63 protein-coding genes and 1 other annotated feature (1 of these 64 running past the window's edge) are annotated in these 57,671 nt (G+C 38.5%); of the genes, 17 read left to right on the top strand and 46 right to left on the bottom strand.

Annotated features, from left to right (window positions below):
* A protein-coding gene (locus tag HNQ41_RS15030) for a cation:proton antiporter (RefSeq protein ID WP_343043378.1) crosses the window boundary here: on the bottom strand, nt 1–726 show its start. It extends 1,359 nt beyond the left edge of the window; 726 of the gene's 2,085 nt are visible here — the first part of the coding sequence; it begins with the start codon at nt 724–726; the stop codon falls past the left edge of the window.
* Nucleotides 727–925: 199 nt separating this feature from the next.
* Between HNQ41_RS15030 and prpE the strand changes: the two genes are divergently transcribed.
* A complete protein-coding gene (gene prpE / locus HNQ41_RS15025; protein ID WP_184665257.1) occupies nt 926–1,666 on the top strand; it encodes a bis(5'-nucleosyl)-tetraphosphatase PrpE in 741 nt (246 codons plus the stop codon).
* On the opposite strand, the gene HNQ41_RS15020 is transcribed toward prpE, so the two are convergent.
* The 4 genes from HNQ41_RS15020 to HNQ41_RS15005 are packed head-to-tail and all read right to left on the bottom strand — an operon-like array spanning nt 1,653 to nt 4,471.
* Nucleotides 1,653–2,573 (bottom strand): RluA family pseudouridine synthase, encoded by a 921-nt coding sequence (locus HNQ41_RS15020; RefSeq protein ID WP_184665256.1) that lies wholly within the window; start codon nt 2,571–2,573, stop codon nt 1,653–1,655. The two genes, prpE and HNQ41_RS15020, sit on opposite strands and share 14 nt — an antisense overlap.
* 8 nt (nt 2,574–2,581) lie before the next feature.
* Nucleotides 2,582–3,382 carry an NAD kinase gene (locus HNQ41_RS15015; protein WP_184665255.1) on the bottom strand — a complete coding sequence of 267 codons (801 nt, stop codon included), beginning with the start codon at nt 3,380–3,382 and terminating at the stop codon, nt 2,582–2,584.
* A complete protein-coding gene (gene yjbM / locus HNQ41_RS15010; protein WP_184665254.1) occupies nt 3,379–4,044 on the bottom strand; it encodes a GTP diphosphokinase in 666 nt (221 codons plus the stop codon). Before yjbM ends, HNQ41_RS15015 begins: the two co-directional genes overlap by 4 nt.
* 28 nt (nt 4,045–4,072) lie before the next feature.
* Nucleotides 4,073–4,471 carry a UPF0738 family protein gene (locus HNQ41_RS15005; RefSeq protein ID WP_246421731.1) on the bottom strand — a complete coding sequence of 133 codons (399 nt, stop codon included), beginning with the start codon at nt 4,469–4,471 and terminating at the stop codon, nt 4,073–4,075.
* Between the two features lie 161 nt (nt 4,472–4,632).
* Between HNQ41_RS15005 and HNQ41_RS15000 the strand changes: the two genes are divergently transcribed.
* From HNQ41_RS15000 to HNQ41_RS14985, 4 genes are all read left to right on the top strand, one after another.
* Entirely contained in the window at nt 4,633–5,217 is a 585-nt protein-coding gene (locus HNQ41_RS15000) for a CYTH domain-containing protein (RefSeq protein WP_184665252.1), read from the top strand.
* Between the two features lie 87 nt (nt 5,218–5,304).
* Nucleotides 5,305–5,688 (top strand): globin domain-containing protein, encoded by a 384-nt coding sequence (locus tag HNQ41_RS14995; RefSeq protein ID WP_184665251.1) that lies wholly within the window; start codon nt 5,305–5,307, stop codon nt 5,686–5,688.
* A gap of 20 nt (nt 5,689–5,708) precedes the next feature.
* Entirely contained in the window at nt 5,709–6,638 is a 930-nt protein-coding gene (locus HNQ41_RS14990; RefSeq protein WP_184665250.1) for a ClpXP adapter SpxH family protein, read from the top strand.
* Nucleotides 6,639–7,223: 585 nt separating this feature from the next.
* Nucleotides 7,224–7,400: a hypothetical protein gene (locus HNQ41_RS14985; RefSeq protein ID WP_184665249.1), complete on the top strand. Its 177-nt coding sequence runs from the start codon at nt 7,224–7,226 to the stop codon at nt 7,398–7,400.
* Between the two features lie 90 nt (nt 7,401–7,490).
* Here HNQ41_RS14985 and pepF read toward each other — a convergent pair whose 3' ends face one another.
* The 4 genes from pepF to mecA form a co-directional block, all read right to left on the bottom strand.
* Nucleotides 7,491–9,305 (bottom strand): oligoendopeptidase F, encoded by a 1,815-nt coding sequence (gene pepF / locus HNQ41_RS14980; RefSeq protein WP_184665248.1) that lies wholly within the window; start codon nt 9,303–9,305, stop codon nt 7,491–7,493.
* A 98-nt stretch (nt 9,306–9,403) separates the two neighbouring features.
* Complete coding sequence (locus HNQ41_RS14975; protein ID WP_184665247.1) at nt 9,404–10,639, bottom strand: competence protein CoiA; 1,236 nt, start codon at nt 10,637–10,639, stop codon at nt 9,404–9,406.
* A 77-nt stretch (nt 10,640–10,716) separates the two neighbouring features.
* Nucleotides 10,717–12,228 (bottom strand): cardiolipin synthase, encoded by a 1,512-nt coding sequence (gene cls / locus HNQ41_RS14970; protein ID WP_184665246.1) that lies wholly within the window; start codon nt 12,226–12,228, stop codon nt 10,717–10,719.
* Between the two features lie 151 nt (nt 12,229–12,379).
* Nucleotides 12,380–13,045 carry an adaptor protein MecA gene (gene mecA / locus HNQ41_RS14965; RefSeq protein ID WP_184665245.1) on the bottom strand — a complete coding sequence of 222 codons (666 nt, stop codon included), beginning with the start codon at nt 13,043–13,045 and terminating at the stop codon, nt 12,380–12,382.
* Nucleotides 13,046–13,350: 305 nt separating this feature from the next.
* Between mecA and HNQ41_RS14960 the strand changes: the two genes are divergently transcribed.
* The gene (locus tag HNQ41_RS14960; RefSeq protein WP_184665244.1) at nt 13,351–14,025 is read left to right on the top strand and encodes a TerC family protein; all 675 of its coding nucleotides are present in this window, start codon (nt 13,351–13,353) and stop codon (nt 14,023–14,025) included.
* Nucleotides 14,026–14,108: 83 nt separating this feature from the next.
* Here HNQ41_RS14960 and spxA read toward each other — a convergent pair whose 3' ends face one another.
* The 4 genes from spxA to HNQ41_RS14945 form a co-directional block, all read right to left on the bottom strand.
* Nucleotides 14,109–14,513, bottom strand: a complete 405-nt coding sequence (gene spxA / locus HNQ41_RS14955; RefSeq protein ID WP_184665243.1) for a transcriptional regulator SpxA — start codon at nt 14,511–14,513, stop codon at nt 14,109–14,111.
* A 238-nt stretch (nt 14,514–14,751) separates the two neighbouring features.
* Nucleotides 14,752–14,880, bottom strand: a complete 129-nt coding sequence (locus tag HNQ41_RS16840; RefSeq protein ID WP_281394035.1) for a hypothetical protein — start codon at nt 14,878–14,880, stop codon at nt 14,752–14,754.
* Between the two features lie 59 nt (nt 14,881–14,939).
* Nucleotides 14,940–15,512, bottom strand: coding sequence for a GNAT family N-acetyltransferase (locus HNQ41_RS14950; protein ID WP_184665242.1), 573 nt, complete (start codon nt 15,510–15,512; stop codon nt 14,940–14,942).
* A 297-nt stretch (nt 15,513–15,809) separates the two neighbouring features.
* Complete coding sequence (locus tag HNQ41_RS14945; RefSeq protein WP_184665241.1) at nt 15,810–17,021, bottom strand: putative glycoside hydrolase; 1,212 nt, start codon at nt 17,019–17,021, stop codon at nt 15,810–15,812.
* 327 nt (nt 17,022–17,348) lie between these two features.
* On the opposite strand from HNQ41_RS14945, the gene HNQ41_RS14940 reads away from it, so the two are divergent.
* The 3 genes from HNQ41_RS14940 to trpS all read left to right on the top strand — a co-directional run bounded on the left by HNQ41_RS14940 (nt 17,349) and on the right by trpS (nt 20,536).
* A complete protein-coding gene (locus tag HNQ41_RS14940; RefSeq protein WP_184665240.1) occupies nt 17,349–17,888 on the top strand; it encodes an HD domain-containing protein in 540 nt (179 codons plus the stop codon).
* Nucleotides 17,889–18,135: 247 nt separating this feature from the next.
* Nucleotides 18,136–19,116: a sodium:calcium antiporter gene (locus tag HNQ41_RS14935; protein ID WP_184665239.1), complete on the top strand. Its 981-nt coding sequence runs from the start codon at nt 18,136–18,138 to the stop codon at nt 19,114–19,116.
* 104 nt (nt 19,117–19,220) lie between these two features.
* Nucleotides 19,221–19,489 (top strand) — a binding site (T-box leader).
* A 57-nt stretch (nt 19,490–19,546) separates the two neighbouring features.
* On the top strand, nt 19,547–20,536 hold the full coding sequence (gene trpS / locus HNQ41_RS14930; protein ID WP_184665238.1) for a tryptophan--tRNA ligase: 990 nt from the start codon (nt 19,547–19,549) through the stop codon (nt 20,534–20,536).
* 58 nt (nt 20,537–20,594) lie between these two features.
* On the opposite strand, the gene HNQ41_RS14925 is transcribed toward trpS, so the two are convergent.
* The 3 genes from HNQ41_RS14925 to HNQ41_RS14920 form a co-directional block, all read right to left on the bottom strand.
* A complete protein-coding gene (locus tag HNQ41_RS14925) occupies nt 20,595–21,347 on the bottom strand; it encodes a DUF3603 family protein (RefSeq protein ID WP_184665237.1) in 753 nt (250 codons plus the stop codon).
* A gap of 88 nt (nt 21,348–21,435) precedes the next feature.
* Nucleotides 21,436–21,648 carry a YuzI family membrane protein gene (locus HNQ41_RS16960; RefSeq protein ID WP_484600385.1) on the bottom strand — a complete coding sequence of 71 codons (213 nt, stop codon included), beginning with the start codon at nt 21,646–21,648 and terminating at the stop codon, nt 21,436–21,438.
* Nucleotides 21,649–21,703: 55 nt separating this feature from the next.
* Nucleotides 21,704–22,552, bottom strand: a complete 849-nt coding sequence (locus tag HNQ41_RS14920) for a DUF2268 domain-containing putative Zn-dependent protease (RefSeq protein WP_184665236.1) — start codon at nt 22,550–22,552, stop codon at nt 21,704–21,706.
* Nucleotides 22,553–22,697: 145 nt separating this feature from the next.
* Here HNQ41_RS14920 and HNQ41_RS14915 point away from each other — a divergent pair, with 145 nt between their 5' ends.
* Both HNQ41_RS14915 and HNQ41_RS14910 read left to right on the top strand, forming a co-directional pair.
* Entirely contained in the window at nt 22,698–23,399 is a 702-nt protein-coding gene (locus HNQ41_RS14915; RefSeq protein WP_246421725.1) for a Crp/Fnr family transcriptional regulator, read from the top strand.
* 681 nt (nt 23,400–24,080) lie between these two features.
* Complete coding sequence (locus tag HNQ41_RS14910; protein WP_184665234.1) at nt 24,081–25,109, top strand: LCP family protein; 1,029 nt, start codon at nt 24,081–24,083, stop codon at nt 25,107–25,109.
* A 60-nt stretch (nt 25,110–25,169) separates the two neighbouring features.
* On the opposite strand, the gene fabF is transcribed toward HNQ41_RS14910, so the two are convergent.
* Both fabF and HNQ41_RS14900 read right to left on the bottom strand, forming a co-directional pair.
* Nucleotides 25,170–26,411, bottom strand: coding sequence for a beta-ketoacyl-ACP synthase II (gene fabF, locus HNQ41_RS14905; protein WP_184665233.1), 1,242 nt, complete (start codon nt 26,409–26,411; stop codon nt 25,170–25,172).
* Nucleotides 26,412–26,465: 54 nt separating this feature from the next.
* A complete protein-coding gene (locus HNQ41_RS14900; RefSeq protein WP_184665232.1) occupies nt 26,466–27,398 on the bottom strand; it encodes a beta-ketoacyl-ACP synthase III in 933 nt (310 codons plus the stop codon).
* Nucleotides 27,399–27,592: 194 nt separating this feature from the next.
* Here HNQ41_RS14900 and HNQ41_RS14895 point away from each other — a divergent pair, with 194 nt between their 5' ends.
* Complete coding sequence (locus HNQ41_RS14895; RefSeq protein ID WP_184665231.1) at nt 27,593–27,907, top strand: hypothetical protein; 315 nt, start codon at nt 27,593–27,595, stop codon at nt 27,905–27,907.
* 103 nt (nt 27,908–28,010) lie between these two features.
* Here the strand turns inward: HNQ41_RS14895 and HNQ41_RS14890 are convergent, their stop codons facing one another.
* The 4 genes from HNQ41_RS14890 to HNQ41_RS14875 form a co-directional block, all read right to left on the bottom strand.
* Nucleotides 28,011–28,337, bottom strand: coding sequence for an amidohydrolase family protein (locus HNQ41_RS14890; protein WP_184665230.1), 327 nt, complete (start codon nt 28,335–28,337; stop codon nt 28,011–28,013).
* Between the two features lie 52 nt (nt 28,338–28,389).
* The gene (locus HNQ41_RS14885) at nt 28,390–28,569 is read right to left on the bottom strand and encodes a hypothetical protein (RefSeq protein ID WP_184665229.1); all 180 of its coding nucleotides are present in this window, start codon (nt 28,567–28,569) and stop codon (nt 28,390–28,392) included.
* Between the two features lie 349 nt (nt 28,570–28,918).
* The gene (locus HNQ41_RS14880) at nt 28,919–29,110 is read right to left on the bottom strand and encodes a YjzC family protein (protein WP_184665228.1); all 192 of its coding nucleotides are present in this window, start codon (nt 29,108–29,110) and stop codon (nt 28,919–28,921) included.
* A 55-nt stretch (nt 29,111–29,165) separates the two neighbouring features.
* Nucleotides 29,166–29,900, bottom strand: a complete 735-nt coding sequence (locus tag HNQ41_RS14875; protein WP_184665227.1) for a YwiC-like family protein — start codon at nt 29,898–29,900, stop codon at nt 29,166–29,168.
* A gap of 177 nt (nt 29,901–30,077) precedes the next feature.
* On the opposite strand from HNQ41_RS14875, the gene HNQ41_RS14870 reads away from it, so the two are divergent.
* On the top strand, nt 30,078–30,623 hold the full coding sequence (locus HNQ41_RS14870; RefSeq protein WP_184665226.1) for a hypothetical protein: 546 nt from the start codon (nt 30,078–30,080) through the stop codon (nt 30,621–30,623).
* Between the two features lie 58 nt (nt 30,624–30,681).
* On the opposite strand, the gene HNQ41_RS14865 is transcribed toward HNQ41_RS14870, so the two are convergent.
* The 10 genes from HNQ41_RS14865 to HNQ41_RS14820 form a co-directional block, all read right to left on the bottom strand.
* Entirely contained in the window at nt 30,682–31,392 is a 711-nt protein-coding gene (locus HNQ41_RS14865) for a Crp/Fnr family transcriptional regulator (RefSeq protein WP_184665225.1), read from the bottom strand.
* Nucleotides 31,393–31,650: 258 nt separating this feature from the next.
* Nucleotides 31,651–32,943 (bottom strand): MFS transporter, encoded by a 1,293-nt coding sequence (locus HNQ41_RS14860; protein WP_184665224.1) that lies wholly within the window; start codon nt 32,941–32,943, stop codon nt 31,651–31,653.
* A 129-nt stretch (nt 32,944–33,072) separates the two neighbouring features.
* Nucleotides 33,073–33,282: a hypothetical protein gene (locus HNQ41_RS14855; protein ID WP_184665223.1), complete on the bottom strand. Its 210-nt coding sequence runs from the start codon at nt 33,280–33,282 to the stop codon at nt 33,073–33,075.
* Nucleotides 33,275–33,808, bottom strand: a complete 534-nt coding sequence (locus tag HNQ41_RS14850) for a QcrA and Rieske domain-containing protein (protein ID WP_184665222.1) — start codon at nt 33,806–33,808, stop codon at nt 33,275–33,277. The genes HNQ41_RS14855 and HNQ41_RS14850 overlap by 8 nt, the downstream gene beginning before the upstream one ends.
* 36 nt (nt 33,809–33,844) lie before the next feature.
* Complete coding sequence (locus HNQ41_RS14845; protein ID WP_184665221.1) at nt 33,845–34,387, bottom strand: 4Fe-4S dicluster domain-containing protein; 543 nt, start codon at nt 34,385–34,387, stop codon at nt 33,845–33,847.
* 15 nt (nt 34,388–34,402) lie between these two features.
* Nucleotides 34,403–36,526 carry a formate dehydrogenase subunit alpha gene (fdhF, locus tag HNQ41_RS14840; RefSeq protein WP_184665220.1) on the bottom strand — a complete coding sequence of 708 codons (2,124 nt, stop codon included), beginning with the start codon at nt 36,524–36,526 and terminating at the stop codon, nt 34,403–34,405.
* A complete protein-coding gene (locus HNQ41_RS14835) occupies nt 36,526–37,668 on the bottom strand; it encodes an MFS transporter (protein WP_184665219.1) in 1,143 nt (380 codons plus the stop codon). Before HNQ41_RS14835 ends, fdhF begins: the two co-directional genes overlap by 1 nt.
* Nucleotides 37,669–38,003: 335 nt before the next feature.
* Nucleotides 38,004–38,306 carry a HesB/YadR/YfhF family protein gene (locus HNQ41_RS14830; protein WP_184665218.1) on the bottom strand — a complete coding sequence of 101 codons (303 nt, stop codon included), beginning with the start codon at nt 38,304–38,306 and terminating at the stop codon, nt 38,004–38,006.
* A gap of 90 nt (nt 38,307–38,396) precedes the next feature.
* Nucleotides 38,397–39,494: a TIGR04053 family radical SAM/SPASM domain-containing protein gene (locus HNQ41_RS14825; protein WP_184665217.1), complete on the bottom strand. Its 1,098-nt coding sequence runs from the start codon at nt 39,492–39,494 to the stop codon at nt 38,397–38,399.
* Nucleotides 39,495–39,637: 143 nt separating this feature from the next.
* A complete protein-coding gene (locus tag HNQ41_RS14820; protein WP_184665216.1) occupies nt 39,638–39,961 on the bottom strand; it encodes a prenylated flavin chaperone LpdD in 324 nt (107 codons plus the stop codon).
* Between the two features lie 260 nt (nt 39,962–40,221).
* On the opposite strand from HNQ41_RS14820, the gene HNQ41_RS14815 reads away from it, so the two are divergent.
* Nucleotides 40,222–40,908 carry a Crp/Fnr family transcriptional regulator gene (locus HNQ41_RS14815; RefSeq protein ID WP_184665215.1) on the top strand — a complete coding sequence of 229 codons (687 nt, stop codon included), beginning with the start codon at nt 40,222–40,224 and terminating at the stop codon, nt 40,906–40,908.
* A gap of 713 nt (nt 40,909–41,621) precedes the next feature.
* Here the strand turns inward: HNQ41_RS14815 and HNQ41_RS14810 are convergent.
* The 14 genes from HNQ41_RS14810 to HNQ41_RS14745 form a co-directional block, all read right to left on the bottom strand.
* Nucleotides 41,622–42,629: a 4Fe-4S binding protein gene (locus HNQ41_RS14810; RefSeq protein ID WP_184665214.1), complete on the bottom strand. Its 1,008-nt coding sequence runs from the start codon at nt 42,627–42,629 to the stop codon at nt 41,622–41,624.
* Nucleotides 42,630–42,666: 37 nt separating this feature from the next.
* Nucleotides 42,667–43,179, bottom strand: a complete 513-nt coding sequence (locus HNQ41_RS14805; RefSeq protein ID WP_184665213.1) for a TlpA family protein disulfide reductase — start codon at nt 43,177–43,179, stop codon at nt 42,667–42,669.
* Nucleotides 43,180–43,200: 21 nt separating this feature from the next.
* Nucleotides 43,201–43,329 carry a CcmD family protein gene (locus HNQ41_RS14800; protein WP_184665212.1) on the bottom strand — a complete coding sequence of 43 codons (129 nt, stop codon included), beginning with the start codon at nt 43,327–43,329 and terminating at the stop codon, nt 43,201–43,203.
* A complete protein-coding gene (locus HNQ41_RS14795) occupies nt 43,329–44,075 on the bottom strand; it encodes a cytochrome c biogenesis protein (protein ID WP_184665211.1) in 747 nt (248 codons plus the stop codon). Before HNQ41_RS14795 ends, HNQ41_RS14800 begins: the two co-directional genes overlap by 1 nt.
* A gap of 3 nt (nt 44,076–44,078) precedes the next feature.
* Nucleotides 44,079–44,762: a heme exporter protein CcmB gene (locus HNQ41_RS14790; RefSeq protein ID WP_184665210.1), complete on the bottom strand. Its 684-nt coding sequence runs from the start codon at nt 44,760–44,762 to the stop codon at nt 44,079–44,081.
* Nucleotides 44,759–45,460 (bottom strand): ABC transporter ATP-binding protein, encoded by a 702-nt coding sequence (locus HNQ41_RS14785; RefSeq protein ID WP_184665209.1) that lies wholly within the window; start codon nt 45,458–45,460, stop codon nt 44,759–44,761. The genes HNQ41_RS14790 and HNQ41_RS14785 overlap by 4 nt, the downstream gene beginning before the upstream one ends.
* Before the next feature lie 14 nt (nt 45,461–45,474).
* Nucleotides 45,475–45,867, bottom strand: coding sequence for a hypothetical protein (locus tag HNQ41_RS14780; protein ID WP_184665208.1), 393 nt, complete (start codon nt 45,865–45,867; stop codon nt 45,475–45,477).
* A gap of 3 nt (nt 45,868–45,870) precedes the next feature.
* Nucleotides 45,871–46,206 (bottom strand): hypothetical protein, encoded by a 336-nt coding sequence (locus tag HNQ41_RS14775; protein ID WP_184665207.1) that lies wholly within the window; start codon nt 46,204–46,206, stop codon nt 45,871–45,873.
* Between the two features lie 12 nt (nt 46,207–46,218).
* On the bottom strand, nt 46,219–46,758 hold the full coding sequence (locus HNQ41_RS14770) for a cytochrome c-type biogenesis protein (RefSeq protein ID WP_184665206.1): 540 nt from the start codon (nt 46,756–46,758) through the stop codon (nt 46,219–46,221).
* Nucleotides 46,759–48,738: a heme lyase CcmF/NrfE family subunit gene (locus tag HNQ41_RS14765; protein ID WP_184665205.1), complete on the bottom strand. Its 1,980-nt coding sequence runs from the start codon at nt 48,736–48,738 to the stop codon at nt 46,759–46,761. It abuts the gene before it with no gap.
* A gap of 55 nt (nt 48,739–48,793) precedes the next feature.
* Nucleotides 48,794–49,240 carry a cytochrome c maturation protein CcmE domain-containing protein gene (locus HNQ41_RS14760; RefSeq protein ID WP_184665204.1) on the bottom strand — a complete coding sequence of 149 codons (447 nt, stop codon included), beginning with the start codon at nt 49,238–49,240 and terminating at the stop codon, nt 48,794–48,796.
* Between the two features lie 18 nt (nt 49,241–49,258).
* On the bottom strand, nt 49,259–50,275 hold the full coding sequence (locus tag HNQ41_RS14755) for a hypothetical protein (protein ID WP_184665203.1): 1,017 nt from the start codon (nt 50,273–50,275) through the stop codon (nt 49,259–49,261).
* 247 nt (nt 50,276–50,522) lie between these two features.
* Complete coding sequence (locus HNQ41_RS14750) at nt 50,523–51,977, bottom strand: ammonia-forming cytochrome c nitrite reductase subunit c552 (protein WP_184665202.1); 1,455 nt, start codon at nt 51,975–51,977, stop codon at nt 50,523–50,525.
* Between the two features lie 31 nt (nt 51,978–52,008).
* Nucleotides 52,009–52,518: a cytochrome c3 family protein gene (locus tag HNQ41_RS14745; RefSeq protein ID WP_184665201.1), complete on the bottom strand. Its 510-nt coding sequence runs from the start codon at nt 52,516–52,518 to the stop codon at nt 52,009–52,011.
* 905 nt (nt 52,519–53,423) lie between these two features.
* Here HNQ41_RS14745 and HNQ41_RS14740 point away from each other — a divergent pair.
* Genes HNQ41_RS14740 through HNQ41_RS14730 form a run of 3 tightly spaced genes read left to right on the top strand, consistent with a single transcriptional unit; the run spans nt 53,424 to nt 57,526 of the window.
* A complete protein-coding gene (locus HNQ41_RS14740; RefSeq protein WP_184665200.1) occupies nt 53,424–55,349 on the top strand; it encodes a peptidase U32 family protein in 1,926 nt (641 codons plus the stop codon).
* Nucleotides 55,350–55,359: 10 nt separating this feature from the next.
* Complete coding sequence (locus HNQ41_RS14735) at nt 55,360–56,667, top strand: aspartate aminotransferase family protein (protein WP_221301964.1); 1,308 nt, start codon at nt 55,360–55,362, stop codon at nt 56,665–56,667.
* Nucleotides 56,645–57,526, top strand: coding sequence for a UbiA-like polyprenyltransferase (locus HNQ41_RS14730; RefSeq protein WP_343043377.1), 882 nt, complete (start codon nt 56,645–56,647; stop codon nt 57,524–57,526). Before HNQ41_RS14735 ends, HNQ41_RS14730 begins: the two co-directional genes overlap by 23 nt.
* The last annotated feature ends 145 nt before the right edge of the window (nt 57,527–57,671 follow it).

The following is a 57,671-nucleotide window of genomic DNA, read 5'->3' as shown; positions in this document are numbered from 1 at the left end:
TGGTTCCATTCCAGCAAAGATCGCGAGAACCGCACAGATAAATAGTACCGCCATCACATATGCATAATCTATCGAGGCACCCCCATGTATTTGTCGAAAAAAGCGCCTTGATATATACGGTACACCAATCATGACCACCGCTGTAAATATAATCAAACTGATAATTAATTGTGCCCAAAAACCGGCTGACAGTTCTCCCTGAGACGCACCGGCAACAACGGCTAATATAAGCATTGATAGCGTATCTGTAAGAATCGTTCCACCAACGACTGTTGTTACAGCTGGATTTTTTGCCACCCCCATCCGACTGGCAATCGGGTAGGCTAATAATGTATGTGACCCGAGAAGTGAGCCGAGCAATATGGCAGCCATCCATGACTCAATCAAAACATACCCAAGTAGTGTTCCTAGTGTGAATGGTATAAAAAACGATAATAATCCAAAAGTTAAACTGCGACTCCGATATCGTTTAAACCCTTCTAAATCTATTTCAAGACCTGCAACGAAAATAATGTATAACATGCCAACGGTTCCTAACAAAACGATCGTAGGATCTCGTTCTAGCCACCCTAAAGTATTAGGCCCTACAATCATTCCAGCTAAAATCAAACCGATAATTCCAGGTATTCGGAACCGGTTCATCACCAAAGGTGCAATTAAGAAAATAAGCATTGCTAACGCTACAATCATTACGGGGTCCGTTAAAGGAAAAGTCAATGCGGTCAATAAAATCAACCCCTTTGCTGAATAATAATCACTCCATTTCTATGATGCACATAGCGACGTTCATCGTATCGAAACTTGAAGGTGGTGTCAATGAGAAATAGACAATTTTGAGTTTTCGCTAAATTCACTAAGCGCCATTGTCGATAAAAGACATTGAAAAAGATATTTATAAAATGAAAAGGAAAGTGGTGAACGAGTCATGTACGATATTATCGGAGATATTCATGGGTGTTACGAGGAAATGATTGAATTATTCCAACGTTTAGGTTACAAACGAAAAGAAAACCATTATACTCACCCAGATGGGCGACAACTTGTTTTCCTCGGAGACTTGACAGACCGGGGCCCTGCATCAATTCCCGTCATTGAAGCAGTAGGAGCGATCATTAATACAAAAAATGGCCTTTATTGCCCTGGCAACCACTGTGACAAACTATACCGATACTTCATCGGCCGTAACGTAAAAATAAACAACGGCCTCGAAACGACCGTTGCTGAATGGAAAGATTTAAATGATCAACGTCAATCTCAAATAAAAAAATTATTTTGCGACTTATACGAGCAATCTCCCCTTTATCACGTATTAGACGACAGGAAACTCGTTGTTGCTCATGCAGGCGTTCGCCCAGTTGATATTGGACGAACAGACAAAAAAGTAAAGACTTTTGTTTTATATGGTGACATCACTGGAGAAAAACATGAGGACGGAAGACCTGTACGTCGTGATTGGGCTGCAAATGTTCGATCAAAACCGCTTATTGTATATGGTCATACACCCGTCAAACAAGTTCGTGGGATCAATAATACATTGAACATTGACACTGGTTGTGTTTTCGGTGGAAAATTGACCGCCTTTTGTTGGCCAGAACATAAAATCGTCGATGTTTCATCAAAACAACCTTACCAAGATGACCGTTTCCGAACGTTTAACAATCATTAAGAAGAGAACGGTCATCAATTTGCTCACGAATGAGAGTAGCCATATCATCAGAAATGGGTGCCTCAAACATCATTTCCTCGCTAGTGAAAGGGTGAACAAACGTCACCCTTTTTGCATGCAAAGCTTGTCGAGGAAATTTTGAAGTCTCTCCTCCATATAAGTCATCCCCAACAAGGGAATGCCCTAAGTAATGAAAGTGAACACGGATTTGGTGTGTGCGACCAGTTTCAAGTTGAACATCGACGAGTGTCGCTTTGTCACTTGCGTCTAACGTATGATAGTGAGTTATCGCATCTTTTCCATCAGGTGAGACCATACGTTCAATGATGCTCGTTGTTTTCCGCGCTATTGGCGCACGAACCGTACCAGATGGTGGTGTAAGACGACCGTGTACAACTGCCAAATAAGTTCTTTGCAAAGTATGTTTTAACTGCTTTACGAAAAGGTCATGTGCATAACGGTGCTTTGCAATGAGAACCAGTCCCGAAGTATTTCGATCAAGACGATTGACAGCATGAAATGTGCCTGGAATCCTTTGTTTTTCGTAATAATTCACGACAGCATTCGCTAATGAATAGTCTGAATCTTCGCGCGAAGGAATCGTCGGTAAATAAGGCGGTTTATTTATGATCAATATATGCTTATCTTCATATATAATATCAAGTTCATATTGCAGAGGCTTTAGCACCTCACTTACTTGTTCTACAGGCAATCTTACACAGACACAGTCGCCTTCTTTGATTACTGACTTTACCGTTACAGATTGATCATTTAATGAAAGGTGTCCTTGAAACTTAATTTCCTTTAATAATTTACGTGATATTTGTTTATCCTCTCGTAAAAATTCTCGCAAAAACGCACCTTCCCATTCTTTTGGAACAATCCACTGAAAGGACACTAGGTTCATACACCTTCTCACCTCTCATCCCCAATAAACGACTCTTTCACTCGTTTCCAAAATGGGAACGGGCGGAAGCGAGCAAATCGAATATTTTCCTCTGCGACTCGAAATTGAATAGATTTTACATCGCGCTCAACAAAGGTATGGTGATCAACCGTCAAACGAAAGTCAATATGATGTTGAGGCTTTAGCATACACGTATGATGTTGTGGTAAGACGAGTGGTGATCCAACCGTACGATAAACACGATTGTTAATTGACGCCATCTCGGAAAGTTGGATCGAAGCTAAAGACGGATGGAGGATCGCCCCCCCTAGTGCTTTATTATAAGCTGTACTTCCTGAAGGCGTAGACATACACAACCCATCTCCTCGAAACGTTTCAAAACGGTCACCTTTAATCTCAATATCCATGACTAATGACCCTTCTACACTTTTCACAGTCGATTCATTTAAGGCCAAATAACGTTTAGAGGTTTTTTGTTGATAGTATCGAACGATCACTTCAAGTAAAGGATACTCAACAACTTTAAAGGGTGTCTTCGCGATGTGAATAACGAGTTTCTCCACCTCTTCTGGTTTCCAATCAGCATAGAAGCCAAGATGTCCTGTATGCACACCTACAAATGCCGTCTGATCTAAACGGTGAGAATAGTCATGAAATGCTTCCAATAACGTACCATCACCGCCAATCGAAATCACCATGCTCGGTTCATCAGGATCATACGTCATATTAAATTCGTTTAAGTACGTTTTAATCTTTTGAGATAAAGCGTTTGAAGTTTCATCTCCGCGGGACGTAACCGTAAATTTCATCGCCATTCTTTCCTTTCGCTCGTTACACGATTGCGATCTTTTTCTTGCTCTCTATTTCTCGTAATAATCTCCTGTGCTTCTTGAACTTCACCACGGATTTGAGACATTTCTTCATCAAGACGAAATGCCGCTTCCGCAGCTCGCTGCAACCGCTTTTCAATATTGCTTGGAATTTCACCACGATATTTATACTGTAAAGAATGTTCGATCGTTGCCCAAAAATTCATCGCTAACGTGCGGATTTGTAATTCGACGAGCAATTGTATCTCACCAGAAATGGTCTGAACCGGGTAGCGTAACACCATATGGTAAGACCGGTAGCCACTGTTTTTTTTATTTTTTATGTAATCTCTTTCCTCAACGATCTCAAAATCCGTTCGCATACGGATCAAGTCCACAACCGTATCAATATCACCTACAAACTGACACATAATGCGAACACCAGCGAGGTCTTGCATTTTTTCATCTATTTCCTCAAGTGGGATATTTTTTCGTTTCGCTTTGTCTAAAATACTCGTAACCGGTTTGACACGCCCAGTCACAAACTCTATCGGTGTATGTTTCGAGGTTCGCTCATATTGTTCACGAATCGATCGTAGTTTTATTTTCAATTCATCAACCGCTTGTTTGTAAGGAGATAGTAATTCATCCCAATCATACATGTGAAAACGCCCCCAGCTCGGAAATCATTTATTCATGATGATGAGCAAAAAACACTCGCTCTACAGCTTCTACCATTTCATTCCCATAGTTGCCATTCCCACGAATGTTTTCGAGAAGGTAATCTAGTTCTTCCCAAAATTGTCCGAGTTTCACTACTTTCTCTTCGTTTGAATTTGACACCCATTTCAAATACATCGGTTCTTTTTCTTCTATCCCATTTTGTATCGTTTCCCATGTGTTTATCGGGAATAAAAGATAATTGAATTGTTCTTCATCTTCCATCACATAGATAAAAGAACAGCGTTTTGAATCAGTTAATATTCTTTCTGCCGGATGGTATGCCTCCAATTCTTCAATACTCTCATTGGCATTGACTTCAGCAATCCACCCTTGTTTATTGTGTGTGATATGTGATACTTCCCACATTTTTGTCACGTGTACTCCTCCATTCTAAATCAACTTACCTCCATCATCAGTTTATCATAAAAAAGTTCTACTCGATAATGGAGACACTAAAAAATTGCAATAACTCTATAGCTATGGAATAATATAGTCGGTAATTGAGACTGGAACGTAGGAGTGTTTTCATGACACAAGAAATTGAAATTGAAGTTAAAAATTTATTAGAAAAAACAGAGTATGAACAGTTAAGAGAATCGTTTTTTTCAAATCAGGAAACCCCTGTTAAACAAACAAATTACTATTTTGATACAGAAACCTTTCAGTTAAAAGAAAAATCGAGTGCCCTACGTGTTCGCCAAAAGAACGGTGACTACGTCCTGACATTAAAACAACCAAATGAAGTTGGTTTGTTGGAGACACACGATAAAATATCAAAAGATCAGTTTGAAGAATTATTAACAAATGGAGCCATGCCACTAGGCTCCGTACATAAACAAATCGAGCAACTAATTGACGGTTTTAAAGGAAAGATTTCTCCTTTAGGATCACTCACGACCGAACGCTTAGAGAAAAAACAACCAGAAGGGTTAATCGTTCTCGATAAAAGTGACTATTTAGACACGACAGACTATGAAGTAGAATTCGAAGCAGACGAAGAAGAAAAAGCACAAAAATTCATCACTACATTACTTGAAGAATACAACATTCCAAAACGGAAAACACCAAACAAAATTGAACGCTTCTATTTGCGGAAACAAGCATTACAATAATTACGATTTGATCATATTATTTGAGTCAAACATCTATGATTGCTACAATGACTCTGTAATTATGATTGCCTAAGGGGTTTGTTAAAAATGACTTCGGAACAATCCATTTATGAACGTATTGGTGAAAATCAACTTTCAAGTATTGTTGATCGTTTTTATCATTACGTTTCAAATCATCCTGAATTAGCTCCGATTTTCCCAGACGACTTAACTGAAACTGCAAGAAAACAAAAGCAATTTTTGACGCAATTTTTCGGTGGCCCTCCATTATATAGCCAAGAACATGGTCACCCGATGTTACGTGCTCGACATATGCCTTTTCAAATCACCCCAACACGTGCCAAACGTTGGATTGAATGCATGATACGTGCCATTGATGAAGAACCTATCGGTGAACCGTTACGAACGGAAATGATCGAGCGACTACAATTTACCGCCAATCATATGGTGAATAGCTCGGAACCCTCTTAACGGAAAGGAGAGATAAGTCCATGCCTACGAACAACGACACTTTTTTCTGCGAAGACGACACAGGTTTATGTTGTCCTCAAGAGCCTGCTTCGTTCTATGTTCAAAGTCACGAAAATAAACCTTTAGAAATATATTTGTTCATCGATCCGCTTTGTCCTGAATCGTGGGCGTTTGAACCAATAGTAAAAAAGCTGCAAATGGACTATTCTCCTTATTTCCAGCTTCGTTATTTTCTCGGTAACCAATTACGCTCAATGAATCCATCTGTGAAAGAAACTTCGATACGCCACCTTGTCGAAAGAGCTAAACAATGGGATGATACTGCTTGCAGAACAGGCATGCCTTGCGATGGTAACGTATGGAAAGAAAATCCTATTTCTACACCTAAAAAGGTTTTTATTGCTCTAAAGGCTGCCGAATTGCAAGGGAAGGTCATTGGCGTTAAATATATGCGTCAATTACGAGAAGCATTATTTTTACACAAGAAAAATATCGCTGAAGAAGACGTATTAATTCAATGCTCAGATCATGTGGAGGGAATGGACCGTCAAGAATTCGAAAAAGACCTTTACTCGGAAACAGCAGAAAAAGCTTACCATGCTGACTTAAAAACGATGCAAGAAATGGATGTGCAATCTTTTCCAACCCTTCTATTTTTTAATGATAATGTGGAAGAGCCTGGGTTGAAGGTACCTGGTGACTACGATTACGAAGTTTATGAAAATGTCTTAACTGATATGCTAGGGGAAACACCTGAAAAATGCCCACAAATGCCATTGGAACAGTTTTTATCTTTTTATCGTTGTGTGGCGACGAAAGAGATTTCCGTCGTTTATGATTGGTCTTATGAAACCGTCGAAAAAGAAATGAAAAAGCTGCAGCTAAAGCAAAAGGTTGAAGCAATTCCTCATCGTTTTAGTAAACTATGGTATTATATTGGCCAAGAGTAAAGTAGAATGAAAGAAGGAATGAAGCACCTCTGATAGAGGTGTTTTTTTAGGTAGGTATACCGTGTTGGTAGGGGTCGTCTTGTAAACGAAGGTCTTTTCTTGAACGTTGTTGTTCTTGATAAACTCGGAGAAGCGAAAGTGTCGAATCTAGGTTGGATAAATGCGGTCACGTTCACCTTGTCGTTCGCTGAGGATCCGGACAGTATGTCCGCGATCGCAACCACGACCGACCTGTAGCCAATTCGAGTACGAACGAATTCTTTAAGAAGCAACAATCTTTTAGAAAACAGCCTAAACGAAAGAAAAAGCTAGGAGGGGTTGACCTAGCTTTTCTTTCATTTGGAACATTGTCAAGGTTTGGTAGCATGAAAGGGATATGCCTACACATTATAGGAGGTTGCGACATCACATAAACTTTAGGGGGAGTTATGTGCTTCCTTTCACAATTCTTACTATAGCAAACTCAATATACGGAGACAATACATTCGTGAAATTATTCACAAAAATGCCAAACTATTGCTCGTCTATTTTTAAACTTGTCATCATATATATGAAGTAATATAGGTTACGGGTGAGGTGTGCTAGATGGGTTCCTCAATTTCAATCATTATTGCTTTAATTGCTGTATTACTCAGCTTTTACGGATTACTCCTAGGGCTATTGCGTATTTTCCCCCTTTGGGTTGCTGCACCAGCATTATTATTAAGCATCTTATATCTCGTTTACCGATGGAATCGCCGTCATCAATTTAGAGGGTTTTAATCAAAACTCAGTGAACTAGAAATTGAGGTCAGCCGACAGTTGCAAAACGAGCAACCATCACGGCTGACCTCTACATTTTATATTATACTTTTATTCCTCAAACAAAAGTTTCTCCATTTCGTCTAATGTTTGTTCAAACACTGTAAATGCTTCTTGAATCGGCTCTTTCGATGTCATATCTACGCCTGCTCGCTTCAAGACTTCAATTGGATAATCTGAGCTCCCTGCTTTTAAGAAGTCAAGATACCTCTCTACAGCAGGTTCACCCTCATCTAAAATCTGGCTTGATAATGCCGTTGCCGCACTGTAGCCTGTTGCGTACTGATAAACGTAGAAGTTCATATAAAAATGAGGGATTCTCGCCCACTCTAAGCCAATTTCTTCATCTACGGTCATTTCACTACCGAAATATTTTTTATTTAAATCGTAATAAATACTTGTTAAAAGATCTGGCGTAAGCGGCTCTCCATTAGCTGCTCTTTCATGAATGATTTGTTCAAATTCAGCAAACATCGTTTGACGAAAGACCGTCCCACGAAATCCTTCTAGAAAATGATTCAATAAGTATAACTTCTCTTTTTTATCTTCAGTTACATTTTGCATATAGTGACCTAACAAAGCTTCGTTACATGTCGAGGCAACTTCAGCAACAAAAATTGAGTAGTTCGCATACGGAAACGGTTGATGTTTGTGCGTGTAATAACTGTGTAACGAGTGTCCAAACTCGTGTGCCAACGTAAATAAGTTATTTACATTATCTTGCCAATTCATCAAAATATAAGGTTTTGTACCGTACGTACCTGAAGAATATGCCCCACTTCTTTTTCCAACATTCTCTTCAACGTCAACCCAGCGATTTTCAAATCCTTCTTTAACAGCATTCACATACTCTTCTCCAAGTGGTTCAACGCCGTTCAAAACAAGTTCTTGCGCTTTTTCATAAGAGATTTCCATATCTACGTCTTTTACAATCGGCGTATATAAATCATACATATGAATGTCATCGAGCTTGAGTGCACGCTTACGAATATTCACATAGCGATGTAATAAATGAAGATTGTCATTTACCGTTTCTACGAGTTGGTCATATACCACTTCCGGAATATGATTATCACTTAATGCCGCTTCACGAGCCGACTCATAATCACGTATATTGGCATTAAAAATATTATTCTTTACGTTTCCGTTCAGTGTGCTTGCAAACGTATTTTTAAAGCGACCATACGTATCGTATACAGCTTTAAATGCATCATGACGTACGCGACGGTCATCACTTTGTAAAAACTGAAGAAGGCGTCCATGTGTCACTTCTACTTCCTCTCCATCTTCGTCTTTGATGGTCGGAAACTTCATGTCTGCGTTATTTAACATACCAAACGTGTTGGACGGTGCACTTGTCACTTCACTTGCTTGTGCTAACAAGGACTCCTCTTTTTCACTTAAAACGTGCGGGCGTTGTTTATTTAATTGATCTAAGATATGTTCATATAACTTTAACTCTTGGTTTTCATTTAAAAATTGATCGATTGTCTCCTGAGGTATTGATAATATTTCCGGCGTGACATAAGAAGAGGCACTTTGAACTTGGGAGATCAAATTGGACGCTCTGTCTTCTAAACCTTGATAAAAAGAATTCGTTGTATCTTGATCATACCGCATATGGGCGTAATTAAATACTTTCCCTAACTTTTTTGATACTTCATCTTGATACGTCAATGCTTCATATAAAACATCTGCCGATTCTGATAGGCGTCCTTTAAATTCTTTTAATTTTGGAATCATTTCCTTTACTTCTTGAAACGCCTGTTCCCAATCATCATCCGTTGCAAAAATATCTTCTAAATCCCATTTTCGCTCATGTGGAACCTCTTCACGCTTAGGTAACGACTTTTTTGTATCTGCCATCTTTGATACACCTCCAAAAATATATCCGACAGCTTAGCAAGATAAGCTATCTTTTCATTGATTCGAGATCAAGGAAAAAAATCCTTTTCTCTAACACTTTAGTTTGACACGCGAAACATTATTTTGGCAAATGCTTCTCTGCTATAGATATTATGAACTTTTTCGTCTTCCTTTACTAATTCCTCCAAATCACTACAAATTGATATTTTCTTTCTTCGTACATATTGACCTGGTCGCACTTGTTCAAGAAATCCTACATGTTCTAAACAATATAAGTAATCGTTAAATGGACGGATGAGTGATTCATGAGGTGTCTCAAATAATGAAGGACGAATATCAAAAATGTTTCGTTTTACACAGTGGAGAAATTGTTCAATGAGGATATCAAGCGTAAAAACTTGATGAAGGCGATACTTGGATAAAAATTTGAAGACAATCCAACTTTGCCATAATGGCGGAGGTGTTCGAATCACAATCGATGAAGGGATTGGAAAACAACATAGTGACGGAAAATAATTGAGGTTCATTAAAAATGAACGATAAACTTCATTCATATAAGATTCCGCCCGTGAAAGTTGCCGATACGTTTGTGTTCGCCATTTGTGGCGTTGTTTTTTCCAATGGTCACATATTTTGTTCCAATGATAATCGTCACTTGGTAGAAAAAGCTTTTCTTGAAATGGATGTTCATTCAAATGTAGTACTTTTGGTTGAGCGTAAATATTATTGGGTGCTAATGGTATGGGATAAGAAAGTTGGATGATAGCTTTGTTTTGTACATCGATATAACCGATCGCTTGCTGTGGAAAAGAAGTGAGTGAAGTCTGTAAGAGTAACCAATCGAGTGAAGAAAAGTGGAATTCGCATTCTGATTTACGGCGGAGTTGACTTTTGCAACCTAACCAAAGTGGTTGAATGTCGTTATTGAGATAAGTTACATGCCTGGAATAAAAATCAATGGGGTCAATGGCTGAACGCTGGATTTCAAAGCTGTAGTATTGATTAAACCGTTGAAAAAACACATCAGGGCGAAGTGGCAAAGAAGGGACTTGAGCTTCTTGTTCAACGTAGTTGTGGTAACGGCTTAACCATTCATAAAGAAGTTGTTTTGCATTTTGGTGCTCTTTTGATTCTAGAGGAGATCCATTTACACATTGACTATCTGTACGGTGAGCAAAATGCCATTTCTTTTCAAGCCCTAACTTTAACAATACTTTTTCCTTACATATTGGACAATAAAACGACTGTTCATGTCGAATTCTTTGCCATTGTTCTCTTGTTATTGCAACAGATAATGAAACACTTTTTCCGTTTTCATCTAGCGCGATATCCATTTCATCCCTCCTCAATTTTGTTAAACACTTCACATTGACCAAGGAAAAGGAAACCTCTCGTGAAGAGGCTTTCCTTTCTATAGCAATGGTGACAATAACCTTGACGTTGATTCTAATAATTTAGACAAAAAAGAACGTTTTTTAAAAGCTTCATAACGAATAATCGTAGAATGTTCCATGTCATAAATAAAGTCACTAACAAGTGTATTCACACTTCTCGTTTTGTACAAGAAGGCATTTGCCTCAAAGTTTAGATGAAAACTACGCATATCCATATTTGCCGTACCGATCGAGGCAATTTCTTGATCAACGATGATCAATTTACTGTGCATAAAGCCACGATTGTACTCGTAAATTTTCACACCTGCTTCTAATAATTCCGGAAAGTAAGAACGCGACGCATAGAAAACGGTTCGTTTATCAGGACGACTCGGCATAAGAAGCCTTACATCAACGCCACTAAGAGCAGCAATTTTTAAAGCACTTAAAATATCCTCGTCAGGAATAAAATACGGTGACGCGATCCATACCGTTTTCTTAGCTGAAGAAATCATTGAGAAAAACAGCTTTTTAATCACTTCCCAACGCGTATCAGGCCCGCTTGCAATCATTTGCACACCACCATAAGACTCCGTATCAGGAAGCTTAGGAGACAAGTAACTTTGCTTTAGCGCTGCCTCTCCTGTTGCATAATACCAATCGCGCAAGAAAATGAGTTGTAAACTGCGAACCGCTTCTCCTTGAACTAATAAATGCGTATCTCGCCAATGACCAAAATAGCGATTTTTTCCTAAGTATTCATCACCGATATTTAACCCACCGATAAAACCATAATTTGAATCAACGACAACAATTTTTCTGTGGTTTCTATAATTAATCTTATTGTTCAATATCGGAAACGTCACTGGAGAAAACGGCTTCATATCAACGCCCTCTTCACGCAATTGTCGCACATAGCTGTCCGACAATTTCCAACTTCCTACCGAATCGTAAAGAAAACGTACTTTCACCCCATCACGCGCTTTACGGATCAAAATGTCTTTGATTTCTTGTCCGAGATGATCATCACGAACGATATAATAGACAAGGTGAATATGATCTGTCGCTGATTCAAGTGCTTGTTTTATGTAAGCAAAAGTTTCCTTACCATCAGTCAACACACGCGTATGCGTGGAAAAAGAGATAGGGTTATTCGCCAAATGATGTGCTAAACGAAACAACTTTTGTTGACCGCCAGCCATTTCATTTAGCTTGCTTTCATCAAGTGCACGGTTCCCTTCAATTTTATTGAATGCTTGTTCGTCTAAAATCGCTTTCTTTGAGAATGACTTTTCCTTACGATGGTTTTGGCCAAACAATAAATAAAAGAAGAATCCAAAAATCGGAAATACACCAAGTACAATTAACCAAGTAATCGTTTTCGCAGGATGGCGGTTCTCCAAGAAAATGACGATAGCAATAAAGAAAGCACTTAATGAAAGAAAAATACTAAAGTAACCGACTAACCAATTTTCCCAATAACCTTTTGTTACATATAAGAAAACGATAATTAACGCGATGAAAACGATAACTTGAATTTGTTTTTTCATACCGGGGACTCCTTAATGAAGAAGCATATATTTTCGTTTTGCTATTTGATCGCCGAGCTATGCAATAGATACTAGTCTGCACGACTTTGTATCCCCCACACAGTTTTACAATTCACGCATGAAAAAAAGCCGATACGTTGAAATCGGCTTTTTACGTCATGGGAGCAAAGTTCTCTTGAATCACCGCTAACGCATCATTGGCAATAATTTCTGTTCCGTATTCGGCAATACGATATATTGTCGTATCGGATTCATCGCCGTACTCTAACATTCTGCTAATGATATTATCTTGCTCTTCCTCTGTATATTCTGCTCCTAAAGTTACATATAAGAAATAAACACCTTCGAAGTGATAAAGCTGATTTTGAACGGATTCCTCGAAACGGTGACTTAAAGAAATAATGTCTTCAAAATCATCAAATGAAAGAACAATACTCATTTTTTCTGGTTTCGAGCTTCTCTTCTTCTTATCTTTTTGGTTAAATTGATGATCTAACATATCAACGATATTATCGTCAACTGGATCATCATATTTTTCTTTATCTACTGGGATTTCAAGCTTGACATTTCCTTCGTTCATTTCTCCACGGGTCACAATAACTTCCAACCCTTTTTCTAAGGCATGAACCTGTACCCACAAGGGACCATCCAACTCAAATTCCTCACGATCACTCGCTTCATTCATCATTTCGAAAAACAGCTCTTCTCCGCGTTCACGATTGTACCAAATCTCATCACGGTCAAAACCTCGATTTTCTATATCATTGTAAGTGATAAAAAATTTCACTGTAGATTCGTTTACTCGTTCGATTTCCATTTTACTCTCTCCCTTCGTAAAGAATCGTTTGGCGGAAGAGAATTACTTCCCCACGGGTGTTTGTTTAATATTTACCCATTTTTCTTCCTTCTTAATCAGTTACTTTCAACAAATTCATCCTACAGCATTGACCTCTACTCCCATCTTTTAAAAGTTTATAAAGTGGTCAGTTCTTAAAGAACAACGTTTTGTATAGATATATTGTAGGGTTGTACTTTTATGTTAAGTGTCTGAGTAAGAAAGGAAGATCCTTTACATTTATTTTAACATATATTTTAATTCCATAGCCTAGGAGGAATCAAGTATTGAGCTCAGAATTTTTTTTAGCTTTACTGACAATCGTTGGTATAGATATCATTTTAGGTGGCGATAATGCAATCGTTGTTGCACTTGCTTGCCGAAACCTTCCCCCAGAAAAACGAAATAAAGCCATTTTTTTCGGTATTCTACTCGCCATTATTGCAAGAATTTTTATGACGTTTATCGCCGTTTTACTGTTAAATATCCCCTTCTTAATGGCTCTAGGTGGTGTCATTTTGTTGTGGATCGCCTTTCAGCTCATGATTACTAGCGAAGAGAATACAAATGTTACTACGAACACAACGACCCTTGGTGCGATTAAAACTATCATTATCGCCGATATCGTCATGGGGTTTGACAACGTATTAGCCATAGCTGGTGCGGCAAACGGCAATCACCTGCTTATTGTTTTAGGGCTAATCATTTCTATCCCTATTATCTTGTGGGGAAGTAAGCTTATCTTATTCTTAATGAAACGTTTTCCATTTATCGTTTATATTGGTGCTAGTATTTTAATTTACACTGCTGCAAAAATGATTATGGAAGAGCCGATGTTTGCAAGTACGTTCCAAGATTTAGGATGGGTGAAGTACTTACTAACATTCCTACTTGTAGTTACGATTACATGTATAGGATGGGTCACAAACCGAATTCGAACCATTTACACAACAATACATTAAAAAAGACTGGTTCAACATTTCACTAAGCCCAACAAAAAGGTCGGCATTAGAAATGTTGGAACCAGTCCTCTTTTTTAAACCCTTTAAAATTCATTAACAAGTTGCTCAGCTGCTTCTTGAAGTTGAAATGTGCGTACTTTACGAGGTAAAAAGCGACGTATTTCAGCATCATTGTAACCAACTTGAATTCGTTTTTCATCCATGATAATTGGACGTCGTAATAAACCAGGATGCTCACTAATGAGCTTAAATAATTCTTGAAGTGACATTGAATCTAAATCAACTTCTAACTCTTGGAAAACTTTAGATCTGGTTGAAATAATCTCATCTGTGCCGTCTTCAGTTAATCGAACCACTTCTTTCACTTCTTCAACGGAAAGCGGTTCTGAAAAAATATTTCTTTCGACAAACTCAATTTCGTGCTCTTCTAACCATGCCTTAGCTTTTCGACACGAAGTACAACTTGGTGAAGTCAACAACGTAACCATATCGCCCGATTCTCCCTTCATTATCAATCTCTCTATATTATAAAAGTTTTTTCTTATTTTCTAATTGATATTATACAATAATTATTACAAAAAATACAGATGTTTTCTCAATAAAAAGTGTTTTTTTCTCAATTGTGATCTTGGATTTGTTTTTTCTTGTCTTTTATCATGTTCCCACTATATAGAAATTAAAACTTAAAAATGAGGTGGAATTGATATTTCCACCTCATTTTTACCATCACGCAATCGTTTTCGGTTGTGAAACAGGCCTGCCGCTTGGCCTAGGTTCCAACTCAGGCCAACGACGCTTCAACAAATCTTTCCATAATTCACGCTTTTTCTTACGCTTTTTCTCTTTCCCTTTCATGCAAAACACCTTCCTTTCTGATGTTTCACAATTTATTGCAAGGGATATGGTCAGCTTCATCACGTCGTCGGTTGGTGCTCAGCACTTTCATCCAAACTTAATACTTTTTCAGCAGCTTCGTATGATTTTCCATAAAGCTCTTTATCCTTATACGTATGAATCGTTTCATACGTATGACGCATTTTTTCATAAATACTCTCTTCTGACTCTTGTTTCGGGGACCAATATAAAATTTCTAATTCACTAATTTCCCCAGTTGCTAATGATCGACGACGGTATCCGATTGATTTGGCATGCTCAAAACCTTCTCGCTTATAAAACCGTTGTCTTTTTTCTGTATCGCTATCTTCATAGTCAATCGGCTCTACCTCGAGAATGATTGGCTTTATCTTTTGCTTTAGCTTCTCTAACAACTTCGTACCTATTCCTTTTCCTCGTGCTGATGTAGAAACGAAAAGATAATCAATAAATATAAAATCTTCCATTTCCACGTACATCATCACATGATGAGGACCTTCGTCCTTTTTGTACGTCCCTTTTTTCTCCTTTAGTAAAAGGTCCATATGCTCTTTGGATTTCATTTCCTCGACAGGGAAATAGTCATTTAACTTTTCATACCAATTTTTTCTCATGCCTCGTTGGAAACCTCCAATTTTTTTCAAGGACTATAAGATCCTCTTTTTAAGCTGACCGAATGCATATCCCTACTACTATTATATGTGATTTTACTCGCTCGATAAACATGGTCTATTTTAACTAAGGATACGTTTTTTTCCATTTGAGGCCCTCCATTCACATCAGCGCTACATTTGATAAAAAAGCAACGATTTCCTCTTGTACTTTTAAAAATTCGCGACGTACACTTATTTTTTTTACAAAATACAAAATGCGCCTCCAGGACTTCCTGAGACGCATTTTGTATAACAACTCTATTCAAGTAAATAATCGACACCTTCTGTATAGCTATTACCTGCATTCCAAAGGAGAAATTCATCAACACCATTGTCATACAATGCTTGAATTTGTGCTTCTACTTCATCGACACCATACGTCTGATAATTACCAGGTCCAAGATATGATGCAGTAAAATCTTGTAACCACGGGCGAGATACTGGTGGGGCGTCTAATTCAGACAACTTTTCGCCTTCAACTTTTAAATATTCATCCATGATTTCATATGGGTATAAATCAGGTTTATCAATGCCAAAGTAAGAAGTCCAATGACTTGGATAAGGCATTGATGAAATAACATCTACGTGTTCGGAAATCCTTGTAAAGTTTTGCCCGATCCCTGGTGCCTCAGGAAGAGTCGCTGTATAACCAAAGATATCCACGGATACATCGACATCGTACATCTGAAGTTCATCATACGCATATTCTACAAAATCAGTTACTGAATCGACACGTTGCTGTATGTTGTCACCTGCCGAATCTTTATAGTTTCCTACTTCATAATCAAGGTCTTCATCCCGCGTTTCAAATCCCTCAGGAAAACGTACGTAATCAAATTGTATTTCTTGGAAGCCCATTTCTGCTGCTTTTCTCGCAATGTCTACGTTATAGTCCCACACCTCTTTAAGAAACGGGTTAACAAACGCTTCCCCTCTACCATTTTTCCAAACTTCACCATTCTGTAGAAATGACCAGTCAGGTCTCTTCTCAGCTAGCACACTGTCTTTAAAAACAACAACACGAGCGATGGGGTAAATTTCATGTTCCTCAAGTGTTTCCATCATTTCTGACGGATCCTTTATATACTCTGTACTAATATCCATATACGGCGAATTCTCATTTTCAGGGCGATACGTTAAATTGCCATAATCATCTTTTATATCAATAACCATCGAGTTCAAAGCCGTTTCATCCATCATGTCAACTAATGTATCAAAGCGCGCCCCCCCTGCCGAGTGCCCTGTCACATAAACACCCCGAACAGCATCAGGGTATTCAAAATCGTAGCCAGAATCGAAAGTTAATCGCTCAACACGATCTGGCCATTTACGCGGCTCCAATACTGACTGTTTTTTCTCATGTTCTGATATCGTTCTCTCATCATTATTAGCACCCACTTCAGTCACCATTGATAAGCTCAGCGCAAGTGCGATGCCTGATGCTAAATAAAAAGATGATCGCTTCCCCATGATATTCCCTGCCTTTACTTTTAGATGTCTTTAATTTATCGTACGTTCAACTCCACCAGTTCATCCATAAAATATCGTTTATTTGGAGAAAAGGTTTTTGCTTTCTCTAACAAATTATACAACGCTTCTCGACATTTACCAATCATATTTTACAAGCAATAGGAATTTTCGACAAAACGCAAATGTTTTAATAAAAGTTGAGCATCTGATTATTGACATTCTCTTTTTCATTTCATATAATTTTAAAAATATATCTTTGAACGAAAATCGAAGCCCCCTTTTCCGCAATAAAGTTTCTTCATCATTATCGAAAAAGGAGGTCTTAACATGAAAAGATTACGTTTGCGAGAAATATACGAACATCCGATCACAAAAAAATACGTAAAGCGTTCTGGACTTGCTCATGCAATCGCAACAGCTGAGATTGCTTTTGAACTCAGCAAAACGTATAACGTATCTCCTGATTTAGCTACCAAAGCTGCTTTCCTCCATGACATAGGTCATTATACTTGGTATAAAGATGGCCAATGGGATTATGAATTATATAAAGAAAATGACATTCATGCTATTAAAGGTGCCGAACGATCACACAAGTTATTAATTCGCCTTGGTGAAGACAGAGTTGCTGCAAAACAAATTTCACTAGCCATTCTTCTTCATACAGATTCGTACCTTCCTACGAGCTCTATTGAGAGAGAACCCCTGCAAGAAGTTGTTGCTTCAGCTGATGAACAAGACGAAGAGCCTGGTGGTTTCCACCATTATAGAAAAATTACTGAAAGTGAAGCGATTCGTCGTTTAACAAATCTAGACGAAAAAATTGACCAATACAAGGTAAACGGAAAAGAACATTTACCAGTTAAATAGCACCTTCCCTTAACTTGACGATTCTTCACGTAACATGCTAATCTAACTTTAATTCATGTTTTCTTTCCATAAAAAGGGGAGTAGCGACCAGATTGGTCGATAAATCGTCAAGACAGCGATGATTCGCTCGGTTTATCGAACTTTGCTAAAGCAAAGGACGCAAGACCTTTTTGTGCAGAAGGTAATACCTTCGCATAAAAAGGTCTTTTTTGTTTGATTATAACCAATACTAAAGGAGAGACATTACATGGCGATTTTGCTTTTTCTCCTCTCTGCACTCATGTCTGTACTTGCTTCAATCAAATTATCATCATATGCCGATGTACTTAGCGAGCGTTCGAAATGGGGGACCGCCTTCATCGGTGCTTTTCTACTTGCAGGTGCTACGACATTACCAGAAGTCACAACGAGTTGGGTTGCCCTCTCTGTTGATAACCGTGAGATCGCAGCTGGAAATATGTTTGGCAGTAATGGATTCAATTTATTGATCCTAGCTATCGCTCATATCATATTTACGAGGCACAGGCTTCTTGAACAATCATTTTTATTCGTCCGTGGCCCTTTTATCATGAGTTTCTCTGTTACATTGCTGTTATGGATTGATACTCAAGTGGATTCTATATGGGATGAACGTTTGTATATTGGCTGGTCATCAATTGCAGCAGTCATTTTTTTCTTCATTTATTTTCTATATCAGCACTTTCAAAAAAAACATCCCCTTGCTGACAATGAAAACGATGAAAGTTTCCATACACGAGCCATTTCGGTCAGAAAAGCAAAATACGGGTTCTTCATTTCTACTGTATTGATCTTAATCTTTGGTTCTACACTTGCACTTTCTGGTGATTATATTGCTAAAACAACCACAATCTCTTCAAGTTTTATCGGTACAGTCGCTATCGCTTGTGCAACCTCTTTACCAGAGGCTGTTTCTGTCTATGTTGCATTAGGGCTTAAAAACGTGCGATTAGCGATTGCAATGCTTTTTGGTAGCAACATCATGAACTTATTCCTTTTCATCGCACTTGATGTCAGTGACCTCAATGGTCCATTACTATCTTCCGTAGAACACGGACAATACATTACTTTATTGATGCTACTTGCCTTTCATGTCATTATATTTTTAAACGCAAACAGAGATCCTAAAGGTAAAGCATTAAGTATAGGAAGTGCTTTGATCATGATTGCTTTATATTTATCGATGAATTACTTGTTATTCGTTTCATAATTGAATCAATTATCTGTTTTCTCCGCATTTACAACTTGTTTTATTTAAACTATAATATTTAAACAAAAGTAATGAGTAATGGAAAGTGCATTACATAAATTATAAATCGTGCAATGAAAAAGGAAGTACTTATACCGTGAACGCTTTTCAGAGACCCTGTGGTTGCTGTGAACAGGGAGCATCGGTTAAGGAATTGGGCTTTGGAGCATTTAACCTTGAACGTGTTATGTCAATAATGACAAAAGTAGGGGTTAACGGAAATCGCCGTTATCGATTATTGAGGTGGACAAACATTTGGTTTGTTTGATCCTCGGCTTAAGTGACTCTCTTTGCGAGAGTAATTAGGGTGGCAACGCGGTCTTCCGTCCCTGCAGTGCAGGACGGATTTTTTTATGCTTTTTTGATGAAAAATACCGAAAGGATGAGAAAGATGAATACGATATTCTCAGGAATTCAACCGAGTGGAACAATCACACTTGGCAATTATCTTGGTGCTATGAGACATTTTGTCGACTTACAAGAGGAAAATCAATGCTACTTTTGCATTGTCGACCAGCATGCAATCACCGTCCCCCAAGACCGACTGAAACTAAGAAAAAACATCCGTAGCCTTGCTGCGCTTTATTTAGCTGTCGGGATCGACCCGAAAAAATCAACACTTTTTATTCAATCAGAAGTTCCAGCGCACGCACAGATGGGTTGGATCATGCAATGCGTATCGTACATAGGTGAATTGGAGAGAATGACCCAGTTTAAAGATAAATCCGCTGGTAAGGAAGGTGTCTCGTCAGCGTTATTAACATATCCTCCGTTAATGGCTGCCGATATATTACTTTATAATACGGACATCGTACCTGTTGGTGAAGACCAAAAACAACACCTAGAACTAACTAGAAACTTAGCTGAACGGTTTAACAGTCAACATAACGATATCTTTACAATTCCAGAGATCCAAACACCTAAAGTTGGTGCACGAATTATGTCCTTAGCAGACCCAACGAAAAAAATGAGTAAATCAGATGAAAATGTTAAAAGTTACATCTCTATGCTCGACGACGAAAAGCAAATTGAAAAGAAAATCAAAAGTGCGGTTACTGATTCAGAAGGAGAAGTTCGCTTTGATAAAGAAGAAAAACCAGCGATCTCAAACCTCCTTTCCATCTTTTCACTCGTAACTGACCAATCGATTGAACAACTAGAAACGACCTATAAAAACCAAGGATACGGCACATTCAAACAAGAGCTAGCAACGGCTGTGATTGATAAAATTCGACCCATCCAAACCCGTTACAATGAATTAATCGAGTCTCCTGAACTTGATGACATTCTAGACCAAGGTGCTGAACAAGCTCATCGAGTCGCTAATAAAACGTTGAAAAAAGCAGAACGAGCAATGGGCCTAGGCCGCAAACGCAAGTAAACAAATAAAAAAGGTCGGTCACAGTAAACGATTAAGTCTACTATGACCGACCTTTTTATTACTTATTTTTTACACTTTCATCTTGTTGAAGTTCCCAGAGCTTTTCGAAAAACGGTTGTCCTTTAATGATCGCTTCGCAAAACTCTTCATGCTTTTCCGACCAACCTGTTGCAATTGAGTCATAAAGAACATTCCATGCTTGTTCAAATGTCATCGCTTGAATTTTTTCATAGTGGTGCGGAGCCCATTCAGTTAACCAATAACGAACTTCCGCTAACGACGCTTCAGTATGTAATTGATCTAAAGCCATAAACAAAATTTGTTTTAACTGTCGTTCTTTTCTGTTTAACCCATACATTAATGATGGGTGAGGTGAAAGCATATGATATTCTCTGCTTTTTTTCTCATCACTTAGGTTATATTTTCGTGTTTCTAGGTGACCAGCCATTTCAATGACTTGTTCTTCCTGCTTTGGAACGAGGCGACTTTTTCTAATCGGTGTCACATAACCAAGTGTATCAACGGTTAAAGTTCGCTCACCATCCGTTGCAATAAAACAATACTCAAGTGGGAGGCGTTGTGTATTTTTTCTCATATAACTTTGTTCATACACATCTGCTAATAACGCCTGCGGTAATGGTTGTAAGCTGTTTTCGATGATTGAAAATAATGATGGTTCTACTTTCAAAACAACGACTTTGTCGAGCATTTCTATGCGATCTGACTTGCGCCATTCAAAAAACTCACACACATTATAACCATTTTCTTCACCTTCGAACCAATTCACCCAAACATCCTTGATATTTTCCATAAGATATTGCCCCCTATACCAAGCAATTCATTTTAGTATCAGTATGGTCAGGGGAAAACCAGTTTATTCCACTGATTAGATGAACTTTTTACTTCTTTTGACGAAAAGGAAAATAAATGCTTGTCCAGATCAAAAAAATACCGATAATAAAAAAAATCGTTTCTATCCTTACCGTGATAAACATGAAATAATCTATGATTGAATAACCCGCTGTTAATAAATTCAAATAGGCCACAAGGCTAATACCCCCAGACACCGAAAAACCAAAACCTAATAACAAAAAAAAGATACGGAAAACCACAAAAAAACCTCCATTAAGTACGTATCCATTAACTTTGATTACAACTTCTAGAGGTTTAGTGATTTTCCTTCTTTTCCTCTTCAAAACGAGAACGTTGTAAAATATACTCAGCTGATGTATTTAGAATTTTATCTACGTCTTCTTTCGTTTGCCTCTGATATTTCTCAACTATCGAAAAGCCTAGCGCATATCCAATCCACGGCGGTAACTGATACTTTCCACCATAAAGAAAAGGATGTTGTTGTGCTAACCCTCTCATATTCAAACGTTTCATAAAAGCTCGATGCCACCACTCTTGCAAAAGGGTTTCGGAATAACCCTTTGTCCATTGAGCTACATGTTTTTCCCCATGGTACTTGAGAACAGACATTTCAGCGATCCCTTCCATAACCATTGACTCTAAAAGAGATACAGTCTTTTCATCAATCGAAAATTTTTCGATCCGACACGCATGGCTGTACTCATGTGTAAGAAGCGCACAAATATCTTCTACTTCCGTATATTCATGAACAAATAAAAGAATACAAGAAGGAAAAGTTACACCATTTTTCTTGCCTAAGTTTTTCATAATGAAATGGTTCCGTTCATCTAGAGGAAATAGATAAACCGGAATATTAGGTCCCTTCCAATCTTCTTTCAAGCGATGAAATTGTCTTTCTAATAAAACATATACTTCTTTTTTCTTCATTAATTTAATCCATTTACTTAGTTTCGCATGAGGAGGACTTAGACCGTTTCTCATCAGTATTTCATGTACATTCCGTAACGAACCGTATCTGAAATGCTCATAAAGTGGTTCAACAAGAAAACGTTCCTGTAACTTGTGTAAATCATGAACATTCGTTATTGATTGCTGCTTCGTCGAAAACCGTTCAATCCACCTTTTCGTTGGTTCAATACCCACACTATCCCCCCCTTTGATAATAATTTTATGCAGCTTTAACACGTTCTGCGAACACATTTCAAGCGTGTTTTCTTTTTTTGACGATTATGATATTCTTTCCATACAAACAATCACTTCTAGGTGATTGAAAAGGGGGATGGGGGAGATGGATGGGAAGGCCACACCGTTTTTTCAACAATTAACGAGCACACAACAAAAATACCTCCTTCAGCAAGGGACTCGAGTGAAATACCGAACAGGTACGACACTTTATTATGAAGGAGAGCAAACAAATCATGTTTATTTGATACAAAAAGGGAAAGTCCGTCTAAGTAAAATGACGATTGACCATAAAACCTTTTACCTTCACTTAAAACAAGAAGATGAAATTGTTGGTGAGTTTAGTTTATTTAATGAAATGAGTACAAGTATGACTGCGGAAGTCGTTGAGGATGCCGAGCTTGTATGCTTTGATCGCCTACTCCTAGAAAACTTATTCACTCAAAACGGTGATATCGCGGTCCAATTTATTAAACTGTTTGCACGAAATACTCAATCTACGCAGGCAAAGTTCTGTGACCTTTTACTATATGGAAAAACTGGTGCACTGTATTCAATTCTCATCCGTTTTAACAATTCTTTTGGCAAAAATCATCCTGACGGTATACTTATTGATGTAAAATTAACCAACCGAGACATTGCCAATTTTATTGGTACATCACGAGAAACAGCTAATCGAATGCTCAGAGAATTAGAAAAAAAAGAGATTCTAACGCAAGAAAACGGCTGGATCATTCTACATGACTTAAACTTTCTTAAATCCACACTTCACTGCGGGAAATGTCCAGTAGAGATTTGTACAATTTAATTAAAGCTCACTATTTCATTTCCTTTCGTTTGTCTACCACTCTTTGTTTAAAAATCATTGATTTCACTTTTTTAATATGTAGTAAGTTGACAATCCTCTATAATGAACCCCTGACTCCTCTTAACATGTTGTTTGTATACCTAAAGGCACCATATGGTTACAATGACAATAAATACATACAAATCTAACCGCTGCACACAATGAACCATCTATCATATTACATCTATAATGATTCACCTCTTCATTGAGGGAATCATTGGATTAGCAAAATATAAAGTTCTTTTGGATTCGTTACAAGTGGACATTAGGCACAAGACGACATCGGTTCACACGTCACTTGTTCGTATTCATGGTTACCTTCTTTGCCGCGGACATACGACCTGTTATTTCAGCCAAAGACATCATTTTTTGAGGGGGCGGACGAGCATACGCTCCGTTAACCCTTCTCTTATGCACGCAATGAAGAGCGAACGACACGCTGGACGTAACCGCTGACCGAGAATCGCCACCATTCACTTCGCTAAGTTTATCAAAAACAAACGACGTTTATGAAAAGACCTTTTATCAAACAAAACGTTCGATTCCTTCATTTTGTGAAATCTTAAAATTTCACTTGATTTCTCTTCGTTCGAAACATTTTCTGTTATAATCGACACGGAACGAATAAAGAGGTGAAAATCCATGACAAAATCTGATAATGAACACGCTAGGCAACCGAAACTAAAATCTAAAATCGTCTTACTCACGTTTTTACTCGTTATGCTTGCGGCACTTTCTGTCGCTGCATATAGCAAAAACCAGTTTGACATGGCACGCCAAGAATCATTAGAACAAAGAGGAGATTCCGACACAGAAAATAATGAAGTCATATTCGAAGAAACAGAGGAAGACGAGGACCTTGATTATCTCCATGTTTTACTTGTCGGTTTAGACGAAGAATCAGGAAGAAATCGTACAGATACGATTATGGTCGGACAATATCGTCCAGAGGATGGAGAAGCAAAGCTCGTTTCTATCATGCGAGATTCTTATGTAAACATCCCAGGTTATGGTCATAATAAAATTAACGCCGCTTATGCTTTGGGCGATTTAGAATTATTACGGCAAACAATCGAGGAAAATTTTCAGATTAAAATTAATCACTATGCACAAGTCGATTTTGATGGGTTTGAACGAGTTGTAGATATCATGGCTCCTGAAGGACTTAACGTGACTGTAGACAACCATATGTATTATGATGGAGGGGAGTTCCTCATTAATTTTGAACCTGGAGAACACGTTATGGATGGAGAAGATACACTTCAGTATGTACGCTTTCGAAGTGATGCAGACAACGACTTTGGTCGTGTTGAACGACAACAAGAAATTCTCTCAAAACTGAAAGATGAAGTTGTTTCTTTAAGCGGAGTCGGTCGTGTACCTGAATTACTCGGTGGTATCGAACCTTTTATTCAAACAAATTTAGGAACTGATACACTACGTACTTACGGTTATGATTTTGTCAGAAACCCTGTTGATGAGATCGAAACATTAAGGATTCCTGTCGAAAATAGTTACCAAGACGGTCACTACAATCACGCTGGTGCTGTATTAGAATTAGATTTCGAGCAAAACATTAACGAATTACATGAGTTTTTAGAAATTGACGATCTGTCAGAAGACATCTCTGTAGAGGATGAAGAGGAAAGTTTAACAATTGCACCTCAATAAAACCAACGCAAACGAAGGGTCAGCCCACTATAGGCTGACCTTTCTTAGCAGTTAATAAAACTATTCACTAAAACGTTTAAAGATAAGAGAAACGTTGTGACCACCAAAACCTAAAGAGTTACTTAACGTGACGTTAACATTTTGTTCTCGAGCAGCATTTGCGACATAATCTAAATCACAATCTTCATCAGGCGTTTCGTAGTTGATTGTCGCAGGCAAGATTCCCTCGTTGATTGCACGGATTGAGAAAATAGCTTCAACGGCACCTGCTGCGCCAAGTAAGTGTCCTGTCATCGACTTCGTTGAACTCATTGCTAAATTGTATGCATGATCCCCAAATACGGTTTTCACTGCTCTTGTTTCATACTTATCATTGTATTCTGTACTCGTACCATGAGCATTGATGTATTCCACATCTTCAAGGGAAATCTCTGCATCTTTCAGCGCTTCTTTCATCGCTCTGACAGCACCTTCTCCTTCAGGGGCAGGGGCAGTGACGTGATAAGCATCACCTGTTGCACCATAACCAACGATTTCTGCATAGATCGTGGCACCACGTTTTTTCGCTGACTCTAATGATTCCAAAATCAGAATGCCTGATCCTTCACCCATAACAAATCCGTCTCGATTTTTATCAAATGGACGACTTGCTGTTTTTTGGTCATCATTTGTAGATAAAGCTTTCGCTGACGTAAAACCAGCAAAGGAGATTTCTGTAATCGGTGCTTCTGCTCCCCCAGTAATCATCGCATCCGCATCGCCACGCTCAATGACTTTGTAAGCATCTCCAATGGAATTCGCTCCGGAAGCACAAGCTGTCACTGAACAAGAATTAATTCCTTTTGCACCTGTGGAAATAGACACTTGTCCTGAGGCCATATCTGGTATCAACATCGGAACGAAGAATGGACTCACACGACGGTGTCCTTTTTTCTCATAATTACGGAATTGCGTCTCAAACGTTTCCATCCCGCCAATTCCTGATCCGATCCATACGCCTACACGTTCTGCGTTGGATTCGTCTATTGTTAAATCGGCATCTTCAAGTGCCATTTTTGCACCTGCAACTGCATATTGAGTGAACCTGTCCATCTTTCTGGCATCACGCTTATCCATAAATTGTCCTGGATCAAAATCTTTTAGCTCTGCTGCAATCTGTGTTGGAAATTCGGATGCGTCAAAGTGGGTAACTTCTCCCACACCTGACTGCCCTTTTAGCACTTGTTCCCATGTTGTATCTACATGATTCCCCAGTGGCGTAACAGCTCCCATTCCAGTCACGACGACACGATTTTTTTGCATACTTATTTCTCCTTTCAAATCATAGAGAGTCATAATGACGACGAATATTAAAATTTATGTTCCCCAACGAATCGCTACTGCTCCCCATACGAGGCCTGCACCAAATCCGACAAGAACGACGACATCTCCGTCCTCAATTTTACCATGTTTTAAATCATCCATTAAGGAGAGAGGAATCGAAGCCGAGGAAGTATTGCCATACTTATTGACCGTCTTTGACATTTTTTCTATAGGTAATTCTAGACGTTCTCGAGCAGCTTCCATGATGCGAATATTCGCTTGGTGTGGAACTAGAAAATCACAATCATCTTTCGTTAAACCTGCTTTTTCTAATACATTTAACGAAGATTCACCCATTTGTCGAACAGCAAATTTAAATACTTCTCGACCATTCATCTTAAGATATTCTTGTTGATGAATGTGTTCAGCACCAGACCCATCTGTTCCTAATTCGAAAGAAAGGATACCTCTTTCATCAGAAACTGGGCCAATAATTGCTGCTCCAGCACCGTCACCAAACAAAACGGCCGTATTACGATCTTCCCAATCAATAATGTTTGAAAGCTTTTCAGCACCAATAACTAAAATCCGATTATAAGCGCCAGTTTCAATGAATTGTTTTGCTGTTACTATTCCGTAAATAAAACCAGCACAAGCTGCACTAACGTCCATTGCTGCAGCATGCGCTGCTCCTAAACGGTCTTGCAATAAAGAAGATACCGAAGGAAATGGTCGATCTGGTGTCACGGTGGCAACGAGGATCATATCGATCTCCTTTGCATCTATATTCGCATTTTCAATTGCTTCCTTTGCTGCTTCGTAAGCCATATCACTTGTTCTCGTCTCTTCACCAGCGACTCGCCTCTCTTCTATACCTGTACGTGTTCGGATCCATTCATCTGATGTATCAAGACGTTGTTCAAGGTCAACATTAGTCAAAACTTGTTCAGGGGAAAACGCCCCCATCCCTAAGATTCCTGCTTTCATCTTCGTTCCTCCTCTATATGGCATACTTAAACGTTCTTAAAGATTAAATATTATACTACATATTATGACCTAGTCATAAACAAAATGCAATCCTTTGTTCAGCAAATGCATCAATTATTACAAGCATTGCACGGGCAAACAAGATTTAGCATATTGTATTAATGGAAAAGCTTCGGTCCGAAAGGAGGTTATGTATGAAAAACGATCGTCAAAATTCACAAAATCAAGATGAGAATACGCAACCAAAAGGAAACTTTTTTGATCAAATGATGTTCGGAAATAAAGGGGTGATCGACCAAAGCTCCGAAGCGAACCAACAACCACAGGCGAATGCTACAACAAAACAAACCGATTCAGAGTCAAATAATGAAAACGAAGATATCGATTTTGACGAAATTATGGAACATGTTGGAAACCTGATGAATAATGCCGATAAACTAAAACCTGCCTTAAAGCAATTCGGACCTATTATTGATTTTGTTAAATCATTTAAGGGTAGTGGAAAGTAACTTCAATAATGTAATAAGCTGACTCTACAAAGGAAGGTGACTAATTGGCAAAGTTACTGCCACAAAACACTTTACACCTTTATGAGTCAGCTTATCATTATCATTATGTTTCACTGTGTATGTGTTCTAACACTTCATTAACAAGCGATTTAGCTTGATCTTTTAACTGAGCTTCCCGTTTGTTTGCTGGTGAAATTTCTTTAACTTCCGCATAGGTTTCTAGAAAACCTTCAACATTTCCAGTACCTACTTGTGCAAAACCATAATGTACAAGAAGAGTCATGTTTGGTTGATCACTTCTATGGAAGATTGGCATTAAAGGTTCTAAAATTTCTTTTCCTTGTTCATAATTCCCCTCTTGCACTTTTTTATAACCTGTTGTTAATTTTTGTGCTAATTCACGGAGGTTTTCTGGTGATTGTTCCATCATTTATTCATACTCCCTTCATAACTATAAAAGTTAATGTTTTATCGACGAAACATCATCGATAAAATTTACGAATATAATATGCACGTTCGACGATCAAACTGAGGCCGACTGCCAATAAGAAAGCTAGCCACTGTGGTAAAAGCAATACTTGATATAAAAATAAATAGCTAGCAATAATAATCACCGAAAAGATGAGTAATCCCATCATTAAAATTCGCGTTCGTGAAGGCAAATTTTTCTCCACCTCTCTTGCCATTTCATCAATACAACACCACTTAAGTACCGACATCAAAGCTTTACATTTCGTTTAAACCCTTTCCACCAAACTCACAACATTGCAAAAAGACCATAACATATGAAGGAGAGGAGTGAAAGGAAACATGAGCAAACCTTTAATCTTAACCTCTTTTATCATTCTTTCAGCAATGTTGGACTACGTCTATATTCAACAATACCTAAAATGGTTACAAATGTCGAAATATACATCCATTTTCACAAAAAATATTCATCCTCAAAAGCCAAGAAAAAGCTGATGTATTGTGGAAAATGAAGATAAACACCACAAACATCAGCTTTTCTTTTTAATGCTTTGTTTCTTGTTTTCGTTTATACGACCATTTTCGGTCATCGTTGCTCGTATCAGGGAAACGATCACCTGCATTCATGCGTAAACTTTTCGGATCGTTGACATTGCTCCCCGTTTCTCCAATTTCTACGTACACACCGTTGTTTGGTGCATGATCTCCTGGCTCAAATTGTCGTTTTTGACCCAATGTACCTTCCCCCCTTTTAGGATTAAGGTACACCAATCAAGTGACTTCTATGCCCTTATAAATACCCCATATAAAAGCTCATTACCGCAAATCCGATGTATAAAAGACTATTTACAATTTCTGCTACACCGATATGCATCGGTTTTCCGTAACGATTTACTGGAATAAACGTCGTTTTTAAGGCACTAGCTAAGAAAGGAATCACGAGTAAATACGCTTGCATAACGATGGGTAATATGACCAATAGTATATGATAAGCAAAAGAGATACGGTGAAATGTACGATTCTTTTTTTCTCGAATTAAAGATTTTACATGAAACACACTAGCTACAAAAAAAGCAATCGTCCATGCAAACAAAGCCAATGCTTCACTTGAAATGGTCTCTTCTCCAAGGTAATAAGCGAGAACAAGAAGCCATGATAAACACGTGATCGCTACGACATCATTGGTAAACGCTCGTTCATTTTTACGATAAGCAAACCATAGGTTTATTAAAAACAATGGTACCACAGGTAACCCTAAAATCATGATTGTTGGTTCGCTGATTAAAACAGGGATTAAAAAAACCGCCCCAATCGATAAATATACAGTTAATGAAGGGCCGACATCTCTATTCTTTTTAGGATTTCGAATGTAAGATAATATAGGTCCTTGTGCAAAATAAAAAGAGAAAATTGCAAGAAAAAAGATGATGTGCCACAATGTTATTCCACTTACAGCAGCTCCAATCCAATATGGAACAATAAGCATCGCCCAAGCACCATGCTCTCTAGGTACATACCAGTTCATCGACTCAACCCCACCATTCATTTTTATTTTCTTTACAGCTATCGTACGACACATTCATATATTTGAATGTGATTTGAATCACAAAGGATGGAAAAGAGCAGTGTGAGATTTTATACAGCTAATCGCATGAACAATTGTTATCATCGTTATATCAAGACGTTGAGAGGTGTATGTAAGATGTTTTCCGTCAACCTAACCTACAAAGACAGAATACAAATGTTACCAATTATGCGTTTCCACCATTTTCGGTTTCAAGATAACCGGTATGTTTGTCATGTTGAAAATGAAGGGCGCTCCTTTACAATTGAAGCCATTCATCTAGCTGAGGAAAAAAAAGTGATTATTTCCTTTCCTAAAGCTCTCTCTCTTCAAGCATTACAAACGGTGAATGAAACCATTTCACTAATAGCTGAGCAACTTCAAGCCGAGGTCGATGATCAAGAAACAAAACTTGGTTATATAGAAAATGGACAGCCTGTCTATATTTATCACAATTTTCGTCAATGGGTTCCCTATTTAACCGATGCCAAATATCGTTCCTTAAAGGGGCAACACGTTGACGTTTACAATGCAGGCGTTCATCTTATTTCAGGTTTGTTAACAGAAGTTGATATCCAAGCTCATGAGCAATCCGTTACGATTCAATCACTAACTTTGATCACAACTGAAGGTGAAGAAACACTTTACGGTGATGCTCTCCAATTGGAAGCTAAAGAATTGTAACCACCAATAACCTCAAAAAAGGTCAGAACTTGATAATTATCAAGCTCTGACCTTTAGGTCAAATGGTACATATTTCAACGGGGCAATCACCGCAATGCAAATAATCTTTTAAAAATTGCAAGTTATGAATCGTAATGTAACCATTATCTACTGAGACAACCTCATCCTTTTTTAAGTCGTTGAGCATTCTATTAACACTTTCCCGTGTTGTACCAATATAATTAGCAATATCTTGGTTCGTTAACTGAACACTAATCCGAATACCATTCTTCGTTTTATCGCCGTAAGAATTGCCAAAACGAATCAATGTCGAGTAAAAGGCCCCTGTCTTTCCACAAAGTATCAAATCACGAAATTTCGCTTGCGTCGATTGCGTATGACGCGCAAACCACTTCATAAATGCAACGGCAACTTCGCCATTTTTGCGGAAGATTGTTTCTAGCGTTTTACGGTCAAATCGGACGAGCGTCGCATCTTCAAGCACTTCTGCAGTCACGCTGATCGCCATCTCATTAAATAGTCCTACTTCACCTACAAGTTCATCCTTCTGTTTTAAATGGATGGAAAACTCTTTTCCATCAGCCGTCATTTTACTGAGACGAACTTTTCCAGACCGGACTAAATATACATATTCTGGGGAATCCCCTTCATAGAACAGGTATGTCCCACTTTTTACTCGAACCTCTAAACCATACGTTAATAATAGCTCTTGGTTTTCTTCTGAGATCTCATTAAAGAACCGTTTCATTTCAAGCTCTTTCTTTTCCATAAAGAAAACCTTCTTTCTTTAATAAAATAATATACAATAATCATATACTTTCATATTAACACTATTCCCACAGTATATAAAGGTTTAAAACTACAGATATATAATGGACACCATACTAGATTCTAACGTTAACTACATCACAAGTAAATATTATTTTCTCCTAAATTCTTTCTTTTTCATCAGATAACCTCAAAAAAAGCCAGACCTATTGAAAGGCCTGGCTCATATTGGGGATATGTCCCAACACCTGTTGAATTACTAGCACTTCACTTCTGCATTTTTTCTCGAGTAGTAGTACCAGTTCATCACTAAACTGATTAAATAGTATACGACAAAGAGGTAAAGAGCCAATGCACCAGAACCAGTTGATTCAATCGACCAACCAAAAATTTCTGGAATGAAAAAGGCGCCGTATGCAGCAATTGCTGCTGTAAAACCAAGTACTGGACCAGCTTGTTTTTTCGGGAAGATAACTGGGATCATACGGAACGTTGATCCATTTGCAATTCCTGTTGTTAAGAACAAAATCAAGAACATGATTAAGAAGCCAACAAAATTATCAGCATTCATAAAGTAAATAACACCAAAGGTTGCTGCAATCATAATCACGATATCCCAAAATGTAACGATTGCGCCGCCTAATTTATCAGACATCCATCCTCCTACCGGACGAATAAGAGCACCAATAAGTGGTCCGAGGAACGCAAGACCGGCAGCGTTTAGCTCTGGAAATTCAGAATTAATAAGAAGTGGAAATGCTGCTGCATAACCAATGAATGAACCAAAACACATTGTATAAAGCCACGTCATAATCCATGTATGTTTATTTTTGAAAATAACAGACTGTTCTTTGAAACTTTGTTTCGTGCCTGGGAGGTTATTCATACCGAAGAATGCTGCAATTGTCACAAGTACAATTGGAATCACCCATACAAAGGCCGCATTTTGGATATATACTTCAGAACCATCAGGTAACGTTTGTGATCCTCCTGTCATTGCACCGATCATAGCAAAACCAAGAGCGAGCGGTGTTGCAAATTGTACAGCACTCACACCGAGGTTACCAATACCTGCATTAATGCCTAAAGCGCCACCCTGTTCTTTTTTCGGGAAAAATGGGCTAATGTTCGCCATTGAAGAGGAGAAGTTTCCACCTCCAATTCCACAAAGTGCAGCTAAAATCGCCATTGTCATAAATGATGTTTCAGGATTTTGTACCGCGATACCAATTCCGATCGTTGGAATTAACAACAGTGCTGTACTAATGACAGTAAAGTTTCGTCCTCCAACCATTCCCGGCATAAATGTGAAAAAGATTCTTAATGTCGCCCCTGTTAAACCTGGTAGGGCTGCTAATGTAAATAATTGCCCATCTGTAAACTCAAAGCCTACCGAATTTAAATGAGTTGCCGTTACAGACCAAATTTGCCAAACAACAAAGGCTAAAAACAGAGCAGGAACAGAAATCCATAAATTTCTCCGTGCGTGCTTCTTTCCTTCTGTTTCCCAAAAGTGCTGATCTTCTGGATCCCATCTCGTGATTTGTGCCATAATACCGCCTCTTTCTATAATTTTGTTATCCTTTTCACAAAACCGACAAAATGAACGCTTCTTTGAGTGAAAAGGGAAGAGGGTACAGGATAACGGATTATGCTGTAAGCACCCTCTTAACTTTTCGTATTATGAAGAAGATTTTTTATCTCCGTATTCTGCTTTACGCCACTGTAAAAAGGTAATAATCGTAACAATGGCTGATACAAAGGCAACGCCTGAGTATATAGGTACGATTTCAAATTCTCGACCAAGGTATGCTCGTGTTGTCAATTGCAACATCACAACATTTAATATCAACGTAGTAAATATAATGATCCAATACGCTTTTTTACCCATGGCGATACTTCCTTCCAACGGCATAGACCGTATCGTTTTCAACCTTGATTTCAATTAAAGGTAATTCTCTTTGCGGTGGTCCTTCAATTGGATGGCCATTTTTCACATCGAAATACCCGCTATGACATGGACATAAAAGAACGTCGTCTTCTTTTTGATAAAATACCGGACAACTCAAGTGGGTACAAGCAGAGTTATAAGCAACGAGGTCACCGTTTACTGTGTGAACCAAAATGGCATCATCATCATCTGGATATTTAAAAGTCATTGACTCACCTTTAGGAAGATCCGATAATTTTGTGATTTCTACACGTTCATAATCTTCGTCTTCTAATCCCATCATCGCTCTAACGCCAAATGGTACCGTTGAAACGCCTAGAGCTACCGAAGCTCCGACTGCCGTTTTCAAGAACGCACGGCGATTAAAGCGCATATCATCATCCTGGTTTAAATTATCGACGAGGTTGATCATCTCTTTATCCGACTCTTTACGGAATCGTGCATTTTCTTTTTTACATTTACTCATGGTCAGCCCTCCTTCTTTATATTGATTAACATACGTTTAATCTGAGTAGACACCAAAGAATTCAGGCACGTATTGCCATTTATCTTGTTCTGTCGGTTTCTTACCTTCTACTAGGTTTAATTGTGTGCGACGGCGACGAAGCTCTTGCATTTCTTCAAAGTCGATGAAGCGAATTGCATCACTTGGACAAACGGACGCACACATTGGTGAAATGTCATGTTGCGTACGGTCGTAACACATGTCACATTTGTACATTTTGTTTTCTTCAAAATCGAATTTAGGAATCCCGAATGGACAACCAAACGTACAGTTACGACAGCCAATACACTTCTCTTCCATTGCTGAAAGGACAACACCTTCTTCAGTAATCTGAATCGCATTTGCTGGACAAACACGCGCACATGCTGGATCCGTACATTGCATACACATCATTGGATATGTTTGACGACTTTCCATAAAGTCGACATATTCTACATAGTTTCGCTCTTTGCCATCATGGTCCCCACACTCACGACAGGCTGCTTGGCAAGCTCGACAACCGATACACCGTTCAAATTCTAAATACATCACTTTATTCATGGGCTCATCCCTCCCTTACACTTTTTCAATCTTAACGGCACATACTTTAAACTCAGGCATACGTGACGTAGGGTCTAAAGCTGGATTTGTTAATAAGTTAACCGATAACTCTTTACCCCAATGATACGGAACAAAGACATGGTCACTTCTGATCGCTTTTGTAAGCTTCACATCTAGTTTCATAGAAGAACGTTTCGTTGTTAGTTTGACTTCATCACCGTCAGAAAGGTTATATTGACTTGCCATTTCTGGGTGCATTTCTACGAAAGGTTCTGGACACTTTTCATTTAAGAAAGAAATTCGTCTCGTTTGTGTTCCAGATAAGTAGTGGAAGACAACACGTCCAGTTGTTAACGTCACTGGGTACTCATCTGTTGGTACTTCATCAGGTTCATGCCACGGAACAGAAGGTAAGTTCGCTTTCCCATCTGGCGTATCAAACTTCTCTTTAAACATCGTTGGCGTCCCTGGGTGATCCTCAGAAGGACAAGGCCAAAATACACCTTCTTCATTATCGATTCGGTCATAAGTAATGCCGTAGTAATCCGCTTTACCACCTTTTGTAGCAAGACGGAACTCATCAAAAATTTGCTGAACATTTTCGTAACCGAAATGTTCTTTTTTACCCATACGTTCTGTAATTCGATTGATAATTTCCCAGTCAGGCTGTGATTCACCGATTGGGTCTTTCACTTTACGGATTCGGATCACACGACCTTCTAAGTTTGTCGTCGTCCCTTCATCTTCTGCCCAAGAAGTCACAGGTAAAACAACGTCAGCAAACTCTGCTGTTTCGGAAAGGAAGAAGTCACTAACGACCATGAAATCGAGCTTGTTAAAGCCGTCCCAAATGTATTCGTTATTTGGTGCTGATACTGCTGGATTACTACAAATGACATGCATCGAACGAATATTCCCACGTTGAATTTCATCAAACATCTCGTAAGCAGACACACCTGCTTTTGGCATTTCTTCTGGTTCAATACCCCAGACGCTTGAAACATACTTCACGTGTTCTGGATTATCAATTTTACGATACCCAGGTAGGGCATCAGATTTTTGACCATGTTCACGTCCACCTTGACCATTTCCTTGCCCTGTAAATGTTGCTACTCCTGCTGCAAATTTTCCAATTTGACCACGCAGAAGAGCCATTGACGTATATAATGTTACGTTATCGACACCTTTTGCTTGCTGTTCAACACCACGTGCAAACATGACGACTGAACGTGGAGATTGTCCGTAAATATGTGCTGCTTTCAAGATTTTCTCTTCACTTACGCCTGTGATTTCTGCTGTGTAAGCTGGTGTAAAAGGTTCAACAGATTTCTTTAAGTCTTCGTAGTTGTTACAACGTTCTGAAACATATTCGTGATCAACATAGCCTTCACGGATAAGTAAGTGCATCATACCATTAGCAAGTGCTGAATCCGTACCAGCTTTCAAATCGAGGTGAACATCAGCAATGCGCGCTGTCGGTGTTTCACGAGGGTCAGCAACGATCATTTTCGCCCCTTTATCTCTCGCTTTCCACAGCCACTGGATCGTCGTCGGATGACACTCTGCCGTGTTCGTACCTGACATGAAGAAACAATCCGTATGTTCTAATTCTGGCCATGGTAATGTTGAACCGCGGTCTGTTCCTAATGTTTTCATAAAACCACCGGCTGCAGAACTCATACAGAAACGACCGTTATAGTCAACAAAACGTGTTCCGAGTCCAACCCGTGCGTATTTACCAACGAGGTAACACTTTTCATTTGTCATTGATACACCACCGAAAACAGATAGTGCATCTTTTCCGTAATCGGCTTGTAATCTTTTATAATTTTTTTCAATCAAATCGAGTGCTTCTTCCCAAGAAGCTTCCACAAACTGACCGTCTTTTTTAATAAGAGGTTTTGTGATTCGCTCTTCATGGTCAATCGTTTGATAAGCTGTAACACCTTTAGGACACATTTTCCCTAGAGTCACTGGCCAATCATAGCGAGGTTCTACCCCTGCTATTGCACCTGTTTTTTCATTCACACGTATATGCATACCGCACTGCATTCCACAATAACAACAGTGTGTTGAAATCAGTTTTTCTCCTTCATGGTGAAGGTTTTTTACATCTTTTTTCACTATGAACTCTGACATTACGACTCCTCCGTTTCTTTCTTATTGTAGAAAGATTCATCACGCTCTCGCCCGAACCCTGGCATATGAATACCATTATTCGTCATTACTGGCTCTCCCGCTCCTTGGATAGGTGCATCCATATTTAGGTGTGTCATGACGCGAATTCTACGGCGACAAGCTGGACAATAGTCTGATAAATAAGTACCGTCTTCCATTTGTAGATCAAACGCTTGCTGACCGAGAATTTCTTTTACGTCTGCAATCTGATCATCGTTTGAATATGTGTCCCCGCATTTCTTACAAGGTCTTGTATCTGCTCCTTCTTCTTCCCAATAGTTCATCGGAACAGAAGTTGCCATTGGGCGAATTGGTAAGTGAAATAACTTTCCAAATGGGAAGTAAACAAGAAAAATCACGACTGTTGCTTGGTGAACGAGAGCCATCGGACTGTGCATAAAGCCACCTAAAAATTTGTAAGATAACGTGAGCAACAAACCTGATACTGTTACCGCTAGTAACAGATAAAGTGGAAATAGATCAAACTCTGCTCGTTGTGTTACCTTTGTATCGTGGTTGTTAATTCGGCGTGAAATCGCCATAATAAGTCCAACTAATAGCATGATCGATGAAAAGTTTAAGGCATTGTAAGAAATGAAGGCCAAGAAACCATCTGGGTGCATCGTAATCGTTGGAATACTAAGGACGATGATTTGATACGTTTGTGGGTCGACAAGGTCAAAGTAGAACCAATTGAATACGAGTCCGAAAGTAATCGCTAAAGAAAGAAGACAACCCCACGCAATAAAGAAATGTTGAAGACCTCGATACCAACCGCGTTTGAAGATAAACTTTTGTAAAATGATGTTATCTACAGCTGTTTTCAGCATTGCTCTTACATTACGTTTTTTTCTTGATTTTTTTCGTAAGTTTTTTAAGCTTCGTTTCATCACTTGGTGTGTTGCTGGACGGATAAGCCATGCGCAAATTCGTACAGTAATCCCAATGAAGAAAATGAACGAAGAAATAATGTATCCCGATGACGCCCATTTCATTTTTGAAAATTGTCCTGTAGCGATCCACAGGAGAAAGAAAAGGATAAGGACGACAACAAACGAATACATGCTCGCTTTGGAATAAAAAGATCTCTCTAATCTTTCCAATGCTTTCACTCCCTTGCTTCGTAGTAATATCGCTGGCAACGCAGCTCTGCGTTATCACGTGATTAACGTTCTATGTTTATTGTAGATAACAGACAAAAGATCCACTGTGCATTTTCTCACACCACAGGCGTGAAATATCTCACACTGTTACATCTGTCACAGTCCAGAGCGAATAATCACTTCTTAAAAACACCGTCAGATAAATGACCTTTTTTAATTTTCGTTTCTATCTTGTTCACAAAACTGTCATTGGTGTTCATGCTGTTTTTCGCCTTAAGATTTCGCACTAAAAAAAGCCGACTTAAAAAGTCGACCTTTCACTTATCATATAACGTTTATTCGTTCGTTTTCTCTGGAAAATGGTAACGGATCTCTTTCCACTTTTCATCAAGGTGAATGTCGAAATCGTGGTCTTCAAAATACCATAAATCATCATCTTCTACATAAAAACGAATCCCATTGCGGATCGTTTCAGAACCAATGTTTTCCGGATCTTTTACTGCAAGTCCTAAAGAAAAGCCTGTTTTTAGTTGTGGAGAACCTCCGTAGCGAACAAAAAATTGAACAGATTCATTTCCTTGTAAATCCAATTCGTCTTTAAACCAATTTATTGCCTCGTCTGTTATGGTGATTTTCATTGTACGACTCTCCTTTATGATCGATAACGTGCTCCCTATGTTAAAGTGTTACCGTTTCATATGCAAAAAAATCGCTTAACAACGATCGATTCATTGATACTTTTCAACAAATCCTTCAGCCCTTTTCGGTTCGTATGTGCACATCGGTTCGCTTTCTAAATAATCTCCCGTTATAGCAAAAGCACGGGCCCGGGATCCACCACATAAGTATTTATACTCACAGCGCCCACATTTTCCTTTTAATTTCTCTTTGTTCCGTAAATCTTGTAATATTGGTGACTCGCGATAGATTTGGGACAGTGGTTCATCTCTTACATTTCCACACTCAAGAGGTAGAAAGCCACTCGGATAGACATCACCTGTATGACTAATAAATATAAAACCATCGCCGTCATTTACGCCCTTGGGTGCACGACCAAGCGTATCAAGACGTTTTGTCGTCATCGATTGCTTTAATCCTAAACGCTGCTTCTCTTGCATTGCTACTCGTCGATAATGAGGAGCTTCCGTCGCTTTTATATCATAAGGCATGTTCTGTTGTTGCTCAAATAACCATTCCATTAATTCTTCGTGTTGCTCTGCTGAAATCATATCTTTTTCCATCCCACGACCTGTCGGAATAAGGAAAAACACGCTCCAAAGCACCGCACCCATTTCTTTAATTAATTCGGCCATTTTCGGCATATCTTCTAAATTGTATGCTGACACTGTTGTATTAATTTGAATAGGGATATCTAATTCTTGTAAATGACTGATCCCTCGCATCGTTGTATCATATGACCCTCTCGTTCCACGAAAATGATCATGAATTTCTGCTGTTGAGCCGTCCAAACTAAATGCCCAACGCGATAAGCCAACATCTTTCGCTTTTTCTATCGCCTTTTTCGTTACTTTAGGCGTCGCACTTGGCGTCATTGATACAGATAAACCTTTCTCTTCGATCGCATATTTTGCAAGATCAAATAAATCAGGGCGCATCAACGGGTCCCCGCCTGTAAACACAAAGAGAGGGTTGTTCATTGTTGCAATATCATCAATTAAAGCCTTACCTTCTTCGAAACTCAATTGATTAGGGTCTGCACGATATTGAGCTTCTGCACGACAATGTAAACACTTAAGTGCACAAGCACGTGTCACTTCCCATATGACAATAAATGGATCGTGGTCGTAATTTCTCGTGTTCCACATCGCTGGTCACACCTTTCTATTTCTGAAAGAAAAACACTTTCATCCATCATAAGCGATGATGTAGATCAAAGGATGTGAGCAACATCACATATAAGTAAATTTGATAAAGGATGTGAAAAACACTTTCTATTAACGATATTGATTCAGTTTGCTTTTTTCCGTTCCATCATCAAGTCAAAAAAGCATACCCACAACTGATCAACAAGCTCACAATATTCATTTTCCGATTCTATTGTTAAGGGCAATCCGCCAGAGATAACCGTATTTTTTTCAAACCCTGCACACCAAACTTTCGCTAGTTCCATAAGCAACAGTTCTTGTCTATATCCCTTTATGCCATGACTAACAAGGTGAACAGTTCCTTCTTCCCACGTCGCAATCACAACTGCTCCCATATGAGGATTTATTTCATTATCTATCATTATCAAGTCATCTTCACCTAACGACTTCCAATCACATCGGATCACTTAGATCCCTCCTTGATGTAAGATGCAAGCAACAGTCTTGACTTCTTTCATCTCTCATCACTTACATACATTTATTTGTGTTTACTTTATCAAAAATAAAAGTATAAAAATGTTAACTTCATCACATAATAGCATTGTTTTAAAAAGGTTCGACAATACCTGTTTAAAACACCATCAGCAGTGATTGAAATCACTGCCCGTCATATAGCTTCTATTTACACTGAAGCTAACAAACAAAAGAGAGAAGGGGGGGGAGTTGATTGGAAAATGTACAATTTGTCGATAATATTTCCTTTTTAGAACCACTTCCTGATGAGTTAAAAGAAAAGTTAAGTAAAATGGTATTGACAAAAAATGTCGCCAAAGGAGATGTTCTTTTTCAAGAAAACGACATTGCAGAAACGATCTTTTTTGTCAATAATGGCAAAATAAAAATCAGTAAAAGCAGCCCAGGTGGAAAAGAAATCGTATTGGACATTCGAAAAGCAGGTGAAATTTTCCCCGAAGTAGCACTCTTTAGTAAAGAAGAAACGACTTACTCGGCCTCGGCCTCGGTTGTTGAATTTGGATCAATCTCAATGATTCGTAAAGCAGATTTAGAATCGATCCTCTTGCAGTACCCTGAATTATTTATCTTCATTTTTCGAACGATGGCCGAAAGGTTACGATTATCACAAAACACGCTCCAGAATGTCGCATTATATGGAAAAATAGGTTCGTTAGCATTTACGCTCGTACGTTTATGTCAAGATTACGGAGAAGTGAACGAACATGGGATCACGATTCGTTTAAAACTGACTCATGAAGATCTAGGAAGTTTTTTTGGCGCAACGAGGGAAAGTGTGACTAGAATGATGAACCAACTGAAAAACCGTGGGATCGTCAGTAAAGAGAATGGGTACTTCACAGTCCATGAGTTAGACTCACTAAAATTTTATATCGATTAAAAAAGGCTTCTCACTAAATATTTGATGGTGATAAAAGTGATTTTGTTATAGCAAGTCATAAGCGCAATAACGATTTTATTTGTGGTAGTAGGAATACTTGTATCTGCTTTCTTAACAGCTAACCCTTTTACACTTGGTCACACTATCGGATTTTGTCGCTTTCTGTTTTATTATTCAATATCAATACATATCCTCTATTTTCGCTAATCCTTCGACTGAAGATAAAGCCAAAAAGAAAAAACTTGTAGAAATGTAAGAATTTCGACTGAATTGCATCAACTAAGTGGTTTATGCTTATTTTTTTTGTGTTTGTTGCATCGGATATACATGCTTGTCAATATACCTAAAATGATATGACGTCCTTCTGTGATCACAGGGATGTTTAGTTTTATTGTCTTAATGATTACACTTCTATCTGGTATCATACGAAAGTTAAAAGCGAATAAATTTCGTCGCTTATTTCATGAATCGACAGGAATCACTCTCTTGCAATTCGCTTTACTAAATGTCATGTTTTCAATGTAATTTATCGTTTAAAAAACTGTTGGAGTATCGAGCTCCAACAGTTTTTTAGTTGATAGTATTCCGTTAGAAGATACTTTTTCACAGGGCTTCAACCTTCAGATGGTTCCACCAGTTCCCAGTCACCTACTTAAGATCGGAAATTAGCTTTCTGGGCACGCATGAAATAAAATAGTAGACTGTTTTCCAACTCAATCCATGAAATATATAAGATTTTGATATTGTTCATAGGTTATCGACGTGTTCCAATTTCCAGTTAGTTGAGCGATCACTACAGTCCCGAAGAATAAGACAAAAAATACCGTTGGAACGATCCACTTGTTTAGTTTAAAACCTGCACTAGACATATACAATGTATCTTTCTTCGGACAAACCTCTACACAATGCATACAAGCTGAACAATCTGGTGAGCGAACTTGACTTTTTTCTGATACTTCAATTGCCACAGGACAAACTTTCGTACATTGCTTACAATCGATACAAGTTTCTTCATTTCTCGTGATGGCTGTGACACCAAATAGGCCTCCGAGGCCGATCAAGGCACCGTATGGACAAAGAAACCTACACCAAAAGTTTTTTATGAATAAGGATAAGACAAACAAAACGAGGACAACCGTTAATGCCAAAACACTGACATCTATGAAAAACATTAGCATATGAACATCTGCGATCTTATTATAATCACTATTCATAAAGGCAATAGCACCTACAAGTGGCATTTCTATCACCATCTTCACAAACCAAATGAGGAGTAGATACTTAATAGAACGAAGGATATACCGAAGCCATTTTGGTGGTTCAAATTGCCTTTTGAACAGTTTTTTTCCTAGGTTACTCATCCATTCACTAATGGTTCCGACTGGGCACATCCAACTACAAAATGTTTTTCTAAAAAAGATACCAGAAGCGATAAAAAACAGAAATAAAACAAATCCAGCAGGATGAATATAATCAAAATGCCAAGTCGTTATCCATACTCGAAACGCTAGCAGTGCACTGATTGGCAAAAATCCTTCAACTGCGGCTGGTCGTTCTACAAACGGTTCTTCTCCGAGTGTATGAAAATGTAGATAAAACTGGTAGAACTGCCAACCAACAAATAATAGGAAAATAATAAATGCTAGTTGTACAGCTCTACGAGTCATTTGTAAAGGCGTTTTTTGTATCTGCTTTTTCATTTTTTTCTTTAACCTGTTCATGTTAACGCCACCTAATTTGATTTTCCTCCACGATCTATCACTCAATACCGTTGACGGTTGTGATTAGCAGATCTCTTGTAACGGTACCGATAAAGTGTTCTTGAATGACGCCATTACTGTCAATAACGATTGTTTCAGGCTGTCCTACCACACCGTAGCTATCTGACACATCCAAATTAAAATCAAGTAAATACGTTTCCTTCTTGTCATTTTCCTCAATATATTTCTCTATCGTGCTTTGTGTTTCACCTTTAACGATATAGAAAAATTGAACCTCATTTTTGTATTGTTCATTGAATTCAGCAATATCCGGAGCTTGGACGATACAAGATGAACACCAAGTCGTAAAGAAGCTAAGGACAATCGGTTTTTCACCGAGATGGTCATCGAGATCATGGATTTCACCTGACTCATCTTGCAGTTCAAAACTTTGTGCTTGATCACCTATACCTACCGCTGAACTTTGTGATTGCAAGCCGATCACAAAGACAAGGAGCATACCGATCGCGAAAGTAAAGATACCCATATTTAATAGCTTTTGTCGCGTCATGACCTATCCCCCTTTTCTTAACTAGTCATCCAGCATTTCTTTCATAAAGGATAGTTCCTTAGCCGCAGCTTTTTGACGTTTTCCTAATACAAAAACGTAACTTGCAATTAATAACCAAATGATTGTGTAAGCTGCAAATAAATAACTCATTATGATGCCTCCCTATTGATTTCTTTTTCTTGCCATTTCGCTTTTAACTTCGATGTTTCCAAACGTAATTGTTCAATATAAATTCCTTTGCGGAGGAACAGAAAATACACAAGTGTCATCGTCGCGACGGTGAATAAAAGAGTAAATAGCATACTTGGTTCTAATCCCCCACCGCTTTGCTCGTTCCCATCTCCTAATACGACAGGATGCAAATTCGTCTCCCACCAACGAACGGCCATAAAGACGATCGGAACGTTAATAAAACCGATGATGCCAAATACTGATGCGAGTCTTGCTTTTTTCTGCCACTCACCTTCCATATTGCGGATCATGATGTAGGCAATATAAATGAAAAATAAAATGAGTGTTGTCGTTAAGCGGGGCTCCCAAGTCCACCACGTATTCCAAGCAGAATGAGCCCAAATTGGACCTGTCGCTAACACAATTGCAGTAAAAACAACACCAATTTCAGCACTGACACCCGCGATAATATCGTATATGCGTTTCCTTTTGACTAAATAAAGAATGCTAAAAACCAACACGACAAAAAATGCAAAAAATGCGTTCCAAGCAGAACCTACATGGAAATAAAAGATTTTTTGTACTTCACCCATTGTTCTTTCAACTGGTGACCAAATAAAGGTTAAGTACAAAGCCATAATGACAATCGGAATCGCTAAATAAAAGAGTATATTATATCCCTTGGAGGGAATTAGAAAGCGAAATATACTATTTTTGTTATCCATGTTTCACACCTCCAACACGTATTCAAATAGTAGAAAACCTGCAACAAAAAATACTAGATCATAAACAACGATAAGCTGCATCCAACTAAATGCCTCACTTATACTCGCATCTTGAGCCAACACAATACGAGTCGCTTCAACAGCTGCAATCACAATCGGTGTAACTAACGGGAACAACAGAACCGGTAATAACATTTCACTAGACTTTGATTGGATAGACACAGCTGATAACAATGTTCCTACACATATAAAGCCAAAAGTTCCTAAAAAAAGAATGAGTAAAAACCAGCCGTAGTCACCAGGAACTTGAAAATCAAACAAGATGAGTAACAAAGGAATGGATATCGCTTGAACGACAAAAACGAATACGTAATTTGCGATCACTTTCCCGAGATAGATGCTCGCTGGATCTGCAGGAGCGACAATCATCCCATGTAACTGGTCTTGTTTTTGTTCTGATAAAAATGAACGGTTTAAACCGAGAATGCCTGCAAAAACCGTGATGACCCATATCATCCCCGGAATCAACGCTTCAACAGCTTGCCTAGTCGGATCAAAGGCAAAACTAAACGTAACGATGACAAGGGCAGAGAAAATTAACATCGTGACAACGACCTGTCTTGTTCGCCACTCAGAATATAAATCTTTTAATGCGATCAATAATGCAGGAGTTATAAAATATCTCATGATGACTTCACCACCGCTTGATACCGACTATCAAGTGTATCTTGACCCAATTCACTTATCGAAAGATCATCAACGAGTCGACCATTTCTCATAATAAGTGCGCGCGTACATGTATCGGTTACTTGTTGAAAGTCATGAGTCACCATCAGGACCGTAACCCCTTCTTTTTGCCTTGCTTTTATGACTTCATTTAAAATTGAAACGGCCTGTTGATCCAATCCAGTATGCGGTTCATCAAGAAGTAAATACTCTGGATTGTGGATGAGTGCTCGGGCAATAGCAAGTCGTTGTAACATTCCTCTGGAAAAGGAACGAACAGGTTCATTCTGAAATAGTTTGAGACCAACTTCATCTATTAGTTGTTTCGCACGTTCACGGACGTTCTCAACTTTGTACATGCGACCGAAAAAGATCAGGTTTTCAATCGGAGTAAAATAATCGTATAAAAAGCTTTGGTGGCTTAAAAATCCAATCTTTTCTTTTAGCGTATAATCATCTTTTTTTAATGCATTGCCATGAAAGGAAATCAAACCTGAAGTCGGCTTAATCAATCCTGCGATCATGTTTAAAAATGTGCTTTTCCCCGCCCCATTTGGGCCGAGAATGGCAACCGTTTCAGCTCCCTGAAAAGAGACATTAATAGGACGAACGATGGTCTTTTCTCCGATTGTTTTACTCAGCCCATTTGTTTCAATCATTGCGATCTACCGCCTTACTTTACGTAGTCGTTTAATTGTTCTTTGACCTTTGCTAAATACGTTTGATATGCGTTTTTCTTTTTTTCATATGTAGCCACATCAACTTCTTCACTTTGGAAGGCTTCATCGAGATCTTTTATTTTTTTGATGGTTGTATCATGCTTTAACATCAGTTGTTCAAATTCTTTTTCTCGTTTTCCTTCACTATGATTTAGGTCAGCATTTTTACTTTTGCCTTGTTTAAAAAACCATACAATTGCAATCGCAAGTACGACCACAATGGCCGAAAAGAGATGTGGTTCAAACATATGAAATGGTGATGCATACCAAAGCCTTATTAGCCATGGAGGGTGGAAAGTTGACGCAGCACTTGAAGCAAAGATTGCCATCATTCCCCAGTTAACCAACGTTTACTTCCCCTCTCTTATTTTTTTTAATTCCTCAATTTCCTGCTCGATCTCATCATTTGCTGAAGGTCCTTGTGAAAAGGGTCCTTCTTCTTTCATCATTTTCGCTGCAAGTCTTTGATACTTCTTTTTCAACGTTTTATATTCATGGTCTGTTAACTTTTTCATGTTGTATTCCATTTCTAGTTCGTTTAATGTTGCATAAACTTCCTCTATCGTTAGTTGATCGGTATCGTCTTCAATCGATACTGTGTCTAATTTTTTATTTGTTAGGAAGAATGGAACGAGAATGAAGTATAGACATAAAGCAATGATCAGTATACTTGCTATATAAGCCATGGATCTCACATCCTAATAATACTTTTTTCGTTCTTCGTCGATAATTGACTCTAAAATTTCTGTTTCAACATCATCTTCTAACTCATCATCAGCACCATCACCAAAGTCATCGTCATTTTTAGATTTTCTAGCCCATTTTCGTAGTAATACAGTAACACCTACTAGAGAACCACCTAAGGCAACGAATGGCGTAACCCAAGCTGTCAAGCTAAAGCCACTTTTTTCAGGCGCCATCAAAATTTGTTCTCCATACACGTCTTGAAAGTAATCTTTAATTTCTGGTGGTGCCATTCCTTCGTTTAGCTTTTCTAGAATTTCAGCTAGAACTGAGTCATTGATTCCGCAGCCATCCATACTGCAATCCAAATGGCTTTGCCCACATCCACAAAGACATCGTAATTCACTTGCTGTTTGTTGGAATTCTGGTGAATTTTGATCGTACTTGACAGCATCATTCTCCTCACCGTGACTGTCCTGGTTGCCACCTCCCAATACGTGGACTGGCAAGACCAACAGAATAAAAAGAAATACCATCAATATTTTCTTGATCAATTAAGACACCTGCCTTTGAACACCTTGGTAACGAGGGACCACTTTATTTTGGCGACCTCCCCAAATAGCAAAGAGACTTCCTATAACCGTGACGAAACTACCTAACCAAATCCATTGGACTAATGGATTGATTTTTACGACGAACGTGGCACTGTCATCTTCTTCCCAACCACTCAACACAACGTAAAGATCTTCGGCCAGATTACTATGGACGGCAACTTCTGTTGATGGTTCATCAAAGTGACGGTAAAAAATTCTTTCAGGTTGTAAATAACCCAATTCTTGTCCATCTTTTTCGATGTCCATGTCAGCATAAATAACAGTATTTACACCGTCTGAGCGTTGTTCTAACCCCTCATACGTAATGGTGTAATTATCAATTGAAATAGCTTCACCAGGCGAGATTGTTTCAACTCTTTCCTGGTCAAAATTAGCACCGACAACGCCGATAGCAATTAAGGCAATACCAAAATGAACGATATAGCCACCGTAACGTCGACGGTTCCCCGTAAACAATTTCCAAAATGCTTTCAGCACTGGCTCATTCGTAGACCTACGTCTCGCCTTCGTCCCGCGAATAAATTCCGCAATGTGTGTGAAAATCATAAACATGATGAGGATAAACGAAATAATCGGATATGCACCGTGAAGTCCATAAACGACGAGTAACGCTACAACCGCAAGACTAAAGATTGCTGGTATCAAAAAGTTGTCGCGAACGTTTTTCAAACTAGCACGTTGCCAAGCAATCAAAGGACACACAGCCATTAAGAACATGAGCGCTAGCATAATTGGCGCCATCACCGTATTAAAAAACGGTTCTCCAACAGTAACGGTTTCTCCACGTATTGCTTCACTAATGAGTGGGAAAACTGTTCCCCAAAATACCGCAAATGTCGCTCCAACAAGAATCAAGTTGTTCATAAGAAAGCTACTTTCTTTTGAAAGAACGGATTCAATTTGCCCAGTATCTTGTCGTAACATTTGGTAACGACTCATGAGTATATACATTGAGAAAATAACCATAAAAGCCAAAAATATCATGAAATATGTCCCTAAATTTCCATCCGCAAATGAGTGAACAGAGGTCAACACTCCACTACGAACGAGAAAGGTACCGAACAACGTTAGTATATAAGATAAAATTATTAAACTCATATTCCAGACTTTGAGCATGTTTTTACGTTCTTGGATCATAACAGAATGTAAGTAGGCTGTGACGGTTAACCAAGGCAAGAACGATGCGTTTTCAACGGGGTCCCATGCCCAATAACCACCCCAACCGAGCTCTGTATATGCCCAATATCCACCAATGACGTTTCCTAAAGTAAGGAATAACCATGCGATAATCGTCCAACGTCGAGTTATTTTTAACCAGTACGAATCGATATTTTTTAAAATCAGTGCTGCAATCGCAAATGCGAATGGTACGACTAATCCTACATAACCGAGATAAATCGCAACCGGATGCCACAGCATACTCGGATCTTGAAGCATCGGGTTCAAGCCATTTCCTTCTGGCGGTACAAAATCAAGCGTTTTAAATGGTGGTGTGACAAATGCAAGAATGAGATAAAAGAAAATTGTGTTCGTTGAAATAATGGCACCAATGTACGGAGTCATTGGGTTGTTTTTCATTTTATTGGAAAAGACAACCATCACCGTATACATCGTTAGGATATACGTCCATAGCAAAAGTGAACCTTCATTACCTGCCCACATTGCTGAAAGTTTGTAAAACATTGAAAGGTCAGTACTCGTATTTTGATAGACATATTGGAACTGAAATTGATTCGTTGCTAGTAAATAAAACATTAGAAACATAGATATCGTCGCTAGGATAAAGACAGAAAGAGCTGCCCCTTTTGCGCTATTTATCATTCTTTGACTTTGCTTTCGAATACCGAAAACAAACATAATAAAACTATATGTCGATAAAATCAGCGCCAAATTTATCGATAAATTGCCAATTATATGCATGATGCTCACCTACTTTGATTAAATAACGAGAAATTTATAGTTCGTCTTCTCTACCTTATTCGTCAGAATCACGTAACATATCTGAGTGACGTTCAGTATCATAGTCCTCTGGGTCCTCACTTTCATAGCTTGACGGACAACGAGTTTGAACTCTTTCTGCTTCAAAAACACCGTCCCTATGTAAGTACCCATGCACAATGACAATCACATCGTCAGAAAAATTATCCGGCTGAACCCCTTCATAATAAACAGACAGTGTATTGTCAAGATCATCTTCAAGATCAAAACGTAGCTCAACATTGTTAGCATCCCAATCGATGGAATCTCCGATTAAAAATCCTTCCGTTGTGATGTAACGATTTTCATACCTTTCACTTTGATTGACCGCTTCTTCAAGATTGATCTCAGAACCGGTTGAACCAGGAGTAGCTGCGACCATGAGGATTAAAATCGCAACAATAATCGCACCTCCACTTATGAAAACCTTTGTATTCTGTTTCACTTTTCTCTCCCCCCTTTGTTAGGAAAGTGCAGAACGTTTTTTACGATAAGTCTCTTCATCAATCTCACCATCAAGGAACTGTTGTTTCAGCTTCTGTTTTTCTCCCTCTTGGTCAACCTCTTTTATTCGTCCTTTTTTTGTTTTAGCATTCGTATGATTGCTTTGCTGAGGAGCACGGTATTTTTGTCTCATCCCTAAGTAAAATAAAGAACCTGCCACAACGAAGGAAACACTTATAAGAATCGAATTTTCTGTTGATATCATTGTTGCGGTTGGACCAAGCTCTGTATCATTGTCCAAGTCATTTTGAAACATCGCGTGCATGTCATCATCTGGTGCTTCATACTTCGCTAAAGCATCGATCGTTGTAATCGGGTCTTCTTTCTCGTAACTCACCTCAAAATACTCGTGTTCTCCTACTGGTAAATCACTGAAACGGTAACCATCAACTGGGACCATCATCATTTCAGATTGTTCGTCGGATTCATGATTAATCTCGACGTTTTCCGCTCCATAGGGCGTATAGATTGCAACAGTGGCTTCTTTTGTTGGATAATTTGTCTCGAAGGTAAATGAGTAAGATGTTTGATCTTCTATTTCAAACGGATAATAGTAGTACTCAATGACGTATTGATAAGTTTCACCAGGATGGATAGTTTGCTCTGGTGTCCAAACGATTTCTTCATTTTTTTCATCGATCGTAAATTCAACAGCAGCTAATTGATCTTCATCATCATATTCTCCGACAAACGCAGGGAAAAAGTCTGGGTTGTCAACTGGAGCATGAATAGATAATTCTTCTTGAAATTCGCTATCCCCTTCGTTGGTAAGAATCGCATGGTGTCCAATCAGCATGTTCGGTCTCTCTTCATCCCATCCATCTGGGAGTGCATATTCTGGCATCACTTGTACATTCAGATCTTCATAAATGAGCGATTCTTGTTCATTTCCTAGTACGGCATTTACTTGTAATATCGTCAAAGAAAAAATGGCGACAACTGAAGCGATCAACCACTTTTGGTAAGTTAGGATCATTAGCCCGTCTTCCTTTCTAAATTTAGATGTTTTGTTTATATACTTACAAGTTAACTTTTTTTACTAATAAAAAAATGTGTAGCTCATCACAAAATTTGTGTTAGTTTAATGAAATTTACCGAGTAAATAAAAGTATAAATAATTTCTTTTACGAAATAACATTGGAATTCTTTTCTCTATTCATTGTGCTAATCACTTTAAAAAAGGGTCTGGTTCTATCCAACGATAGAGACCGACCCTTTTTATGTTAATTTTCTAATTCTAGTACGTTAGGGAAATATTCATTTACGGCATGTTCATGTTTCTTTCCTGGATCTTCTTCGTCATAAACCTCTTGAACAGTTTCTTCAATTTGACGGTCGAGCTCATCTAAGTCTTCTCCAAGTTTTGATAGTTCTCTATTCGCAACTTTTAACGCTTTATTTGAAGCATCTGTAGACATACGTATCGAATCCATGGATCCATGTGGGTTATGGAAACCATCAGAGTTTTCTGCAGCGACAATATCCCAGAACCATTGACCTTCGCGCACGTGTTGTTGTGCTTCTTCAATAGCTTCTTCATCTGCCCCACTTGTAATCATACGGTTCACATAATAATGTGCTTTCACAGACAAGTCTTGGGATTCTTCTAAAGCTTCTAAATGGCGCTCTTGAATGTTATCTACGCGGTCTAAAAGTTCATCTTCAGATTTATCACCGTGACAAGAAAGGCAAGATTGTTCCACATTTTCTAGTGGTGATGTCCAATGGTGAGACGTGGTTTTCTTCTTATCTGCTCCACGCTCATATGGCATGTGGCAATCAGCACACGACACACCCGCTTCTCCGTGTGGCCCATAGCTCCACATTTCAAATTCAGGGTGTTGTGCTTTGACAATTGTTGTACCAGAAATACTGTGCTCCCATTCTCCTTCAAAGTCGTGTTCTTCTTGTGCAGTTGTTTCATAATACTCCCACATATCTTCTACTCTTAATCCTTCATCCCAAGGGAAAGTAACCTTCTGAGTTTCTGGATCAAAATAGTAGTTCGTATGACATTGACCGCAAGCATAAGATCTCATCTCGTTTTTATTTGCTTCTGATACGTCTACCCCATAACGATCCATGGCATTCGTAAACGATGGGCGTGTTATTCTTAGATCCATCGTCTCTGGATCGTGGCAGTCGGAACAACCGATGGAAATATGGCCGTATTCAGAAAGCTCTTCAGACTCTCCACCTTCGCCTAACTCGATCGTTCGCGGAGCTACTTCGTCAAGAAAGCTTGCACTCCAATAATCTTCTCCCATTTCATCAAGCAAGGCTGGGACAGCCGTACTCTTACATGTCATACATGAGCCTACCGAATCCTCATTTATGCGGTCGATACTCATGACATCCTCAACTGCGTGCGCATGTCCACGTGGCTTATTGTATTCAATACTAAACCCATATCCATGAAATAGGATCGGTAGCTGAGGTTCAACTTCTTCAGTAAGCTTCGATACATGCTCGTAATCTTCGTCATATACGTTTCTCATATAACTTTCGTATTGATCAGGAAACTCTTCAGCAAATGCTGTGTTCACGATTTCGTCTGGCGATAAATCAGTTGTCAAATCCGTTACCTCTTCCGTATTTGAACTTGAACAAGCAGTCGTGAAAAGAATGATAACAAATACCTTCAAACTTAAATAAATGGTTTTTCTTAGAGGATTCATCGTTTTGATATCCCTCCTTTACACTTTAAAATCATTTTCTAACATCAACATCCATCGGCTCATACCAATCATCAGGCTTATACATTTCACTTCCATGTGGTATGTCGCCATGACAGCTGATACAGCCACCTTCTTTGACATCATGATAGACAACATTTTCTAAACTCGGCTCATGACATCGAATACAATTGCTTTCAATCACTTCTTGCGATGCCTCATTGGCTTGAATGACATCTGGAATATCGTCAGAACCAATGGTATTCATGTACATGTGAGACAATCCAGCTTTCGCTTTAAAAGTCAACTTTGAAACAACATTATCATTCGGCGCATGACAATCGTTACATGACAATGTCGCATGACTTGAGTCCATAAAAGTTTCATAAGCTGTATCCATTACATGACAACTTGAACAAAACTCCGGTGAATCTGTTGCTTTTAGTGTCTGACTAGTAGCAGCAAAACCTGAGATACCAATGAATACACCAATAAGTCCGACTAATAACAGACGTCGATCCAATGATTTGATCCAATTTTTCATTCTATGTTCGCTCCTCCCCCCCTTATATTAGAACCTATCTATAAGGCTACGGTGTCGTGGGAAATCATGGATGTGATAGCAATCACAAAAATTATGAAAAAACAGTGAACACCTTAAATTACTAAGATTCATTTCTAAGATTGCATAATTAAATGCTGTTTTCCGAAATCCTGTTACAAAATTTGTGAGTTTCATTTAGAGAGGGATTAAAAAGTGGTGTACAAATGAAGAGGTATATTTTTAGACGTGGTAGGTAGTCATTTTAGATCTTTAACACCAAATAAAAAAAGGAAGTCCCGAAAATAGGTTATTCACCAACTTTCAGGATACTTCCTTTGCTGTCCAGTGATTGGGGGTCACTTATCAGACAGCTACATTCCTTGCATTACCATGTTATGATTTGGGGTCTGTAACATTGTTACTTGGCAACATTACGCAGACTTGGGGGATAAGCGTAAGTACCTCTTGTTACACAACGTAAGGAAAGGATGAACTTTTAGAATCGGTTACTCGATTCCCTTGTTCACTTTAAATAATAACGAACTTTCAATTCTAATTCTGTGAATTCAATCACACTTTACCCGTTTCATTTATGAACTTTTTGTGTACAACACTTCAGTCTATATCATTTCTCTTTGAACAAATGTTCAAAATTTCTACACATTTCTCGCTTCAAAAATTCGGTACTTGCCTCAAAATTAGAGACAGAAGAAAGACTTCGCGATCTTCAAATCATTTACTTTTTACTATACTTAAAAATGCATAATATGTGACAAATTGAGCAAATATTGTTGCGGCATCTTATAAAGTCGTAACCTACGTGTTATCTTTAAAATTGACAATGTTGAACCTGAAAATGGAACAGCATACATCAAGTTTTAACAAGAATGAGATGAGGTGGAATGATGCCAAGATATTTTAATGGCAGAGAAATTGAATTGTTAGCCCCTTCTGGGAATATGGACATATTTAAACAAATCGTAAATGCCAATTGCGATGCAATTTATATCGGTGGAAAGTCACTAAATATGAGAATGATTCGAAAAGGTTTTAACTTTTCTGATGAGGAAATTGTTGAGGCAACACAAATGGCACATGATCGAGGAAAAAAACTCTATGTCACAGTTAATAGTATGTTAAATGACCAAGAAATCAATCAAGCCATTGATTACCTACATTTTCTAAACAACACGAAAGTAGATGGAATCATCATCCAGGATTTAGGGATTTTACAGCTTTGTAATGAGTACAAATTAGACCGTTTTGAGATCCATGCTTCTGTCATGATGAATGTACACAACATCGATTTCGTGAAACATCTACAACAGTCTGGCGTATCAAGAGTCGTCGTATCACGGGAGATGGATTTACAAACTGCAAAGCATTTACAAGTAGAAACGGGTATAGAAACAGAATATTTCGTTCATGGCGATATGTGTACGGTAAATGGCGGTAATTGTTATTACAGTTCTTTAGTATTAGGAAACAGTTCAAATCGTGGAAGGTGTTTTAAGCCATGTAGATGGGCTTTTGAAACGAAAAAAGATGGTTACACTTACCCTACCGAGTATCCATTGGCCGCAAAAGATATGAATATGTACGAACACATCCCTGAATTAATCGAATCTCGTGTTCAATCATTTAAAATTGAAGGTCGCATGAGAGATACTGACTTCATCGTCAACCTCGTGAACACTTACGGTGATGCAATAGATCGTTATATTGCAGACCCATTTAGTTTCGATCGCAACAAAAAGACAGATGAATTGTTCGAAAATCGCAAACGCGACTTTTCAACTGCCTATGCATTTGGCAATCCTGGGCTTGATTTTATCAATAGAAGATATGAAGGAACTGGCAAGTTTTATTCAACTGGAAAAATGTTCTCTACACCTACAGAAGAGCCATCCATAACAAATGATTTAATTAACGATGTCGTCTCACAATTATCAGAGCCGGAAAGTAGCAACCCGTCTCCAACTAAACATCGAATGTCTGTAAAAGTGAAGGATTATGAACAAGCCAAACTTTGTATGGAATCAAGCGTCGATCGCATCTACATTCCTTCTGAAGTATTTTACCCTAATGAGATGATCTCAATTGATCAGTTAGAGCATTTACGTTCATTAAACAGTCAAACAGACATTTTCCTTGAATTACCCCAGATGATGGATGAGCGTCAGCTAGAAATGACCGATCAATACTTAGAGACGCACGGTCACCTCTTTAAAGGTTTATTAGTTTCAAATTTAGGTGCTATACAAAAATATGCTGATCGCTTTCAATTAGTTGCTAATTATAATTTAAATATTTTTAATCAAAGAGCAATTTCGTATTATAAAGACTTTGGGGTAGAAGAGTTCACAGTATCGATTGAATCGAAAAGACGTGAATTAGGAGAATTTATTCATTTATCTGAAGAACCGCTTGAAATTATTGCTCACGGCCCATTAAAGGCGATGTATCTAGATCTAAACTTATATGATAATACACATGTACTAAACCCTAGCGAAAAAAGTGATAATGATCATGTCGAAAATGACCAATTAGTGTTGAAAACAGAAAAAGGAGAAAACCCTGTATATATCGATCAATTCAAAAAAAATCACCTTTATACTGCAAAAGAATTTAACATATTACCAATACTTGGCGCGTTTGAAAAACCGATTAGTTTCAGAATAGAAGGTCATGCATATAACGCAGATGACCTACGTGAAATTATCGACACGTACCAAAAAGCGATCGCTAATCCGTCGCAATGCGATCAACTGTTTGAGCAATTGAATTCTACAAAAGCTGGGTTTACTTTAGGAGCTTTATCTTTTAAATAGGAGCGTGATCATGATGAACGAACCTGATCAAATTGTTACAAAAAGACAAGATTATTTTTTCCCATCAATCGGTCATTTTTATCAAACCCCTCCGAAAATAACTAATGGTCAGATGCAATACCTATACGATCATAACAGCAATGAATATACCGATTTTTTTGCTGGTGTCTCTGTTATGAATTGCGGTCACTCCAATCCTGATATTATGGCTAATACGATCGAACAGTTGCAACAATTGCAACATACGACGACTTTGTATTTAACACAAATGAATGTCGACCTCGCTGAACAGCTTGCTTCGATATTACCTGGGGATATAAGAAGAACTTTTTTCTGTGTCACTGGCTCCGAAGCCAATGAAGGAGCGATGGCACTTGCGAGGATGCACACGAAAAAGAACGGCTTTATCGCTTTATCGGGTGGTTTACATGGACGAACTCACTTAACATTAAGCGTCACGGGCATTCCTATGTGGAGACTAGATGATCAATTAGTTAACGAAAATATCCATTTCGTCGATCGCCCACACTCTTTATCGATAAGTACCGAGGAAGCGATGGAACAGTCTTTACAACAAATAGAAACGGTTTTACAAAACCATGGGGATAACATTTCTGCTATGATCTTAGAACCAATTCAAGGAAACGGTGGAATCATCACTTATCCTAAGGATTATTTAAAAAAAGTAAAAGCATTACTTGAATCTTACGAAGTATTATTGATTGTCGATGAAGTTCAAACGGGTTACGGGAGAACTGGAAAGATGTTCGCCATCGAGCATTATGACATTGTTCCTGACATTATTGTTACTGCAAAAGCTTTAGGAAACGGCATCCCGATTTCCACTTTTTCAACGACCAATGAGATCGCTCAATCTTTTAACAAACCTTCTGCGTCTACCTTCGGTGGAAATCCTGTAGCTAGTGCGACTGCATTAAGTGTCTTGAAATACATTGAGAAAAACGAACTCGTTCAACATGCACAGGGGCTAGGTGGTTATTTAAAAGAAAAGTTACAATCACTGTCATCACCTTTTATCCAAGAGGTTAGAGGGATCGGGCTGATGGTAGGCATCCAAACCCAATCAGTAGATAGCATAGAACAATCATCTGCTGACATTACTGACATGGTTTTAGAAAAAATGAAGCAACTCGGATTCCTAGTCGGCAAAAACGGACTAAACCGTGATGTCATCGCTTTTCAACCTCCTCTTGTCATTACTAAAGAGGACATTGATTCAATGGTTTCGAGTCTTGAAAGAGTATTAGAGGAGATCGAATCAACCTTAAAAGGGGATGGGTTTGAAAATGATTGTTAATAAGCTCATAAATAAGATATATGATTACAGCAAACTAGTGATGCTCTCACATACCATCTTCTCTTTATCATTTGCGGTCATTGCAATGAGTCTCGCAAGTGATGGATTACCATCTTTTTCAGTCATCTTTTGGATCATGGTCGCTTTCTTAAGTGCCAGAACGGGTGCTAATGCGATAAACCGTTTCATCGATGCTGAAATCGATGCGAAAAATCCGCGCACCTCAACAAGGCAGTTGCCTCAAGGAGAGATTCGTAAGAAAGAAGTTATTGTTTTAACCGTTGTCTGTTTTCTCATCATGATTTTCGCAGCAGCCATGCTTAACCCATTATGTTTGATTCTATCACCAATTGCCCTATTCTTAATGGTGATCTACTCATATACGAAAAGATTTACATGGGCTTGTCACTTAGTCTTAGGCTTGACATCAGCCCTTGCACCTGTTGGGGCTTGGATTGCTGTAACAGGAGAACTGGCGTGGCTCCCAATATTGATTGGTACTGCCAATACTCTTTGGGTCGCTGGTTTTGATGTGATTTATGGCTCTCAAGATTACGAATTTGATACCAAAAATAATATCCACTCTATCCCAGCGAGATTTGGCGTCGATCATGCATTAAAAATTGCAGCTTCCTTCCATGGAATAACAATCATTCTCTTGGTTGTGATCGGGCTATTAAGTAGCCAGCTAGGTGCCCTTTACTATATTGGTTTAGGATTAATTGCGATTTTGTTCATTATCGAACATCGTATCATATCACCAGAAAACCTTTCTAACGTCAAACTTGCTTCTTATAATATAAATCAAGTGATTAGTATTGTGTTTTTATTATTCGGTACAACAGCTGCTCTCCTTTGATGGAATGATTTAGCCTTCTCACCTAATCTATCCATTAAGTAACATAAAACATCGAGTAGGAGGAGGGTTCGCCCCTCCGTCCTCTCACACCACCGTACGTACGGATCTCGTATACGGCGGTTCAATAAGTTGAGTGATGTTTTTC

It is taken from the genome of Texcoconibacillus texcoconensis (genome assembly GCF_014202575.1).
Classification (GTDB): domain Bacteria; phylum Bacillota; class Bacilli; order Bacillales; family Salisediminibacteriaceae; genus Texcoconibacillus; species Texcoconibacillus texcoconensis.
Note: the sequence above shows the minus strand (reverse complement) of the source record. Positions and strands in the feature narration are given on the sequence as shown.

Bases quoted from the DNA above. Each gene is read 5' to 3' on its own strand.
- prpE (WP_184665257.1), top strand. From the start codon at position 926: ATGTACGATATTATCGGAGATATTCATGGGTGTTACGAGGAAATGATT.
- HNQ41_RS15020 (WP_184665256.1), bottom strand. From the start codon at position 2,573: ATGAACCTAGTGTCCTTTCAGTGGATTGTTCCAAAAGAATGGGAAGGT.
- HNQ41_RS15015 (WP_184665255.1), bottom strand. From the start codon at position 3,382: ATGAAATTTACGGTTACGTCCCGCGGAGATGAAACTTCAAACGCTTTA.
- yjbM (WP_184665254.1), bottom strand. From the start codon at position 4,044: ATGTATGATTGGGATGAATTACTATCTCCTTACAAACAAGCGGTTGAT.
- HNQ41_RS15005 (WP_246421731.1), bottom strand. From the start codon at position 4,471: ATGTGGGAAGTATCACATATCACACACAATAAACAAGGGTGGATTGCT.
- HNQ41_RS15000 (WP_184665252.1), top strand. From the start codon at position 4,633: ATGACACAAGAAATTGAAATTGAAGTTAAAAATTTATTAGAAAAAACA.
- HNQ41_RS14995 (WP_184665251.1), top strand. From the start codon at position 5,305: ATGACTTCGGAACAATCCATTTATGAACGTATTGGTGAAAATCAACTT.
- HNQ41_RS14990 (WP_184665250.1), top strand. From the start codon at position 5,709: ATGCCTACGAACAACGACACTTTTTTCTGCGAAGACGACACAGGTTTA.
- HNQ41_RS14985 (WP_184665249.1), top strand. From the start codon at position 7,224: ATGGGTTCCTCAATTTCAATCATTATTGCTTTAATTGCTGTATTACTC.
- pepF (WP_184665248.1), bottom strand. From the start codon at position 9,305: ATGGCAGATACAAAAAAGTCGTTACCTAAGCGTGAAGAGGTTCCACAT.
- HNQ41_RS14975 (WP_184665247.1), bottom strand. From the start codon at position 10,639: ATGGATATCGCGCTAGATGAAAACGGAAAAAGTGTTTCATTATCTGTT.
- cls (WP_184665246.1), bottom strand. From the start codon at position 12,228: ATGAAAAAACAAATTCAAGTTATCGTTTTCATCGCGTTAATTATCGTT.
- mecA (WP_184665245.1), bottom strand. From the start codon at position 13,045: ATGGAAATCGAACGAGTAAACGAATCTACAGTGAAATTTTTTATCACT.
- spxA (WP_184665243.1), bottom strand. From the start codon at position 14,513: ATGGTTACGTTGTTGACTTCACCAAGTTGTACTTCGTGTCGAAAAGCT.
- HNQ41_RS16840 (WP_281394035.1), bottom strand. From the start codon at position 14,880: ATGAAAGGGAAAGAGAAAAAGCGTAAGAAAAAGCGTGAATTATGGAAA.
- HNQ41_RS14950 (WP_184665242.1), bottom strand. From the start codon at position 15,512: ATGAGAAAAAATTGGTATGAAAAGTTAAATGACTATTTCCCTGTCGAG.
- HNQ41_RS14945 (WP_184665241.1), bottom strand. From the start codon at position 17,021: ATGGGGAAGCGATCATCTTTTTATTTAGCATCAGGCATCGCACTTGCG.
- HNQ41_RS14940 (WP_184665240.1), top strand. From the start codon at position 17,349: ATGAAAAGATTACGTTTGCGAGAAATATACGAACATCCGATCACAAAA.
- HNQ41_RS14935 (WP_184665239.1), top strand. From the start codon at position 18,136: ATGGCGATTTTGCTTTTTCTCCTCTCTGCACTCATGTCTGTACTTGCT.
- trpS (WP_184665238.1), top strand. From the start codon at position 19,547: ATGAATACGATATTCTCAGGAATTCAACCGAGTGGAACAATCACACTT.
- HNQ41_RS14925 (WP_184665237.1), bottom strand. From the start codon at position 21,347: ATGGAAAATATCAAGGATGTTTGGGTGAATTGGTTCGAAGGTGAAGAA.
- HNQ41_RS14915 (WP_246421725.1), top strand. From the start codon at position 22,698: ATGGATGGGAAGGCCACACCGTTTTTTCAACAATTAACGAGCACACAA.
- HNQ41_RS14910 (WP_184665234.1), top strand. From the start codon at position 24,081: ATGACAAAATCTGATAATGAACACGCTAGGCAACCGAAACTAAAATCT.
- fabF (WP_184665233.1), bottom strand. From the start codon at position 26,411: ATGCAAAAAAATCGTGTCGTCGTGACTGGAATGGGAGCTGTTACGCCA.
- HNQ41_RS14900 (WP_184665232.1), bottom strand. From the start codon at position 27,398: ATGAAAGCAGGAATCTTAGGGATGGGGGCGTTTTCCCCTGAACAAGTT.
- HNQ41_RS14895 (WP_184665231.1), top strand. From the start codon at position 27,593: ATGAAAAACGATCGTCAAAATTCACAAAATCAAGATGAGAATACGCAA.
- HNQ41_RS14890 (WP_184665230.1), bottom strand. From the start codon at position 28,337: ATGATGGAACAATCACCAGAAAACCTCCGTGAATTAGCACAAAAATTA.
- HNQ41_RS14875 (WP_184665227.1), bottom strand. From the start codon at position 29,900: ATGAACTGGTATGTACCTAGAGAGCATGGTGCTTGGGCGATGCTTATT.
- HNQ41_RS14870 (WP_184665226.1), top strand. From the start codon at position 30,078: ATGTTTTCCGTCAACCTAACCTACAAAGACAGAATACAAATGTTACCA.
- HNQ41_RS14865 (WP_184665225.1), bottom strand. From the start codon at position 31,392: ATGGAAAAGAAAGAGCTTGAAATGAAACGGTTCTTTAATGAGATCTCA.
- HNQ41_RS14860 (WP_184665224.1), bottom strand. From the start codon at position 32,943: ATGGCACAAATCACGAGATGGGATCCAGAAGATCAGCACTTTTGGGAA.
- HNQ41_RS14855 (WP_184665223.1), bottom strand. From the start codon at position 33,282: ATGGGTAAAAAAGCGTATTGGATCATTATATTTACTACGTTGATATTA.
- HNQ41_RS14850 (WP_184665222.1), bottom strand. From the start codon at position 33,808: ATGAGTAAATGTAAAAAAGAAAATGCACGATTCCGTAAAGAGTCGGAT.
- HNQ41_RS14845 (WP_184665221.1), bottom strand. From the start codon at position 34,387: ATGAATAAAGTGATGTATTTAGAATTTGAACGGTGTATCGGTTGTCGA.
- fdhF (WP_184665220.1), bottom strand. From the start codon at position 36,526: ATGTCAGAGTTCATAGTGAAAAAAGATGTAAAAAACCTTCACCATGAA.
- HNQ41_RS14830 (WP_184665218.1), bottom strand. From the start codon at position 38,306: ATGAAAATCACCATAACAGACGAGGCAATAAATTGGTTTAAAGACGAA.
- HNQ41_RS14825 (WP_184665217.1), bottom strand. From the start codon at position 39,494: ATGTGGAACACGAGAAATTACGACCACGATCCATTTATTGTCATATGG.
- HNQ41_RS14810 (WP_184665214.1), bottom strand. From the start codon at position 42,629: ATGAACAGGTTAAAGAAAAAAATGAAAAAGCAGATACAAAAAACGCCT.
- HNQ41_RS14805 (WP_184665213.1), bottom strand. From the start codon at position 43,179: ATGACGCGACAAAAGCTATTAAATATGGGTATCTTTACTTTCGCGATC.
- HNQ41_RS14800 (WP_184665212.1), bottom strand. From the start codon at position 43,329: ATGAGTTATTTATTTGCAGCTTACACAATCATTTGGTTATTAATTGCA.
- HNQ41_RS14795 (WP_184665211.1), bottom strand. From the start codon at position 44,075: ATGGATAACAAAAATAGTATATTTCGCTTTCTAATTCCCTCCAAGGGA.
- HNQ41_RS14790 (WP_184665210.1), bottom strand. From the start codon at position 44,762: ATGAGATATTTTATAACTCCTGCATTATTGATCGCATTAAAAGATTTA.
- HNQ41_RS14785 (WP_184665209.1), bottom strand. From the start codon at position 45,460: ATGATTGAAACAAATGGGCTGAGTAAAACAATCGGAGAAAAGACCATC.
- HNQ41_RS14775 (WP_184665207.1), bottom strand. From the start codon at position 46,206: ATGGCTTATATAGCAAGTATACTGATCATTGCTTTATGTCTATACTTC.
- HNQ41_RS14765 (WP_184665205.1), bottom strand. From the start codon at position 48,738: ATGCATATAATTGGCAATTTATCGATAAATTTGGCGCTGATTTTATCG.
- HNQ41_RS14755 (WP_184665203.1), bottom strand. From the start codon at position 50,275: ATGATCCTAACTTACCAAAAGTGGTTGATCGCTTCAGTTGTCGCCATT.
- HNQ41_RS14750 (WP_184665202.1), bottom strand. From the start codon at position 51,977: ATGAATCCTCTAAGAAAAACCATTTATTTAAGTTTGAAGGTATTTGTT.
- HNQ41_RS14745 (WP_184665201.1), bottom strand. From the start codon at position 52,518: ATGAAAAATTGGATCAAATCATTGGATCGACGTCTGTTATTAGTCGGA.
- HNQ41_RS14740 (WP_184665200.1), top strand. From the start codon at position 53,424: ATGCCAAGATATTTTAATGGCAGAGAAATTGAATTGTTAGCCCCTTCT.
- HNQ41_RS14735 (WP_221301964.1), top strand. From the start codon at position 55,360: ATGATGAACGAACCTGATCAAATTGTTACAAAAAGACAAGATTATTTT.
- HNQ41_RS14730 (WP_343043377.1), top strand. From the start codon at position 56,645: ATGGGTTTGAAAATGATTGTTAATAAGCTCATAAATAAGATATATGAT.